The organism is Serratia sp. KH_031 (genome assembly GCF_057839655.1).
Window position 1 is genome coordinate 576714 of the sequence record NZ_CM174496.1, and the last position, 57671, is coordinate 634384.

Sequence of the window (57671 nt, forward strand, 5' to 3'; positions counted from 1 at the left end):
GTAGGCAGACGCAGCACACGACCATCGACAAAACCTTTGCGTGCATAGTCGTTGACCAACAGTTCGCCCATCGCTTTTTGGCAACCGTAGGAGGATTGCGGCGTGACTGCACAACTATCGTCGATGACCGGTGGTAGTTTGCCGCCAAATACTGCCAACGAACTGGTAAAGATAAACTTCATCTCAGGCGCTTTGCGGCGAGCGGTTTCCAGCAACTGACGCGTGGCGTCGAAGTTAACCTTCATCCCCAGATCGAAATCGCTTTCGGCGTGGCTGCTGACGATAGCGGCCAGATGGAACAGCACGCCACAGTTGGCATCGATAAGTTTATCGGCGGCCTGTGGCTGGGTGAGATCCATCGCGACACAACGCACGCGTGGATCGTTATTCGGGGCTGGTGGCGTTTGGATATCCGCCAGAATCAGTTGTTCGAACGGAAGTTTAGTGTTGTTTTGCAGCAAAGCCGCTGCCAAGCGCTGGCCGAGAAAGCCTGCGCCGCCAGTGATAATGATGTTCATTTTTGTATTCCCTTATAGTCGGTATTTTCAGAGGGTGACGGTATGCAGACGTAAATCGGTCTCCTGCAATTGTTGTTGTATTGCTGGTGGTAATTCGGCATCGCACACCACGTCATCAAAGGCGCTGAGTGGGCAGACTTGGAACATGCCGTACTTGCCATATTTACTGCTATCGGAGACCAACACTCGCCGCCGGGCGATCTCCAATAAAGCTTGTTTAACTAATACTTTGCCTTCGTGTGGCGTCGATACGCCGTGTGCCAGATCCCACGAACTGGTGCTGACGAAGGCGATATCTATGTTCAAAGTGCGCAGCAGCAACGCTGCGCTATTGCCGATGCAGGAGTAATTGCGTTGATCGACCTGTCCTCCGGTATGAAACAGGCTGAGCTGGGGTCGGTTCATCAAATACTGGGTGATGGAAAAATCGTTGGTGACGATGGTCAGGTTGAAGCGTTCCGCCAGATGGCGCGCGATTTCAAAAGTGGTGGTTCCGGCGTCCAGATACACCACTTGTCCGTCTTCCACCAACGAGGCCGCGAATTTGCCGATTTCGCGTTTATGCCGGTGATGTAGCTGTGCTTTTTCGTTGTAGCCCAACTCTTGCCGCAGAGCATCGCTCAAACGCACACCACCGCTGACGCTGACCACTTTGCCTTGTTCTTCCAACACGCGAATATCACGCCGCACCGTCATGTGCGACACGCTCATCAACTCCGCCAGCGCGGTGATGGTCATCAACTGGTACTCATGTACATAGCGGTAAATAAAATCGCGACGTTCGGAGGGGATCATGCGTTCTCCTATTGGCAGGTGTTAATTGTTGCTCAGACACCTATGTTGTTATTTTTTGTTATCTATGTGTATTTTTATCGATTTTATTTAACAAATAAGCGACAGGTGTCACAGATGGGAATGGTGGCTTGTAGGGTTAATCTGTTTTTATTTTGTTGATTTTATTTGAATTAACTGGATTTTTGATTGACTGTAAAATGCACAGGATTCTGTGAAAATTAATGTGATGGGTGACAGGTTTTGTGAACGGTGATAAATCACCCACAGAAGGGCGGTGGCGGTGATGGCGAAATTTTGTGAGCTTCGGCGTTTTTTTCAGCACTTAACTCATTGAAGCTATGATAAGTGTTGCGCGTTGATCGCTGACAGGTATAATGCGCGTGTTTTCCGAATACTACATCAGTGCCGGAGTGGCGAAATTGGTAGACGCAGTTGATTCAAAATCAACCGTCGAAAGACTTGCCGGTTCGAGTCCGGCCTCCGGCACCATTTGTAGTAAGCAAATCAAGTCGCCTAGAGCGGCTTTTTTTGTACCTGAAATTCAGCCCCGTAGGGCTTTCCTCGTTTTTTCAGTCAAAACAAATTAGCCTAATGCAATCTACAACCGTGCATCAAAAGCTCATCTCAAAAGATCAACAGCCCCTAGTAACTTGATAAATAAATCGTTAATCCTCATCAAAACCAGAATTAAACAGTTCAATCACCGCTGCCAATGCCTTCTCTTCTTCAGGGCCGGTGGCTTCGACTTCAATTTGGCGACCTTGTGCAGAATCCAGCATTAACAGCGCGATCACGCTGCTGGCTTCGGCCTCGGTGCCGCTATCGTTACGTAGCAACACCTCAGCATCAAAACTCTGCACCAGTTCGAACAGTTTCATCGCTGGGCGGGCATGCATACCCAGCTTATTTTTGATTTCTACCGTTTGTTTGACCGTCATTGTTTGCGCTTTTCCAACGTGCGGTGGCGCGACTGTACGTTCTTGCCGCGAGCGCGGAAGTAGTCGGCCAACTGTTCTGCCACATACACCGAACGGTGTTTACCGCCGGTACAGCCGATGGCCACCGTCAGGTAGCTACGGTTGTTGGTTTCCAGCATTGGCAACCACTGTTCCAGATAGCTACGGGTCTGGTAGATAAAATTATGCACTTCGGTATGACGATCGAGGAACGAGGCAACTGGTTTATCCAAACCGGTCATCGGACGCAGTTTGGGATCCCAGTGCGGGTTTGGTAGGAAACGGACATCGAATACGTAGTCGGCGTCGATCGGGATACCGTGTTTAAAGCCGAAGGATTCGAACACCATCGTCAGTTCACGCTCACGTTTGCCCAGTAAGCGGGTACGGAGCATTTCAGCCAGTTCATGAACCGACATTTCTGACGTGTCGATAATCAAATCGGCACGTGAACGCAGCGGTTCCAGCAGATCGCTTTCTTCATCGATGGCACTTTCCAGCGACAGATTTTTGTTGGAAAGCGGATGTAGACGGCGAGTATCGCTGTAACGACGGATCAGAGTGTTGCGATCGGCGTCGAGGAACAGCAATTGCGGCGAGAAGCTGTCTGGCAGTTGCGTCATGGCCTGTTCAAACACTTCCGGAGATTCAGGCATGTTACGCACGTCAATACTGACTGCGGCGGAACCGTTGCGTTCAGCCAGCGCTTGGGCAAGCTGCGGCAGCAGTACCACGGGTAGGTTATCAACGCAGTAAAAACCCATATCTTCCAACGCCCGCAAGGCGACGGATTTCCCTGAACCTGAACGGCCGCTGACAATCATCAGCACCATGTGGTCACTCCCCTAAGATCGCAATGGCGTTCATTGCCATTGTTGGAAACGTTATTCCCCCGACCGAGTCGCATCGGGAGCCATCTATCGCGCTAGTACAACTAGAATCGCCCGCCGGGCATTACTCGGTAATAATCTGGTAAAGCTCTTCGTCGCTCTGCGCGGCACGCAGGCGACGACAGACGGTTTTGTCAGCCAGGCACTTGGCAACCAGCGACAGAGTATGCAAATGGGTTTTACATTGGTCGGCCGGAACCAGTAAAGCAAACAACAAATCAACGGGTTGATTGTCGATGGCATCAAAAGCGATCGGCTGTTCGAGGCGAATAAATACGCCTACGGCGCGCAGAGTATCCTCTTCCAACTTACCGTGAGGAATAGCGATACCGTTACCTATGCCAGTACTGCCCATGCGCTCCCGAGTTAGAATGGCGTCAAACACCACCTGTGGTGGCAGATTCAACTGCTTGGCAGCCAACTCGCTGATAATCTCCAATGCCCGTTTTTTACTGGTGCAATGGACGTCGCTTTTGGTGCACTCGATAGTCAATACCGAGCTTAACTGCATTAGTTCGTTGTTCATCTCATCTTCACTTGAGCTCTTTTATCAAACGGCACGATAAAGGAGTTTTCATTTTTTGCCCTGGTAACGGTTCGGCGCGCTACCTTACGGATAACGCGCCAATGCTGCCGTGTAGCTTTTGGGCTACGTCTGGGTTGCGTACAGATGCGACCCAGAATGTCAGTGTTGTTTTAATTTGTCTTTATGTTTGTTCAATTGACGCGCCAGTTTGTCGATCAGGGTGTCAATTGCGGCATACATATCTTCTTTTTCCGAGGTGGCGTGCAACTCGCCTCCATTCACGTGCAGCGTTGCTTCGGCAATCTGCTGCACTTTTTCCACACTTAATACGACATACACCTGATTAATGCGATCAAAATAATGTTCGAGTTTGGCGAACTTATTGTTCACAAACTCACGCAATGAATCGGTGATTTCGATGTGCTGTCCGGTAATGTTGAGCTGCATAATGTCTTCCTTCTCAGTAGAGGTCAAACCAACTGTTTACGTTGGTTCGACGGCGGGATGGACAAAGACTCTCGGTACTTGGCGACAGTTCGCCGTGCGACAATAATCCCTTGTTCGGAGAGAACGTTCGCCAGCTTGCTGTCACTAAGCGGTTTGGCGGGGTTTTCCGCCGCGATTAATTTCTTCACCAATGCCCTGATCGCCGTCGAGGAGGCTTCGCCACCGCTGTCGGTATTCACATGGCTGGAGAAGAAATATTTCAACTCGAAAATCCCGCGCGGACTGTGCAAAAACTTTTGCGTTGTAACGCGCGAGATAGTCGATTCATGCATCTCCACGGTTTGGGCGATATCCGCCAACACCATGGGCTTCATAAATTCTTCCCCCTGTTCAAAGAACATCTGCTGCTGATCGACAATACAGCGGGTCACTTTGAGCAAGGTATCGTTACGGCTTTCCAGACTTTTGATCAGCCACTTCGCTTCCTGCAAATTGCTACGAATAAACTGCCCATCAGCTTCACTACGTGCGCTGTTACCCAGTGCGGCATACTGCTGGTTGATCTTCAGGCGCGGGATACTGTCAGCATTCAGCTCGACCATCCATTTGTCCTGCACCTTGTGCACCAGTACGTCTGGGATCACATACTCGGACTCACCGGTATTGATCGACTGGCCAGGGCGCGGATCGAGCGACTGGATCAACAGCATCGCTTCTTTCAGTGTATCTTCTTTTAGCCGGGTTGTTCGCATCAGGCTACGGAAATCGTGATTTGCCAGCAGATCCAGATGATCGCTAATGATCAGCCGCGCTTCGGCCAGATACGGAGTGTCTTTGGCGTACTGAGAAAGCTGAACTAACAAACAATCGCGCAGATCGCGTGCGGCGACGCCGATAGGATCGAAATGCTGTACCCGCTTCAATACCGCTTCTACTTCGTCGATAGTCACATTTTCGTCACCGATACTCTCTAGAATTTCTTCCAGTGAGACGGTGAGGTAGCCGGTGTCATCCACGGCGTCGACGATGGAAGTGGCGATAGCGGTATCGGTCTCGGAAAATGGCGTCAGATCCACCTGCCACATCAGGTAATCCTGTAGCGTTTGAGTGGTTTCGCCCTGATAGACGGGGAGTTCATCATCGTGGTAATCGGTACCGGTACCGGATGGTGTGCCTGCGGTATAGATTTCATCCCAAGTGGCGTCCAATGGCAGCTCTTCTGGCATGTCCGGTTGTTCCAGCGCCTCGCGGGTATCCAGATCCTCTGTATCGTTACTGGCTTTGGCGTCGATTTCTTCGTGTGGGTCGGTTTGCTCAAGCAGCGGGTTGCTTTCTAACGCGAGTTGAATCTCCTGCTGGAGCTCAAGCGTAGACAACTGCAACAGGCGGATCGCCTGCTGAAGTTGAGGGGTCATTGCCAGTTGTTGGCTCAGACGGAGTTGCAAACCTTGCTTCATAAATCAGCTACTTCCGTTAACCGTCGCGGGTGATTAACCCGCGTGGCACTACCTTTATGGCACTACAGGCGGAACTCTTCGCCCAGATAAACACGCTTGACCTGTTCATCGGCCAGAATCACATCTGGTGCGCCGTGGGCGATCAAATGGCCTTGACTGACAATATAAGCACGTTCACAAACGTCCAGTGTTTCGCGCACGTTATGGTCGGTGATCAGCACACCAAGGCCGCTGTCACGTAGGTGTTCGATGATTTTCTTGATATCGATAACGGAGATCGGGTCAACCCCGGCGAAAGGTTCATCTAGCAGGATGAATTTCGGGTTGGCAGCCAGAGCACGAGCGATCTCGACACGGCGGCGTTCACCACCAGACAATGATTGACCGAGGTTATTGCGCAGATGGCTGATGTGGAACTCTTCCATCAGCTCAACGGCACGGTCATCACGCTGTTCATTGGTGAGATCGTCACGGATTTGCAAAACAGCCATCAGGTTGTCGTAGACGCTCAGACGGCGGAAGATCGAGGCTTCCTGCGGCAGATAGCCGATACCACGGCGCGCACGAGCGTGCAGTGGCAAAATGCTGATGTCTTCTTCGTCGATCACGATGCGTCCTGCATCACGCTGTACGATACCGACCACCATGTAGAAAGTGGTGGTTTTACCTGCACCGTTTGGCCCAAGAAGGCCAACGATCTCGCCGGATTTCACTTTCAGGCTGACATCGGCAACGACCGTACGGCCTTTGTAGGCTTTCGCCAAGTTTTCTGCGATAAGTGTAGCCATAAGGGATTAGTTACTCTTCTTTTGCCCGTTTTTGTCTTGCAACTGTGATGGCACCAGCACCGTTTTTACGCGGCTACCTTTGTCGCTGAACGCTTGCATCTGTTGTTGCTGCACCAAATAGGTGATGCGATCGCCTTTCACGTTGCTGTCGAGCTGTTCCAGATAGGCGTTACCGGTTAGTGTCACCAACTGAGGTGTCACGTCGTAACGAACTTTAGATGCGTGGCCTTTTACGGGTTTGCCATTGTCCTGCATCTGGTAAAACGTTACCGGATTGCCGAAGGCTTCGATATAGGTCTTACTCTGATCTCCACCCGGACGAGTGACGACCACTTTATCCGCTTTGATTTCGATGGTGCCTTGTTTGATCACCACGTTGTCAGTAAAGGTACTGACGTTGCTTTGCATATCCAACGCCTGTTTCAGCGAGTCAATGGTGACTGGCTGGTCGGAGTCTGATTTCAGCGCCCAAGCGGGACTGCTGAGGGCCAAAACCGTGCTGGCGATCAATAGATTACGGAGTTGTTTTTGTGTTCTGAATTTCATAATTGGTCTTGACCTTATCAATCAGCTCAGCGGTTTTTGACCGCAAATTCCCACGCATTTTCATGCCATTAGAGGTAAAGTTGGTACCGTACAGGGTGACTTCATCATCGGAGGCCACGTCCTGAGTAATCAGATTTACCTGAGCGTTATCGGTTTTAATTTTTTCCAACTGTGAAGTCGTGGTCAGGCTGTTGACCTCGACGTGACCGTACAAGTACAGCATCCGATCCTTAGTCAGTTTGGCGCGATCGGCGCGCACTGACCAGGTTGCCACGGCTTCTTCATTAAATAATGTCATTACTGGCTGAGTGAACCAGCTCAGTTCGTCGTTGGTGTAATACTTCACATCTTCAGCTACCAGCTTGTAACTCAATTTACCGGCTGGATTGTACACGATGGTGGTCGTGTGCTGGCTTTGATAAGTCGGATCTTGGTTGTTGACCGGTGCTGGTGCGGCTTTATCGTCAAAGTCCGTCATGTTCCAGCCAATCAGCGATAGGGCGATCAACGCCAACAGGATAGTGATCCAGAGTCTGGTTTTGCTCATATTGACAGCCCTTTGGCGTCCTCCAGCTTGTTCTGCGCCAAAAGAATCAAGTCGCATAATTCACGTACTGCGCCACGACCGCCGGCAATACGTGTGACGTAGTGGGCGCGTGGGATCAGTAACGGGTGAGCATCGGCCACCGCGACAGCCAACCCGACTTGCGCCATGACCGGCCAGTCGATCAGATCATCACCAATGTAGGCAACTTGATCGGCGTTGAGTGACAGTTTATCCAACAGTTCACGGAAGGCCAAAAGCTTATCGGATTGACCTTGGTAAAGATGTGTAATATCCAGCGTTTTCGCCCGGTCTTCCAGCAGTTTTGCTGAACGACCGGTGATGATTGCCACTTCGATATCGGAGGTTTTCAGGCAGCGGATGCCGTAACCGTCGCGCACGTTGAACGCTTTCAGTTCTTCGCCATTGTTGCCCATAAACACTAGGCCGTCTGACAGTACGCCATCGACATCACAAATCAGCAGGCGGATTTTCCCGGCACGTGCCAGCACATCTTGTTCTACCGGCCCGTAGCAGGTTTCAACCATACTCATGCAGTTTTATTCCTTAATCAGACGACGCCGGCGCGTAACATATCATGCATATGTACCACACCCAGCAATTGGTCGCCATCGGCAACCAGCAACGCGGTGATATGGCGTTGTTGCATCAGGTTTAAAGCATCCACCGCCAACGTATTAGGGCGCACGCGTAGACCGCCGTGAGTCATGACATCGACGATTTTTGCGTTGTTGAGGTCGATCCCCATGTCGAACACACGACGTAAGTCACCATCGGTAAAGATACCGGCGATTTTTTTCAAATCGTCGCAAATCACTGTCATACCGAGATTTTTACGGGTGATTTCCAGCAATGCGTCACGCAGTGTGGCATCGGCACTGACCTGTGGGATATCGTCTCCACTGTGCATGATGTCGCTGACGTGTAGCAGTAATCTGCGTCCCAAAGCGCCGCCGGGATGTGACATGGCGAAATCTTCAGGCGTGAAGCCACGCGCTTTTAGCAGTGCGACGGCCAATGCATCGCCCATGACCAACGTTGCTGTGGTGCTGGTGGTCGGTGCCAAACCGAGTGGGCAAGCTTCCTGTGGGACTTTAATGCACAGGTGAACCTCGCTGGCCTTGCCCATAGTGCTATCTGGGTTGTTGGTCATGCAGATCATGGGTACCTGTTGGCGTTTCAATACCGGGATCAACGCCAGAATTTCGTTGGATTCACCTGAGTTGGAAATGGCCAACACGATGTCTTGTGGGCTAACCATACCGAGATCGCCATGGCTGGCTTCTGCAGGGTGAACAAAGAACGAGGGTGTGCCGGTGCTGGCAAGCGTTGCTGCAATCTTGCAACCAATGTGACCGGACTTACCCATGCCCATGACGACCACTTTGCCACAACAGGCGGCGATCATTTCGCAAGCGCGAGTGAAATCTGCATTGATGTACTGATCGAGTTGGGCCAAGCCTTCACGTTCAATCTCAAGCACTTCAATGCCTGCCTGTTGGAAATCAAAATCAGGCTGCAATCGAATGTTGGACATAATCTTTCCCATTAGCCGAATGTACTGAAAGGATTAAAAAACAGCACCGCAAGATACGCAATAAAGCCACATAATAACAGAGCCCCTGCCAGATGACCGATACGATGTTTGCGACCGATGCACAAGGCACTAAGCACAATGCTGACCGCTAACATCACCCAGTAATCACGCTGGAAGGCGGCGGGATCGACGCTGCCTGGTGACAGCAGGGCAGGAGCGCCTAACACAATCACGGTGTTAAAAATATTCGAGCCGATGATATTACCTATCGCCATATCATCTTCGCCTTTTAGTGCCCCGGCGATGGTGGTCGCCAGTTCTGGCAGGCTGGTGCCGATGGCGATAATGGTCAAACCGACCACCAATTCACTCATGCCAAAGTAGTGGGCGATCACTGTAGCGTTGTCGATAATCATTTTGGAAGACAGCGGCAGAATAATAAATGCCAGCACTAGCCACAGGATGGCCACGGTATTGCTGCTGTCTTGCGGCAACTCGGCTAATTGCTCCATCGTCAGGCTATCGCTACCTTCACGCTGCGCCAAACGGGCGATCTTCAGCATTAACAAGATAAAACCTGCCGCGGTAGTCAGCAGGATCACACCATCTAATCGGCTGAGATGGTTATCCATCAGTAAGAAGCCACACAAAACGGTGACACCCAACATCAGCGGCAATTCACGGCGCAGGACCGCCGAACGGGCGGATAACGGGTGAAGCAGAGCCGCTACGCCGAGGATCAGCAAAATGTTGGTAATGTTAGAGCCCAACACATTACCCACGGCCATATCTATCTGCCCGTTCAGCGCTGCGGTAGTGGAGACGATAAGCTCTGGCAACGAAGTGCCAATACCCACGATGGTTATCCCGATGATTAACGGCGGTACACCGAGTGAACGGGAAATGACCGCAGCACCGTAAACTAAGCGGTCAGCACCATAAACCAGTAAAAACAAACCAACGATTAACAATACTATGGCGAGAAACATGCAGGGTCCTTTGTTGGGTATTATCCCGGGTCGTTGGTTATCAGTTTCAATTCAACGTCGTCAGCAGCTTGCTAACCTATTAAGACTCGCTACGATTTGAACAGTTTCATTCTTTTGCGTTATGTGACCAATTTTGACCGTGTGAGCAGCAAAAGTAAAACATGTGAGGCTATTGCTCCTAAAATGCAGGTAAGTTTTTGTAAAAACCGGACACCATACGACCAATGCTTTAAAATGCCGGGCAGTTTGGGCTGAAATGGCCGGTAAAGGAATTATCAACATGCAACAGCAGACAGATAATCTGGTCGAAGTGCGCGACATGACTTTCACGCGCGGCGATCGATTGATATTTGAAGACATCAATCTGACAGTTCCTCGGGGTAAAGTGACCGCTATTATGGGGCCTTCAGGAATTGGCAAAACCACGTTGCTGCGTCTGATAGGTGGCCAGTTAGCACCAGACAGCGGTGAAATTTGGTTTGATGGTGATAACATCCCTGCGCTATCACGTAGCCAACTGTATAACGCGCGTAAGAAAATGAGCATGTTGTTTCAGTCGGGAGCGTTATTTACCGATCTGACCGTGTTTGAGAACGTGGCCTATCCTTTGCGCGAGCATAGCCGTCTACCAGAACCTATTTTGCGTAGTACGGTCATGATGAAGCTGGAAGCTGTTGGGTTACGTGGTGCGGCTGACTTGATGCCGAATGAATTATCCGGTGGTATGGCACGACGTGCAGCTCTCGCACGTGCTATCGCTTTGGATCCTGAGATGGTGATGTTCGATGAACCTTTCGTCGGGCAGGACCCGATCACCATGGGGGTATTGGTTAAACTGATCGGCGAGTTGAACCACGCGTTAGGCATTACCTGCGTGGTGGTTTCGCACGACGTACCGGAGGTGCTGAGCATCGCCGACTACGCTTATATCGTTGCCGATCACCATGTGATTGCCGAAGGGACGCCGCAGCAATTACAGAACAATCCTGATGCACGCGTGCGCCAGTTCCTGGATGGTATTGCCGATGGGCCTGTACCGTTCCGTTATCCGGCCAGTGATTATCGGACCGAGTTATTAGGGTAGAGGAGTTTCCATGTTATTACAGGCGTTAGCGTCGTTAGGACGCCGCGGCATCAATACCAGTGCTTCCTTCGGGCGAGCCGGGTTGATGTTGTTCAACGCATTGGTCGGGCGACCAGAGCCACGCAAACAGTGGCCGTTGTTGATCAAACAGTTGTACAGCGTCGGCGTACAGTCGTTGCTGATTATCATGGTTTCTGGTCTGTTTATCGGCATGGTGTTGGGATTACAGGGTTACCTAGTACTCACCACTTACAGTGCTGAAGCTAGCTTGGGCATGATGGTGGCGCTTTCTCTACTGCGAGAGTTGGGGCCTGTAGTCACGGCATTGCTGTTTGCCGGGCGAGCTGGCTCAGCGTTAACGGCGGAAATCGGGCTGATGAAAGCCACGGAACAGATCTCCAGTTTGGAAATGATGGCGATTGATCCGCTACGTCGCATCGTAGCACCGCGTTTTTGGGCGGGCTTGATCAGTATGCCGTTGCTGACCATTATCTTCGTTGCCGTTGGGATTTGGGGCGGCTCGATAGTGGGCGTTGATTGGAAAGGTATCGACAGTGGTTTCTTCTGGTCAGCGATGCAGGGCGCAGTCGAGTGGCGACAAGACGTCCTCAATTGCGTGCTTAAGGGCGTGGTCTTTGCGATTACCGTGACTTGGATAGCTATTTTTAACGGCTATGATGCCATACCGACTTCTGAAGGGATTAGTCGGGCGACGACGCGTACTGTGGTGCATTCGTCACTGGCGGTGTTGGGGTTAGATTTCGTGCTGACAGCACTGATGTTTGGGAATTGATTCAATGCAAACGAAGAAAAGTGAAATCTGGGTTGGGGCATTTATGCTGATCGCATTGTGCGCCATCGTGTTTATCTGTTTACAAGTGGCGAATGTGAAGTCGATCGGCAATGAGCCGACTTATCGTATTTATGCCACTTTCGATAACATCGGTGGGCTGAAAACACGTTCACCAGTGAAAATTGGTGGTGTGGTGATTGGCCGCGTCGCTAACATTACCCTCGATCCAAAAACCTACTCCCCGCGTGTGGCGCTGGATATTGAAGATAAATACAACCAGATCCCGGATACCAGTTCGTTGGCTATCCGTACCTCTGGTTTGTTGGGGGAGCAATTCTTGGCGTTGAACGTCGGTTTTGAGGATCCTGATATGGGGACGGCTATTCTGAAAGACGGTGGCACCATTCAGGACACTAAATCAGCCATGGTTCTGGAAGATCTGATCGGCCAGTTCTTGTACAAAAGTGGTGGGGATAGCACGGATAAGTCGGCAGATGCGGCGACAATGCCAGCCGCCGATACGGAACCACACCCTGCGACAAATCATTAAGAGAGGAAGCCCAATGTTTAAACGTTTACTGATGGTTGCTCTGCTGGTGGTTGCTCCGTTAGCAAGTGCTGCGGATCAAACCAACCCGTACAGCATGATGAAAGAAGCGGCCGACAAGACTTTCACACGTCTGACAACTGAACAGCCTAAAATCAAAGCGGATCCTAATTACCTACGCAATATCGTGCATGAAGAGCTGATGCCTTATGTCCAAGTGAAATATGCCGGTGCATTGGTGTTGGGGAGGTATTACAAAGATACGACGCCAGCGCAGCGTGAAGCCTACTTTGCAGCGTTCCAGTCCTATCTAGAGCAGGCTTACGGGCAGGCATTGGCTCTGTATCACGGACAGACCTACCAGATCGATCCTGAGCAACCGTTAGGTGATGCCACTATTGTAGCGATTCGCGTAACCATCCTCGACAAAAATGGTCGTCCACCAGTACGTTTAGATTTCCAATGGCGTAAAAACAGCAAGACTGGCTACTGGCAGGCGTATGACATGATTGCCGAGGGCGTCAGCATGATCACCACCAAACAAAACGAGTGGGCATCGACTCTGCGCACCAAAGGTATCGAGGGTTTGACGCAGCAATTGCAGGCTGCGGCTAAACAACCGATCACACTGGATCAGAAAAACTGATGAGTGACGCACTGAGCTGGACATCACAGCAGCACACCTTGATTTTACGTGGTGAGCTGGAGCGGGAAACCTTGCTGCCACTGTGGCAACAACGCGCCACCGTACTGGCGGATAAAACCGTAATTGATGTGGCGCAGTTGCAGCGTGTGGACTCATCCGGTTTGGCGTTGTTATTGCATTTGTGCGAAGAACAGCGTCAGCGCGGTAGTGAATTGAAAATATCTGGCATGACCGATCGGCTGAAAACATTGATTACACTTTACAATCTGCAATCAATAATACCTGTTGATACTGACGCTTAGCGCCATAGCTTGGCGTTCTTCGCCAGCCATTGGTTTGAAAGCCCCTGATCATTCAGGGGCTTTTTCTTAGTTTAAGAAAGCGCCGTATTCCTCTAAGATGTCAGGCTGTTTATGATCCTTTGGCTGCAGAACTGGATACTATGGAAAATAACGAAATTAAAGACGTGCTGATGAAAGCATTGGCACTGGATGAAGCTCATATCACCGGTGATGGTAGCCATTTTCAGGTGATCGTCGTGAGCGAATTGTTCGCCACCATGAGCCGAGTGAAGAAGCAACAAACGGTCTATGCTCCGCTGATGGAATATATCGCCGACAACCGCATTCATGCTTTATCGATCAAGGCATTTACTCCTGAAGAGTGGAAGCGAGATCGTAAGCTCAACGGGCTTTAAGGCTGTTTGCCCTGTGGGCGGGCAGCTTCAGATGAGATAACAGAGAGTCGTCAAATGGATAAATTTCGTGTGCAGGGTCCAACTCGCCTGAGTGGTGAGGTTTCTATTTCAGGGGCTAAAAATGCCGCCTTGCCAATCTTGTTTGCCGCTTTGCTGGCGGAGGAACCGGTCGAGCTGCAAAACGTCCCTAAGCTGAAAGATATCGACACCACCATTAAGCTACTCAATCAGTTGGGCACCAAAATCGAACGTAACGGTTCGGTGTTTGTTGACGCTAGCGGCGTGAACGAGTTTTGTGCGCCTTACGATTTGGTGAAAACCATGCGTGCTTCAATCTGGGCGCTGGGTCCGTTGGTCGCTCGCTTTGGCCGTGGTCAGGTTTCTCTGCCGGGTGGTTGCGCTATCGGTGCACGTCCGGTGGATCTACATATTACCGGTTTGGAGCAACTGGGCGCTGAGATCAAATTGGAAGAAGGTTACGTCAAGGCTTCGGTTGATGGTCGTCTGAAAGGTGCTCACATCGTGATGGATAAGGTCAGCGTTGGCGCTACTGTTACCATCATGAGTGCAGCGACGTTGGCAACCGGTACTACTATTATTGAAAACGCCGCTCGCGAGCCAGAGATTGTTGATACTGCCAATTTCCTGAATACGCTGGGTGCGAAAATTAGTGGTGCGGGTACGGATAAAATCACCATCGAAGGCGTTGAGCGCTTGGGTGGCGGTGTTTATCGCGTCGTGCCTGATCGTATCGAAACCGGGACCTTCTTGGTGGCGGCAGCGGTATCTGGCGGTAAAATTCTGTGCCGTAATGCTCGTCCTGATACCTTGGATGCCGTGTTGGCTAAACTGCGTGATGCGGGGGCTGACATTGAAGTTGGCGAAGACTGGATCAGCCTAGATATGCATGGCAAACGACCGAAAGCCGTGACCGTGCGCACCGCGCCGCACCCAGGCTTCCCAACTGACATGCAAGCTCAGTTCAGCCTGTTGAACTTGGTGGCAGAAGGTACTGGTGTGATCACCGAGACCATCTTTGAAAACCGCTTTATGCACGTACCTGAACTGATCCGTATGGGCGCTCATGCGGAGATCGAAAGCAATACTGTGATTTGTCACGGTGTTGAGAAACTCTCAGGTGCTCAGGTGATGGCGACTGACCTGCGTGCTTCAGCTAGCTTGGTATTGGCGGGTTGTATCGCAGAAGGTGTGACAACTGTCGATCGTATCTATCATATTGACCGTGGCTACGAGCGTATCGAAGACAAGCTGAATGCGTTGGGTGCGAAGATCGAACGTGTGGAAGGCGAGTAAGTAAGACGCTAACCATTAAAAAACCCGGCTCGCCGGGTTTTTTTACATCACTGGTTTTTTTTACATCACTGGTCTTCTTGACATCAATTGCTATCTTCCGGGAATTCACCCACCGTCATTTTCAACGTGATGCGATTACCGTCACGGACGACGACGACAGGGATTTCTGTACCGGGACGGATTTCCGCCACCTGGTCCATCGTTTCCAACACCGATACCGCAGGTTTGTTGTCTACGTTGATTATCACATCGCCAATATGGAAGGCTGCGTTAGCAGCAGGGCCATTAGGTGTGATTTCAGTGACGATAATACCTTGCAAGCGATCAATACCGGAAGTCGCAGTGCGGATCGGGATAATCTCTTTACCTTGAATACCGAAGTAACCGCGGATTACTCGACCATCACGGATTAGCTTGTCCATAATTTTGGTTGCTAATGCGGTGGGAATAGCGAAACCCAAACCTTCTGGCGTTTCACCGTCGGTAATTTTATCGTAGGTCAGAGTGTTGATGCCCATCAACTCACCCAACGAGTTAACCAAGGCACCGCCGGAGTTACCACGGTTGATAGAGGCGTCGGTTTGCAAGAAAGTCTGACGGCCAGTGGTACTTAAGCTGATACGCCCGGTCGCGCTGATAATCCCTTGGGTTACGGTTTGCCCGAGGTTATAAGGGTTGCCGATGGCTAATACTACGTCGCCAACATGTGCCGAACGTTTCTCATTGATAGGAATGATAGGTAAATTGCCTGGATCGATTTTCAATACCGCCAAATCGGTCAGGCTATCGGAGCCGACTATCAATGCTTCATAGCGACGGCCATCTTGCAATACTACGGTGATTTGCTGTGCGTCTTTAACGACGTGGCGGTTGGTCAATATATAGCCGTGCTCGTTCATGATCACGCCAGAACCTAACGACAACACATTCGCTGCGCCACTCATGTTGCGGTTATAGATATTGACTACTGCAGGTGCAGCCCGCCGTACCGCCTTGTTGTAGCTCACCGGTGTTTCATCACGGGTATTCTCAAATTCTGCATTAAGCACCTGATCGGGAGTACGCAGCATAGGCAGCGCAACCAGCAATAAGCCAGCGACGATCAAACCAATAATGATAGAACGTAAGAGCTTAACAAACATGAGGCTTTAGTACGTGAGTTGAACGATGAACGGAGGATAGCATGAGTTAACCGGGCGCAGTATGTTCTCTGGCCCGGTTTTTTAACAAATTAACGCAATAACAGGTAAATAGTTTCACCACCGCGGACAATATTCAGTGCGATAACCGGTGGTTTAGCTTCCAATACGGGACGCAGTTCATTGATGCTTTGGATGCGTTGGCGGTTGATGCCGATGATTACATCGTCTTTTTGTAGGCCAACTTGTGCCGCAGGTGTGCCTTTTTCTACGTTGTCGACCTTCACGCCTTTTTCTCCACCCGGTAGCGCGCCATTGCTGAGGGAAGCCCCTTGTAGCGCAGGTGAGAGGTTTTCTGCATTGGTCGATGCACTAGCGCTGTTTTCCAGCACGACAGAAACTTCTTGTGGTTTTCCATCACGCAGTAAGCCAACCTTGACGGTTTTACCCGGCGCAGTGGTGCCGACTTTAGCGCGCAATTCGGCAAAACTGTTGACCGGTTTACCGTCGATGGAAACTAAGATATCACCAGCTTTGATACCTGCTTTGGCTGCGGCAGATTTCGGTAGTACCTCGCTGACGAAAGCACCACGTTGCGCGTCGGTATTAAAGGCTTTTGCCATATCAGCGGTCATCTCACTGCCTTTGATGCCGAGAAGACCGCGTTTAACTTCACCGAACTCAATCAGTTGCTGGCTCAGGTTCTGCGCCATGTTGCTCGGGATAGCAAAGCCGATACCGACGTTACCACCACCCGGAGCCAGAATCGCAGTGTTGATACCAATCAGTTCGCCATTCAGGTTAACCAGCGCACCGCCGGAGTTCCCGCGGTTGATAGAAGCGTCGGTCTGGATGAAGTTCTCCAACCCTTCCAGATTCAGGCCGCTGCGCCCTAGTGCAGAGATAATACCGGAAGTTGCGGTTTGCCCCAGACCAAACGGGTTGCCCACTGCGACGGCAAAATCGCCGACGCGCAGTTGATCGGAGTCCGCCATTTTCACCGCGGTCAGGTTTTTAGCACCAGTGACTTGCAACAAGGCGATATCGGTTTGCTCGTCGCGACCAATCAGTTTGGCGTCGAACTCGCGGCCATCGCTCAACTGCACACTGATTTTATCGGCGTTGTTGATCACATGGTTATTGGTCAGGATATAACCCTTAGCGGCATCAATGATGACGCCAGAACCCAATCCCTCAAACGGACGAGAACCCTGTTTTTGGTCGGGCATGTTAGGACCAAAGAAATATTTAAACTCTTCAGGGAGTTGCTGACGCTGTACCTGGGTGCCAGTAACGTGCACGCTAACCACCGCCGGTAAGACTTTTTCTAGCATGGGTGCCAAGCTAGGCAACGCTTGCCCTTGAACCACGGCAGGTAAAGCTGCATTGGCCGCCGGTACTGAGGCTAGGGTCAGGCCAATACTCATTGCTAACACACTAAGAATTAATGACTTCTTCTTCATTGTTATCACTCTCTCAAGACCTGACGGTGAAATGTTGATGATAAGCCAATATCCTTATCAAGGTGAAGTGTAAGACCGTGAATTTGCGCGAAAAGTTCACTTCAGATATCTGAATAAAGGATAGTTTAGAGGCAGGATGTTGGTGGGCAGATAATCAGCCCGTAGAAGCACGACTACGGGCTGATTGAGAAAAGATTAATCGCGACGTGGGCGTTCGCCACGTAGCAGGCCAGATGCGCCTTCAGAATAGTCGCGCGGCATTTCTACCGGTGCCTGATCGTTATCCGCTTCCGCTTCTGTCAGACGGTAGCGGAACGGATTATCCTGCATCGGTTGGTCTGGCAACAGATGGCTGGAGCTTTTAGCCATGTATTGATACAGCTGACGATAGTCGCCCGCCATATTATCCAGCAGCTCTGCGCTGCGGGCGAAATGCCCAACCAATTCCTGGCGATATTCTTCCAGTTCGCTTTTGCTTTTATCCAGCTCGTTTTGCAGCACTTGTTGTTGACGCAATTTACGGTTACCGAAACGCATCGCTACCGCACCAATCACGATACCGACGACCAAACCAATCAGCGCATACTCCCAGGTCATGATGACTCCTATTTTGACTTCGTTGTTCCGCAGGGATTTTTCACTTAATAATATCCACTATAACCGTTAACCTTGTCCGAGTGGAATCCTGATAAGCTTTTACCTAAATTTTTCAGGGTTTTTCGGTGGGCACTTACGCGGACAAATGCAGTAATAACGGTGCTAAGTGGCATCAACATGCTGCGAAAAATTATCAAATAAATTATTAGGGTTGTTGGAATGTATTCACAGTCACCGCTATCACGTTACCAGCAGGCGCTGGATGCAAGGGAATATCAGGCCGATGATGTCCAACGCCAAGCCATGACCCAATTAGATCGTATTTATCAGGCCTTAAAACAGACACCGGCGGCGAGTGTTACCTCCAGCGGCTTACGTAACACGCTGAACCGTTGGTTGGGTAAAAGTGCTGAAACGCCAACCCAGCGTCCGGTGCAGGGCTTATATATGTGGGGCGGCGTCGGTCGTGGTAAAACTTGGTTGATGGATATGTTTTTCCACAGTTTGCCGGGGGAGCGCAAACTGCGTCTGCATTTCCACCGTTTTATGCTGCGAGTGCATGAAGAACTGACCGAGTTGCAAGGGCAGGAAAACCCGTTGGAAATCATCGCCGATGGTTTCAAGGTGCAAACTGACGTGCTGTGTTTTGACGAGTTTTTTGTTTCTGACATCACCGACGCCATGCTGTTGGCAACTTTACTACAAGCCTTGTTTGCTCGCGGGATCACGTTGGTAGCGACCTCGAATATTCCGCCGAACGATCTCTATCGTAATGGCTTGCAACGTGCGCGTTTCCTGCCGGCGATTGCGTTGATCAATGAATATTGCGATGTGATGAATGTCGATGCGGGTATCGATTACCGTCTACGGACTTTGACTCAGGCACATTTGTATCTGACGCCGCTTAATGCGCACACCCAACAGACGATGGATCAAATCTTCCTCAAGCTAGCAGGCAGAGCAGGGGTGGATGCTCCCGTTTTGGAGATTAATCATCGTCCGTTCCCCACGATTCGTGCCGTCGAAGGTGTCTTGGCGGTAGATTTCCATACTTTATGCGAAGACGCACGCAGCCAATTGGATTACATAGCGCTATCGCGTTTGTACCACAGCGTGATGCTGTACAATGTGCGGGTAATGGGACCGCTGAAAGAGAATACGGCACGCCGTTTTCTGGCATTGGTAGATGAGTTTTATGAGCGCCACGTTAAATTGGTGATTAATGCTGAAGTCTCGATGTTCGAGATTTATCAGGGGGAACAATTGAAGTTTGAGTATCAGCGTTGCCTGTCGCGTTTGCAGGAAATGCAAAGTGAAGAGTACTTGAAACTGCCGCATCTCCCTTGATGCGGGATGGGGATTTGCGCTGCCAGCCCCCCATCCTTTGGCCTTGAGCACGAAATTGGTTTTCCCTGCAAAAAGGGTTCGACCTTTGTGAGCGACTTCTCTATAATCTTGCGACCCCACGTTACAACAAAGTTTTTTTCCCAAAAACTTTATAGTGCCGGCAATGGCTATTCGAAGGGGTAGGTTTGCTGGACTTGATGGTCGTGTGAGCCTCAACTGTTTTCGAGCGTTCGGGTGTTCACCAACGTGTAACTAATTATTGGGTAAGCTTTTAATGAAAACTTTTACAGCTAAACCAGAGACCGTAAAACGTGACTGGTACGTTGTTGATGCGGAAGGCAAAACTTTAGGCCGTCTCGCTACTGAACTGGCTCGCCGTCTGCGCGGCAAGCATAAAGCGGAATACACTCCGCACGTTGATACTGGTGATTACATCATCGTTCTGAACGCAGAAAAAGTTGCTGTAACTGGCAACAAGCGTACAGACAAGGTGTACTACCACCACACTGGCCACATCGGTGGTATCAAGCAAGCGACCTTTGAAGAGATGATTGCCCGCCGTCCTGAGCGTGTGATTGAAATCGCGGTTAAAGGCATGCTGCCAAAGGGCCCGCTGGGTCGTGCAATGTACCGTAAACTGAAAGTTTACGCAGGTACTGAGCACAACCACGCGGCACAGCAACCGCAAGTTCTGGACATTTAATCGGGATTATAGGCAATGGCTGAAAATCAATACTACGGCACTGGTCGCCGCAAAAGCTCCGCAGCTCGCGTGTTTATCAAACCGGGCAGTGGCAAAATCGTTATCAACCAACGTTCTCTGGAACAGTACTTCGGTCGTGAAACTGCCCGCATGGTAGTTCGTCAGCCGTTAGAGCTGGTTGATATGGTTGAGAAATTCGATCTGTACATCACTGTTAAAGGTGGTGGTTCTTCCGGTCAGGCTGGTGCGATCCGTCATGGTATCACCCGCGCTCTGATGGAGTACGACGAGTCCCTGCGTGGCGAACTGCGTAAAGCTGGTTTCGTTACTCGTGATGCTCGTGAAGTTGAACGTAAGAAAGTCGGCCTGCGTAAAGCACGTCGCCGTCCGCAGTTCTCCAAGCGTTAATTTCTTACTGCTTCGGCAGTGGAAGATACGCAAAAACCCGGTGTCAAACCGGGTTTTTTTATGCCTAAAATTCAGCGTCGCTAATTAAAATCTTTGCTATATCAGGCAATTCACTCCGAATTCACCGTGCGATCCCCACAATAGAGGCAAAATCTGGTAAACTATCATCCACTTTTGCGCCTATGCGCTATGCAGTTACTTTACAGTGAACCTCACAAGGGCTATTTATGCTCGGTTTATCTGTGAACTGCTGGCCTTTATCAATAACTTGGAGGTTTTCATGGCTGTCGCTGCCAACAAACGTTCGGTAATGACACTGTTTTCTGGCTCGACCGACATTTTTAGCCATCAAGTACGTATCGTATTGGCGGAAAAAGGTGTGAGCGTTGAGATAGAGCAGGTTGAGATGGATAACTTGCCACAGGATCTGATTGACCTCAATCCTTACCAGACAATACCTACTCTGGTCGATCGCGAGCTGACTCTATATGAATCCCGTATCATCATGGAATACCTTGATGAGCGTTTCCCGCATCCACCATTGATGCCGGTCTACCCAGTCGCCCGTGGCGAAAGCCGTTTGATGATGTTGCGGATTGAAAAAAACTGGTACTCACTGATGTACAAGATTGAGCAGGGTACTGCTCAAGAAGCCGAATCTGCTCGTCGCCAACTGCGTGAAGAGTTACTGGCGATCGCTCCAATCTTTGGTCAGACGCCTTACTTCATGAGCGAAGAGTTCAGCCTAGTCGATTGCTATTTGGCTCCGTTGTTGTGGCGTTTGCCGCAGTTGGGTATTGAACTGCAGGGTGCTGGTTCCAAAGAGCTAAAAGTCTACATGACCCGCGTGTTTGAGCGTGATGCTTTCTTGGCCTCAATGACCGAAGCTGAGCGCGAAATGCGCCTGCATACTCGGGGCTAAGCAGTATGGATATGTCTCAGATGACCCCACGTCGCCCGTTTTTATTGCGAGCGTTCTATGACTGGTTGCTGGACAACAATCTGACGCCGCATCTGGTCGTTGATGTTACGCGCCCAGATGTGCAGGTGCCGATGGAGTTTGCCCGTGATGGGCAGATCGTACTGAACATCGCACCACGTGCTGTGGGTAATTTGGCGCTTGGCGATGAAGAAGTTAACTTCAACGCCCGTTTCGGCGGTGTACCGCGTCAGGTATCAGTACCAATGGCTGCGGTGCTGGCGATCTACGCCCGTGAAAACGGCGCAGGCACCATGTTTGAGCCGGAAGCTGCTTATGAAGCAGATGGCATACTTGAGGGTATTGAAGGTGAAACTGTGCCTTCAGAAAGCCTGATGTCAGTGATCGACGGCGATCGTGTTGATGACGATGATCAACCGGATGATGAACCACCTCAACCGCCACGTGGTGGGCGCCCGGCGCTGCGAGTTGTGAAGTAATCTCTTTTATCCCCAAAGTGTGATGGGATATATAGCCAATAAAAAGGTACAGTCTGTCGACTGTACCTTTTTACTATCTGCGATTCGCTTCTTATCTTGCAGCAATTGCCATAGTTTGTGCATATATCTTGTCAGCACCAACAATAAAATCCTAGATTGAAACCCACAGATGCTCATAACTAACCACTGTACAATAGTGGTTAGTATGACTATTGATGCCACGGTGACATTGTATTTGCTGATATTCTTCAGTAAGAAATAAACATCCACGCTCTAATTATTTTCCCATACCGGTTTTTCACCCATTCCGTAGGAATATGATGTTTTAATCAAGCGCATGAACTGAGGTTTACGCTACTCATCACCCCAGATATAAAATTAAATGTCTCATTGTAGGATGACTTCAGGGAAATAGTAGCAAATAGCGGCAGATCGGTATGTAGAAAATTAATTTATAACTATTTGTTTTTAAATAAAAAAGTCCAACAAAGATACTCAGGAGGCAATATTTTTCTATCCACTTTTGAACTTATAGAAATTTCATTAAAATTATCATATAAAACAATGTATTAAAAAATTCTAATTTAGGTTTTCTTGAGAAACCACAGAATTTAAAGTGCATTATTAGTAGACTAAACTGAAAACACCGTATTACTCCCAATGTTTTAAAACGTTATAACACAATGATATTATTGATATAAATTCTATTCTCAGGCACAGCTTGAAACATCCTCCCATTTTCTTCTGGGATATCTTATTTAGACTCTGATTACACTCATTTAGCTATTATGAGTGAGTTGTTGTTCCTAACATTCATCACATCAAAACACACCGGCAAGAATTAAATTATTGTTGAGCCACTGGAGGAGAGCATATTTGATGTGGAGATATGATGACACCATACCAACCTAAGAACATGCGTAAGGTACGGGGCAATGGAAAATAATATTTTTGGTTACCTCATTGGATCGGACATCCAACTTGATATTGCCAATAAAAGATTGGTGAATACTAGTGTCAAACAAAGTCGTTATGACATTAAGGTCATAACTTTGCGCGATACTATGCTTAGGTTGTTAGTTACGTTATTACATAATGCCGATGGTTCAATTATTACGCATGACGCAATCATATCCCACGTTTGGGAGTCCTATGGGCTAGCATCATCGAGCCAGCGGATATGGAAAGTCATGCAAGCGCTCATGCATCGTCTGCAACTTATCGGTGCTCCTACTGATTTTATTATACGAATTGACAAGAAAGGGTATTACGTTAAAGAGAGCGAGGTAACCCTCTTATACTTTATTCCTAAGGTCAGTTAATGAGACATTTTTTATCATCAATTCAGTGCGGAAATAACCATTTTCTACTGGAGCATTGGATCTTTAACCTTAAATAAAACAGGAAATCTTGTGAAAAAAATTATCGTATTATCTTCAATTATAGCCAGTGTAGCCGCCATGAATATGGCGCATGCAGCCGGTGGTACCATTAACTTCACCGGTAATATTTTGGATGCGACTTGTAATTCGACTGTCAGCGACAGTGGTTCTGTCACTTTACCCGATGTTGGCCCCAATGATTTTACTGGCCTAACTGCAGGTAAAAAGGCATTTACTATTACCCTGAGCGATTGTACGGGGACGGCACTCAACACTGTATCTACTTACTTTGGTGAGAGTGGTACAACGCCAGTGGATGCTGCTGGCAATCTGCTGAACCGAGGTGATGCTGCCAATGTGACTCTACAGCTGAGCGACACTAATGGCGCTATCAAGATTGGTGACCGTGCCACTCAACGAGCGACGAGTGTTTACGTCTCGCCAGAATCAGGTGCCGCTACACTCAATTACAATGTCGAATATTACAAGACAGGCACTCCAACACCAGGTTCTGTGGTGGGTAGTGTGGTCTATTCATTGGATTATAAGTAATTATATCCGCCATATTTGACGCTGCATTTTTGTTGGCTACCCCAATCTTATCAAGAGGTTATTCATGTCTTTCTATCGTCATACTAAAATTGCGACTTTACTTTTTGCCGCAGGTGTTACCGTTCTTTCTAGTGCTTCAGCAATGGCTGGTGTAGTTATTACGGGTACTCGGGTTATTTATCCGGCGGATAAAAAAGAAGTTACAATTAAAGTTAATAATGCTGGGAAAAAACCAGTACTGATTCAAAGCTGGATTGATAATGGCGACACTTCAGCTAAGCCTGAGAAAATATCCACACCTTTTGTACTGACACCACCGATTAACCGTATTGATCCCGGTAAAGGGCAAACATTACGCCTGAGCTATGTGGGGACTTCTCTACCGACGAATAAAGAGTCTGTTTTTTGGCTCAACGTGTTGGAAATTCCGCCTAAAACAGCAGGGACAGCGGAACATAACCATTTGAATATTGCGTTCCGTAATCGGATAAAAATATTCTATCGCCCGACTGGGTTGCCTGGTGATGCGGGTGCAGCACCTAAAGAGACTCAGTGGCAAGCTATTGCTGGTGGTGTGCGTGGTTCTAATAACTCACCTTATTATGTTTCTCTGGTAGATGTCACTTATCGGGTTGGTGGTAAAGAGTATAAATCTGACGGTAAACTTATTGCCCCAGGTGCATATACTGACTTTAAATTCTCCGGAATGAATACTATTACCTCTGGTTCGAAAGTCGTATTCCGTGCTGTCAATGATCATGGTACAGTGAAAGAGTTTACATCCACCGTAAAATAATATTATCAACACTGTGCTTTATTTGCTGTTGAAGTGGTATTGATAATACTCGCTAATTGGCTTATTTCTGTACCGCAGTTATTGCGATAATTGTCAGTCTCATTCAAGTTTGCCTTTGACAAACTTGTCATCTTACTTACTGAATTGGTTGTGCTTTAAGGATTATGAGCCTCATTGTTGAGGCTCACTCCTTGAATTAGTTCGTCATAAATTTTCTGCTTGAAGGCACGCTAATTTATTTTGGCGAAATTCAGCTTGCTGTAATAAAGACCTAAGGTAAATATAATGATCACGCCGAATGCAAAAAAGGAAAAGATATCTATTTATAGCTATCGGCTATCACCTATTGCAATTTTATTGTTGGGATCATTTTATTTTATCGATTGTAGTGCGGAAGATATTAACTTAACTTCTCAAGAGAACGCTCAGAATGTAGAGTTTGATGAATCATTCCTGAGTGCTGATCATCCTGAACGTGCAAACTTATCACGCTTTGCCAATGGCTCAAATGCATCACCTGGAACCTATCTGGTGGGTATTTTTGTTAACAATACACAAGTTGCGCATAAGTCTGTGGAGTTCCGAGTGATGGAAGACCAAAGTGTTGTTCCATGCTTGACCGCAGATATTCTCAGTAAAATTTCATTTAATGAAGCAACATTACCCGATAATGCTATTGAGGTGATGACAGAAAAGAGTCAGTGTGTTGCCTTGGATAAAATTATTCCTGGTATCCATACTGAGTTCGATAGTACAGAACAACGTATCAATATCACTATTCCGCAAATGTATCTTAAAGCACAGGTTCGTGGCTCGGTTAATCCGGCATTGTGGGACAGTGGCATTCCCGCTTTTTTGCTGAGCTATAACAGCAACGTTTACAATAATCAGTCAAATGGTGAAGACTCACAGAGTTTCTATGCGGGTATTAATGCAGGTTTAAATATTGGTGCCTGGTATCTTCGTCATAACGGTTCTTATAACTGGTCGAGTACGACTGGTGGTGAATATGACAATATTAATACCTATTTGCAGCGTGATGTTCCTGCCTTAAAAGGGCGGGTGATTATTGGTGAGTCAAATACTGATGGTCAGCTTTTTGATACCGTTCCTTTTACCGGCATACAACTCTCCAGTGATGAGCGCATGTTGCCGGATTCTCAACGTGGTTATGCGCCAGAAGTTCATGGTGTTGCAAGAACTAACGCGAAAGTCACTGTAAAGCAAAACGGGCAAGTTATTTATGAAATCAGCGTGCCGCCAGGCCCGTTTTTAATTAATGATCTTTACCCCAGTGGTTATGGTGGTGACTTGAATGTTTCCATACAAGAAGCTGACGGTTCGGAACAAAATTTCACTATTCCTTATGCCTCCGTCAGCCAGTTACTGCGCCCAGGTAACCATCGCTACAGCGTAACCGCCGGTAAGTTACGGGTAGATTATCTCGCTGATGATCCGATGCTGTATCAAGCCACGTATCAACGTGGATTAACCAATGCGTTAACTGCCTATGGTGGTGTACAGGTTAATCAAAATTATCTTGCAGTGCAGGGAGGCATGGCCGTAGGTACGTCATTAGGTGCATTCGCGTTGGATGTCACTCAAGCAGAAACTCGGTTGCCACAATCTGCGGGTGGGAACAGCAGTGGTCAGAGTTATCGGGTGAGTTACAGCAAGAATATTTTGGCAACCGACAGCAATATTTCAGTGGCGGCCTATCGTTTTTCTACCCAAGGTTATATGGATTTGATGACGGCGATGCAAACGCGTGAAGCGGCATTGCATGACGATAATCCTGGCACTATCCAACGGGCAAAAAACCGTTTTTCTATCACGGCGAATCAGGGGCTGGGTGGTCACTGGGGACAGTTCTATATCAGTGGTTCGCTGGAAAATTACTGGGGTCAAGATGGCAACAATAAGCAATTCCAGTTGGGTTATAACAATCGTTACAAAAGCGTTTCTTACAGTCTGAACATTAGCCGGAGTCAGACGGCTTATGGTCAACCACAAACCAACTATTTCTTGACCCTCAGCTTCCCGTTGGGGAGCAGTGAAAAATCGTCACAACCGCAAATAAACATAGGTTATAACCAAGACAGCAAGGGTAACAGTGCAGAACAGGCCACCCTTTCAGGGACACTTGGGGAGCAGAATCAATTTGGATATAGCGCCAGTGTTGCCAGCAATTCTGACGGCAACACCAGTGGCAATATCAGTGGTGATTATCGCAACAGTTATACCACCATGGGCGCCAGCTACAGTGCGGGGCAAGGGTATCGCTCTGCTTCTGCCAATATGAGTGGCTCCATTGTGGCTCATTCAGGCGGCGTAACGTTCAGCCCCTATGTTGCAGATACTTTTGCGCTGATTGAGGCGAAAGGTGCAGAAGGGGCAAGCGTGGGGAATTATCAGGGGATCCGGATCGATTCACATGGTTATGCTTTATTACCGTCGCTGACACCTTATCAAATGAATGAGATATCCATCGATCCAGAAGGGATGTCGGACAACATTGAATTGGAAGAAACCTCGCAGCATGTTGCACCACATTCAGGGGCGATCGTTAAAGTGAAATATCAGACACGCAGCGGGACGCCAGTTCTGTTCACCTCGACACATAATGGCGAGCCTCTTCCATTTGGCGCAGAAGTGTTTGATGAGAGAAATAATCATATTGGCAATGTCGCGCAAGGCGGGCAATTGCACGTCAGAGTCGCGGAGCCAAAAGGAAAACTGAAAGTGCTGTGGGGGAGTGCAGATAATGAATATTGCTGGATAACCTATGCATTGCTGCTGCCCACAACTAACCAACAGGATGCGCTGCAACGTATTAACGCACAATGTGAACTGACGACGACTCGCCCTACGGTAGCTCAAATGCTGCAACAAAGTTTAATACCGAACTCGTCGCACAGCTAACGCCATTACTAGGTAGGAAACTGAATATGTTGAATATTATCTCTTCGCGACTGAAATCTATGTTCGCCATTTTGATGGCACTCATGACGGTGTTTTATTCCACTACCGGACAAACAAGGTGTTGGATTCAAGCCGGTGGTCCCGCCCAGAACAAGGCATATAATCTGACTTTCCCGGTTTCAGCTGGGCAAAACCGCGAGGGGGAATTATTTAAAAAGGTAGTATTTTCATCGGGGCAAGTTCTTTCGATTCAAACCTCAACGGGAGGTGATGGTTATTGGTATTCACAAAATAAAGCCACATTCGTCACTCCCGGTGCAGGAGTGAACACAGGGCAAACCTATAATGGCTGGCCAGTATTATCTACCGGGGTACCTGGCATTGGCCTTGTCATCGAGCGTTTTCCGATAAACGACACACCTGTGAAGAACAACACCTGCGTTATGTTGGATAGCCCAATCTGTGATGTTACAACCAGTAGCGCAAATATTGTCATTGTTAAAACTGGGGTGGCAGATTTTGGGCAGGGCACAGCGTTAAACCTGGATTTTACTCTCTCACAAACTTTTGGTGATTCAGAAGAACAAGTTATCATCAACATGGTTCAGGTAAAACTTAATGTGACACTGACAAAAACCACTTGCGCGGTAGAAACTGTATCTGCTCCGGTCGTCAAATTGGGGGATTGGGACATTAATTATTTCAAAAATAATACCACCACTGACTGGGTTAACTTTGCTATCAATATGAGCGGTTGTACCTCCAATGGCGGCAAAGTTGTTTCATGGGATCCCAATGGCGGCGACCCTGTTTGGGGGGTACTGGAAGGTAATACTTGGAGTATCTCACTATCCCCCGGTAACCCGAATAAAGTGGACAGTACCACCATGCGTCTGAAGGAGGGGGCGAATACAGCCAAAGGGGTGGGGATCCAGATTAAAGCGGTCGATAGTGCATTCTCGATGCTGGAGTTTGACAAGGTCTATACCAGTGGTGATTTGTATGGCACCGACTATTCTAGGAGTGAAATGGCCGTTGGGGAGAATACCTCAGTCACTATTCCAATGGCCGCTCGCTACACGACATTAGGCGCTAGCGAACCGCTAAGCGGCGGTAAAGCGGATGCTACAGCCACATTTATTATTGATTATTATTAAGACGGATATTGCGGTGATGTGATGAGAATATTGATCACACCACCGCCGCTATTACACTTCCAAATAATTCATGATGCCTTCGGCGGCTTTACGGCCTTCGGCAATCGCGGTCACGACCAAGTCAGAACCGCGCACTGCATCACCACCAGCGAAGATTTTCGGATTGCTGGTTTGGAATGCGTTATCAATGCCTTCTGGTGCCACGATGCGGCCTTGCTTGTCTAACTGCACGTCGTGAGCTGCCAGCCAGTCCATTTGATGTGGACGGAAACCGAACGCCATCACCACTGCATCGGCATCAAGCAGGTGTTCAGAGCCTGGCACCTGTTCGGCAACCTGACGGCCGTTAGCATCCGGGGCACCCAGTTGAGTTTTCACCATCTTCACCCCAGCCACGCGCCCAGCACTATTAAGCTCGATGCTCAGCGGTTGCAGGTTGAACTTGAACTCAACGCCTTCTTCACGCGCGTTTTTCACTTCGCGTTTGGAACCCGGCATATTGACTTCATCACGACGGTAAGCACAGGTCACTTGAGTCGCGCCTTGGCGGATTGAGGTGCGCACGCAGTCCATCGCGGTATCACCACCGCCTAGAACCACCACGCGTTTCCCTTCCATGCTGACGTAAGGCTCATGTTGCTGCGCTTGGTAACCCATCAACTGCTTGGTATTGGCTATCAGGAACGGCAGGGCGTCGTACACGCCTGCTGCATCTTCGTTCTCCAAGCCACCGCGCATCGATTGATAAGTCCCAACGCCGAGGAATACCGCGTCGTATTCTTTCAGTAGTGTGTCCATCGCGACGTCTTTACCGACTTCGGTATTGAGTTGGAACTCAATGCCCATTTCGCTGAAGATCCCACGACGTTTGATCATTACTTCTTTTTCCAGCTTGAAGGCCGGGATACCGAAGGTCAGCAAACCGCCGATCTCTGGGTGACGATCGTAAACTACCGCTTTGACACCGTTACGAGTGAGTACGTCGGCACAGGCCAAGCCGGCTGGGCCCGCACCGATAATGGCAACACGTTTACCGGTCGGCAGCACGTGCGACATATCTGGCTTCCAGCCCATTTCGATCGCTTTATCACTGATATAGCGCTCGATATTGCCGATGGTCACTGCGCCGAACTCATCGTTCAGGGTACAGGAACCTTCGCACAGACGGTCTTGCGGACAAACGCGACCACATACTTCTGGCAGGCTGTTGGTCTGGTGCGCCAGATCCGCCGCTTCCATGATGCGTCCTTCATTAGCCAGTTTCAGCCAATTCGGGATGTAGTTATGTACCGGGCATTTCCATTCGCAATAAGGGTTTCCGCAGGACAGACAGCGGTCTGCCTGCGCTTTGGCCTGTGTTTCCGAAAACGGTTCGTAGATTTCTACGAACTCAATTTTACGGATTTTCAGCGGTTTCTTTGGCGGATCAACGCGCTGCAAGTCGATAAACTGATAAACATTCTGACTCATTACTGATGACCTCTTACTGCGCCTGAACCCGCAGCTCGGCTGCGGAACGACTACGGTGACCCAACAATGCTTTGACATCACTGGACTTCGGCTTGACCAAGGCGAACTTACTCGCCCATTCCGGCCAGTTGGCCAGGATCTCTTCCGCGCGCGCGGAGCCGGTCGCCTGCACGTGCTCGGTAATCAGACCGCGCAGGTGCTCTTCATGAATCGCCAGTTGGTCGACGTCTAAAACTTCTACCAGTTCTGGGTTCACACGCTTACGGAATTCACCGTCTTCATCCAACACATAGGCGAACCCACCGGTCATACCTGCACCGAAGTTGATACCGGTTTTGCCGAGCACACAGACGATGCCGCCGGTCATATATTCGCAACCGTTGTCACCGATGCCTTCAACCACGGTGATAGCACCGGAGTTACGCACCGCGAAACGCTCACCAGCACGGCCTGCGGCGAACAGTTTGCCGCCAGTTGCGCCATACAGACAGGTGTTGCCGATAATGCTGGCTTCGTGACTGCGGAATGCCGAACCGATCGGTGGGCGAACGGCGATACGGCCACCGGCCATGCCTTTACCGACGTAGTCGTTGGCGTCACCGGTTAGGGTCAGCTCAACACCACCAGCGTTCCACACGCCAAAGCTCTGCCCTGCGGTGCCGGAGAAGTACGCTTTGAGCGGATCGGCCGCCATACCTTGATCGCCATGTACACTGGCGATAGCGCCAGACAGCGTAGCGCCCACGGAGCGGTCGGTGTTGCGAATATCGAAGTAAAAGGTTTTGCTGTGTTTCGCTTCGATATGCGGCTGCGCCTGTGCTAACAGTTCTTTGTTCAACACGCCCTGATCGAATGGCGGGTTGCTACTCTCGGTACAATGCAGCGCTTTGCCCGGATGCGGCGTTGCGGTTTTCAGCAACGGCGACAGATCCAGCTTGTTCTGCTTGGCGGAAATGCCATCCAGTTCGGTTAGGAACTCGGTACGCCCGATTAGATCGACCAGTTGAGCAACACCCAACTCGGCCATGATCTCGCGGGTTTCACGGGCAATGAACTGGAAGTAGTTAGTCACACGTTCTGGCAAGCCGTGGTAATGGTCACGACGCAGTTTTTCATCCTGAGTTGCCACGCCAGTTGCGCAGTTGTTCAAGTGGCAAATGCGCAGGTATTTACAACCCAACGCCACCATTGGCCCGGTACCGAAGCCGAAGCTTTCTGCACCGAGGATCGCGGCTTTCACAATATCAACACCGGTTTTCAGACCGCCGTCCACTTGCAGACGGATCTTGTGACGCAAGCCGTTCGCGACCAGAGCCTGCTGCGTTTCCACCAGTCCCAGTTCCCACGGACAGCCAGCGTATTTCACCGATGATAGTGGGCTGGCACCGGTGCCGCCGTCGTAGCCAGCGATGGTGATCAGGTCGGCATAGGCTTTCGCCACGCCGGTCGCGATAGTACCTACGCCCGGCTCGGAAACCAGTTTCACCGAAATCATCGCCTTCGGATTGACCTGTTTCAGATCGAAAATCAGCTGTGCCAAGTCTTCGATTGAATAGATGTCATGATGTGGTGGCGGCGAAATTAGCGTCACGCCCGGCACCGAATAACGCAGTTTAGCGATGTACGGCGTGACTTTATCGCCCGGCAATTGACCGCCTTCACCCGGTTTCGCCCCTTGCGCCACTTTAATTTGGATCACGTCGGCATTAACCAGATACGCCGGAGTGACGCCGAAGCGACCGGAAGCGACTTGTTTGATTCGTGAGACTTTATTGGTGCCGTAACGCGCCGGATCTTCACCGCCTTCGCCTGAGTTGGAGAAACCGCCGAGGCTGTTCATGGCGATCGCCAGTGACTCGTGCGCTTCTGGGCTGAGTGCGCCGATCGACATCGCGGCAGTATCAAAGCGAGTGAATAGCGAGGTAGCCGGTTCAACCTGATCGACCGGAATTGGTGTACCTTTCGGCGTGATCGCTAATAGATCGCGCAAAGTTGCGACCGGACGCTCATTCACCAGTTTGGCGTAGGTTTGATAATCGCTGTATTCGCCGCTGTGTACCGCTTTTTGCAGTGAGTTCACCACATCTGGGTTGTAAGCGTGATATTCGCCACCGTGGACGAACTTCAACAGACCGCCTTGTTCCAACGGCTTGCGTTTTAACCACGCACGCTTGGACAGGTTTTGCAGATCCTGTTGGAAATCACTGAAGCTGGCACCACCGATACGGCTGACCACGCCTTGGAAGCACAGATCGGAAAGGGAGCGATGCAAACCAACGGCTTCGAACAGCTTAGAACAACGGTAAGAGGCGATAGTCGAGATGCCCATTTTGGACATGATCTTGTACAGCCCTTTGTTGATGCCATTGCGGTAGTTCAGCATCACTTCACGGTATTTCTTGTCTATCGTCTGATTGTCTACCAGCTTGGCTAAGGTTTCATAGGCCAAGTAAGGGTAGACCGCCGTTGCGCCAAAGCCGAGTAACACCGCGAAGTGGTGTGGATCGCGCGCGCTGGCGGTTTCCACAATTAAGTTGGCATCGCAGCGTAGGCTTTGGTCTACCAAGCGAGTTTGGATCGCGCCCACGGCCATTGGTGCTGGCACTGGTAAACGGTTGGTGGCGATAGCGCGGTCAGACAGCACCAGCAATACCGCACCTTCACGCACCTTACGCTCAGCTTCATCACACAGAACGCGGATCTTCTGCTCCAGATCTTGCTCAGCAGGATCGAAAGTCAGATCCAGTGTTTCGGCACGATAATATTCGCCTTCCAGCGTGGTGAGCTGTTTGAAATCTGAGTACAGCAGAATCGGTGATTTGAAGCTCAAGCGGTGCGCCTGACCTTCGGCCTCACTGAACACGTTCATTTCACGACCGATGCTGGTGGCGAGTGACATGACATGGGCTTCACGCAGCGGATCGATTGGCGGGTTAGTCACCTGCGCAAACTGCTGGCGGAAGTAGTCATAAACAATACGTGGACGGCTGGAAAGTACGGCAAATGGGGTATCGTCACCCATTGAACCCGTCGCTTCTTGGCCGATTTCACCGAGCACGCGGATCACTTGATCCAGTTCTTCGCTGCTGTAGCCAAACTGCTTCTGGAATGTCTCGAGCTGCGAATCGTCCAATTCGCGGCTGCCGACCTGATCGTCAGGTAGATCCTCGAACGGTACCAAGCGCTTAACGTTCTTCTCCATCCACTCTTTATACGGATGACGGCTTTTCAGATCGTCATCGGTTTCAGCGGAATGCAGGATCTTACCGCTACGGGTATCGATCACCATCAGTTCGCCGGGGCCGACACGGCCTTTTTCTACCACTTCATCCGGCTGGTAATCCCAGATACCGACTTCCGAGGCACAGGTGATCAGCTTGTCTTTGGTGATCACGTAGCGCGCCGGGCGTAGACCGTTACGATCCAGGTTACAGGCGGCGTAACGGCCATCGGACATTACGATACCGGCAGGGCCGTCCCACGGCTCCATATGCATCGAGTTAAAGTCGAAGAAGGCGCGTAGATCGGTATCCATGTCTGGGTTGTTCTGCCACGCCGGTGGTACCAGCAGGCGCATGGCGCGGATCAAGTCCATACCGCCCGCCAACAACAGTTCCAGCATGTTGTCCATCGAGCTAGAGTCCGAGCCGGTTTCGTTAACGAACGGTGCAGCGGAGTGCAGATCGGGGATCAGCGGTGTCTGGAATTTATAAGTACGGGCGCGAGCCCACTGACGGTTACCGGTGATGGTGTTGATCTCGCCGTTATGCGCCAAATAGCGGAACGGCTGTGCCAGTGGCCAGCGTGGTACGGTGTTGGTAGAAAAACGTTGGTGGAACAGGCAGATAGCCGATTCCAAACGCAGATCCGCCAAATCTAAATAGAAGCGTGGCAGATCTGTCGGCATACACAGGCCTTTATAGATCGTCACTAAATTGGAGAAGCTACAAACGTAGAAACTATCGTCTTGAACGCGTTTTTCGATACGACGGCGCGCAATAAATAGACGGCGCTCCATATCGCGCGGACGCCAACCAGCGGGGGCGTTCACGAAGATTTGTTCAATGCGTGGTAAAGAGGAGAGGGCGATTTCACCCAGAACGTCTGGATTGATCGGCACTTCACGCCAGCCGACGATCGACAGCGTTTCGTTCTGTAATTCCTCTTCTACAATGCGGCGGCTGGCACGGGCTTCCTCTTCATTTTGGCTGAGGAACATCATGCCAACAGCGTAGTTCTTGGCTAAACGCCAGCCGCGCTCTTCTGCCACCATGCGGAAAAAGCGATCGGGTTTTTGCAATAACAGGCCGCAACCGTCGCCAGTCTTGCCGTCAGCAAGGATTGCGCCACGGTGCTGCATACGAGCCAGTGCGTGAATAGCGGTTCGCACTACCTTGTGGCTAGGTTCGCCTTCTATGTGGGCGATCAGGCCGAAACCACAGTTGTCCCTCTCTTGGGATTTATCGTACAACATATCAGTGAACCTCCCCAGGCTCTGCGTGACTCTCACAACCACTCTCGAGGGCCGGCTAACCTTGGGCAGAATACCTTCCGCCCTCCGTTAATGGCCTCTCGTGACAGGTCTCACAAGTGGTAAATGACTTGTTTTAAGAGGGAGTCTTAAATTACTGCATAAATATGACGAGACGTGTGCCCGTCCAGAAAGCTTCCAGCGGACTTCCAACTTATCTAGAAAGAATACGCAGGTCAAATATAGGCTTAAGGGTGTTTTTTATTGAGTGTGGTGAGGTTATTTATTTGATAAATAATAATTTTAAGGTGATTTTTGTTTGATTGTAACCTGATGGGGGCTCGGAAGAAGTGTGAGCTGTCTCACTATAGTGCAATGCCTGAATCTCTGCACCATGCTAGTGCGGGTAGGAATGTTAGAGTTTTATTCTGTTAAATTTTTGTTTAACGTTGTTTATAACTATTTTTAATGACTTTGTCATATAGCAGATAATTAACCGTAGGAATTAGAAAAATTCATCGAACGCTAAGTGATTTTATTTTCGTTTATAATGAATAGTTATGCTTGATGCGGCCTTGCGGGGAAAGCGTTGATCTCTGTCATCGCGGGAAAAGTCGTTTGTGATTAGCATCACAGGCTTCGCACACAGAGAATCTGTAAGAATATGCAGTTGCCGCAATTAGTCAATATGTTTGGTGCCGACCTCCAACGCCGTTACGGTGAAAAGATCCATAAGCTCACTCTGCACGGCGGTTTTAGCTGCCCAAATCGCGATGGCACCTTGGGGCGTGGCGGTTGCACTTTCTGCAATGTCGCTTCCTTTGCCGACGAGAAAATGCAGCAACAGAGCATTGCCGAACAATTGACGGCGCAGGCACGTAAGGTCAATCGCGCACAGCGTTATCTGGCTTATTTTCAGGCCTATACCAGCACTTATGCCGAGGTTGAACTGTTGGAGCAGATGTATCAGCAGGCATTGCAGCAGGCGGCGATGGTCGGTTTATGTGTTGGTACGCGCCCAGACTGTGTGCCTGAGGCGGCGCTGGATCTACTGGCCGGTTACCATGAGCAGGGCTATGAAGTGTGGCTGGAATTGGGATTGCAGACCGCGAACGACAAAACACTAAAGCGCATTAATCGTGGACATGACTTCGCTTGTTACCAGCAAACAACGCGATTAGCGCGGGAACGTGGCCTGAAAGTGTGTAGCCACTTGATCGTCGGTTTACCGGGGGAAACTCATACCGATTATTTGGCTACGTTGGAAGAAGTGGTGGCGACCGGCGTGGATGGCATCAAGCTGCATCCCTTGCATATCGTCGCCGGTAGTACGATGGGCAAAGCCTGGCAGGCCGGGCGGATGTTAGAACTGGCACTGGACGATTACGCTTACAGCGCAGGTGAATTAATTCGCCATACTCCCAAACAGGTGATTTTCCACCGCATCTCCGCCAGCGCTCGTCGGCCAACCTTACTGGCACCATTATGGTGCGAAAACCGTTGGAATGGTATGCAGGCGGTCGGCGGCTATCTCCAACACCACGGTGGACAAGGCTCCGCTTTAGCCGACAATCTGCGTTATTACCCCTGATTTGCCATCTTTCCCACACTTCGATGTGCGATCCCTTATCTCATCCGCGTTTTACGGTATGATTTAACAGACTATGTCTGTTTGGAGCGGTTCATGAAGCAAATCCGGGTGTTGGCTCAGTATTACGTTGATCTGATGGTGAAACTGGGGCTGGTGCGCTTTTCACTGCTGCTGGCTTCGGCGCTGGTGGTACTGGCGATGGTGGTGCAGATGGCGGTGACCATGCTGCTGCGCGGCCAGGTCGAAAGTATCGACGTGGTGCGCTCGATCTTCTTCGGTTTGCTGATTACGCCGTGGGCTGTCTATTTCCTGTCGGTGGTGGTTGAGCAGTTGGAAGAGTCACGCCAGCGCCTGGCACGGCTGGTGGGCAAGTTGGAAGAGATGCGTCATCGTGATCTGGAACTAAATCAACAGCTTAAAGACAATATTATCCAGCTTAATCAGGAAATTGCCGATCGAATCAAGGCGGAGGAAGAGCGCCTGCAAGTGATGGGTAAGCTGAAAGAGGAAATGGAACAGCGCGAATTGGCGCAGATCGAGCTGGGGCAACAATCGGCCTTGCTACGTTCCTTCCTCGATGCCTCGCCGGATTTGGTGTATTACCGCAACGAAGACAAAGAATTCTCTGGCTGCAACCGTGCGATGGAGCTATTGACCGGTAAAAGCGAGAAACAACTCATTGGTCTGACCCCATTCGACGTTTACAGTAAAGAAATTGCCGAGAAAGTGATTGAAACTGATGAGAAAGTCTTCCGCCATAACGTTTCTTTGACCTACGAGCAGTGGTTGGATTATCCCGATGGGCGCAAGGCCTGTTTTGAACTGCGTAAAGTGCCGTTTTATGACCGAGTGGGTAAACGCCACGGGCTGATGGGTTTCGGACGCGATATAACGGAGCGTAAGCGCTATCAGGACGCGTTAGAGAATGCCAGTAGGGACAAGACCACTTTTATCTCAACTATCAGCCACGAGCTGCGTACGCCGCTTAATGGCATTGTCGGCCTCAGTCGTATTTTGCTTGATACCGAGTTGAATGACGAACAACTGAAATACCTGAAAACCATCCACGTCAGTGCCATTACCCTCGGTAACATCTTCAACGACATTATCGAGATGGACAAACTGGAGCGGCGCAAGGTGCAGCTCGATAATCAACCGGTTGATTTCACGGGGTTCATGGCTGATTTGGAAAACCTTTCTGGCCTGTTGGTGCAGCCAAAAGGGCTGCGTTTCGTGATGGAACCTCAACTCCCATTACCAGAGAAAGTGATTACCGACGGCACGCGCTTGCGCCAGATCTTATGGAACCTGATCGGCAATGCGGTGAAATTTACCCAGCAGGGGCAAATTGTGGTGCGAGTACGACGTGAGGAGCCGGAGCGACTGGTCTTCGAGGTGGAAGACTCTGGTATGGGTATTCCGCAGGACGAACAGGAAAAAATCTTCGCCATGTATTATCAGGTGAAAGATCAGCGCGGTGGCCGCCCTGCGACCGGCACCGGGATTGGTTTGGCGGTATCCAAACGCCTAGCACAGAGTATGGGCGGCGATATTACCGTCAACAGTGAACCAGGACATGGCTCATGTTTTACCTTGAGTATCAAGGCACCGGCGGTACAAGAAGCAGAAAGTGAACAACAGGCGCAAGAAGAATTGCCATTGCCAGCGCTGCACATCTTGCTGGTGGAAGATATTGAACTGAACGTGGTGGTTGCGCGTTCAGTGCTGGAAAAACTAGGTAACAGCGTTGAAGTGGCGATGAATGGGCATGACGCGCTGGCGATGTTTGATCCTGACGAATTTGATTTGGTGCTGTTGGACATTCAACTGCCGGATATGACTGGGCTGGATATCGCCCGTGAGTTGCGTAAGCGTTATACCGGGCAAGCTCTGCCGCCGCTGGTGGCATTGACCGCTAACGTGCTGAAAGACAAAAAAGAGTATTTGGATGCCGGTATGGACGACGTACTGAGTAAACCGCTGGCGGTTCCGGCGCTGACCCGTGTGATTAAACAATTTTGGGATCACCAACCTTGCGAAACTTCAACGAAAACGGAGCAAAAAGCGATGCAAATTAATGAGTCACTGCTGGATACCGTCATGTTAGAGCAATATATCGATTTGGTCGGCCCACAACTGATTCACCAAAGTGCCGATATGTTCGAACAAATGATGCCGGGCTATCTGGCGGTGCTGGATTCCAACATGACGGCGCGTGATTGGAAAAAGGTCTCTGAGGAAGGGCATAAAATTAAAGGCGCTGCCGGGTCGGTCGGTTTGACTCATTTGCAACAACTGGCCAAACAGATTCAGACATCTGATTTACCCGCATGGGAAGATAACTTACAAGAATGGATTGAGGAGCTGAAACAGGAGTGGCGTAACGACGTTGCGGTGCTGAGAGCGTGGGTAGCGAAGGTAGAAAAAAAATGACCCCGACCGAGGCCGGGGTGCGCGAATATTGCGCCAACACCAGGGAAAACGTGAACCTGCGTATTGGTTTAATCGTTATGGTCTAGCAGGTGGTCAATAATTCCGATACATCATACAGCCAACAAGATAACAAATGTAAGCGCTCTTGTTAGAAGATTCATTAAAATGTGTGATGTAGATTAGCGTTTGTTAGCTCGAATTACTAACACTTTAATTGTATCGATAGGGATAACAGCAATGAAACGAGTCGGTATCGTGCTGAGCGGGTGCGGAGTTTACGATGGATCGGAGGTTCACGAAGCGGTTTTAACTTTGCTGGCGCTAGACCGTGCTGGCGCTCAAGCGGTCTGTTTTGCACCGGATAAATTACAACTTCATGTTATTAATCATTTAACTGGGGATGAAATGCCGGAACAACGTAATGTTCTGGTGGAGGCTGCCCGTATCGTCAGGGGGAAGATTCAGCCCTTGAGTCAGGCCGACGTTGATCAGTTGGATGCGCTGATTGTGCCAGGTGGTTTTGGTGCTGCCATGAATATCAGCAACTTTGCTCATAAAGGAGCTGAATGTTGGATTGATGAAAATTTGTGCGACTTAACCCGAAAAATGCATAAGGCGCATAAACCAATCGGTTTTATATGTATCTCACCCGTGTTATTACCAAAGATTATTGATCAATCTGTGCGACTGACTGTGGGTAACGATCCCGACCTAGGTGAAGTGATTGATGCGATGGGCGGTGAGCCAGTGGTTTGTCCTGTTGACGACATCGTCGTCGATCTGGAGAACAAAATCGTGACTACCCCGGCTTATATGCTGGAAAGTTCGATCGGTGAAGTGGCAAAAGGAATCGATAAATTGGTTTCTCGGGTGCTGGATTTAACTGAATGAGAAAGTCTGGCGTCAGAAGAATGTTGTCAAAACCCTGGGGGTGGTTCAAACGTGGTTTAATCGCGATCGTTGGCCTGTGGCTAGTGGGCATTGCACTATTTGCCTTCTTACCCGTGCCGTTTTCGGCAGTGATGGTAGAACGGCAGGTTAGTGCTTGGCTAAGCGGTGATTTTGGCTATGTTGCCCATTCTGACTGGGTTTCGATGAACGAAATTTCGCCCTACATGGCGTTAGCGGTAATGGCGGCAGAAGATCAAAAATTCCCTGACCATTGGGGTTTTGACATGGCAGCGATTGAAAAGGCGTTGGATCACAACGAACGTCGCCCGACGCGTATTCGTGGCGCTTCTACCTTGTCGCAACAAACGGCAAAAAACCTCTTTTTGTGGGACGGTCGTAGCTGGGTACGTAAAGGATTAGAGGCCGGTCTGACCGGGGGTATCGAACTGGTGTGGACTAAACGACGCATTCTGACGGTGTATCTGAATATTGTCGAATTGGGTGATGGGGTGTTTGGTGTAGAAGAGGCCTCACAGCGTTTCTTCCATAAACCGGCTAAACGTCTGACTGCCTCGGAAGCGGCGTTACTGGCGGCGGTGTTGCCAAATCCGCATCGCTTTAAAGCTAACGCACCGTCGAACTATGTGATTCAACGTCAACAATGGATATTGCGCCAGATGCGGCAATTGGGTGGGGAAGGGTTCTTGAAAGAGAATAATCTGGATTAGAAATAGAAGCCGGGGGATTTGAACCCCCGGCTTGCGATCATTTCACGAAGGTATAAGCGGTAGTGACGTGTTTGACGCCACTGACTTGGCTGGCGATTTGAGCCGCCGATTGCCCTTCTTGCTGTGTGACCAGACCTAACAGGAATACTTCGCCGTTTTCGGTCGTCACTTTCACATTGGAAGACTTCACGCTGTCGCTGGTCAGAATTTGCGAGCGTACCTTGGTGGTGATCCAAGTGTCAGAAGACGCGGTGCTCAGACTGACTGGCGTTCCTTGACGGATCTCATTGTACACATCGGTCGCACCCTCAACACCCACCGCAATTTGTTTGGCACGACTGGCCAATTCGGTGGTGGGGGCCTGACCGGTCAACAACACTTTGCCTTGATAGGCGGTCGCGACCACACGGGCTTCTTTCTTCAATTGTTGGTCTTTGCCCAACGCATTTTCCACTCTGGCTTCCAAAGTGCCATCGTCAACCTGTGTGCCAATACTGCGTGGGTCGGTAGCGGTTTTGGTCGCGACCGCTGCGCTGCCGACCAGCACTGCACCGACACAACCTTGTAACAGCAGGGCGCTGCACAGTACTGCAAATGTCGTTTTTAGCTTCATTTCAGTTCCTTAATCGTCCTGGTGAGGAAACAGCGTGTTATCTATCAGGTCACATAGGCAATTTACGGTCAGCATATGCATTTCCTGAATACGTGCGCTACGGTGTGATGGGATACGGATTTCAACATCCTGTGGACCGAGCAAGCCAGCCAACTCCCCGCCATCGTAACCGGTTAGTGCGACGATGGTCATATCACGTGTTACCGCGGCCTCTACGGCCTTCACAATATCACGGCTATTGCCGCGAGTAGAAATCGCCAGCAATACATCGCCAGCGTGCCCTAAAGCGCGTACCTGTTTGGCATACACTTCATCATGCAGTCGATCGTTGCTGATGGCGGTCAAAACGACATTGTCTGCGTTTAAGGCAATCGCCGGCAGGCTCGGGCGCTCGCTTTCAAAACGGTTGATCATACTGGCAGCAAAATGCTGGGCGTTGGCCGCCGAGGTACCATTACCGCAACACAGGATCTTGTTGCCGTTGAGTAAGGATTGAACCAGTGTCATCGCCGCGCGGGAAATGGCGTCTGGCAAGGCTTCTGCCGCCGCAATCTGGGTTTGGATACTTTCGGTAAAACAGACTTTGATTCTATCCAGCACGTTGTTTTAATCCACTAGGTCAGTATTTAATCTGCGTTGAAGGCATTCGGTATCCAGTCTAACTGGTCACCAGTAATAGCCAAAACATCGAAACGGCAAGCTGATGTGTCAAAACTGGCACCGCGCCCGGCCAGCCAAACTGCGGCACTGTGCAGTAAACGCTGCTGTTTACGGTAAGTCACACTGGCGGCCGCATCGCCATAAGTTGCGGTTCGGCGATAGCGTACTTCGACAAATACCCAGGTTTTGCCATCACGCATGATGAGATCCAACTCGCCGCCACGTATCGTTACGTTAGCGGCGTAGAAAGTCAGCCCTGCGCGTTCCAGGTAATGGCGAGCCTGTAATTCATAGCTCGCCCCTTTGGCGCGTTGGCTTAGGCGGCCGGAACGACCTGCCCACGACTGTATTGCAGCCAAGGCAATTTCCTGTTGATAACGCAGTTCGCTGAAGAGGTCAGTACACCGGTGGTGCCTGAAACCTGGAAGCCAGGAAGCTGGCGCATTTCAGCAAAGTGATTGGCTAATGTCCAGGCATCCATCCCCATGGCGTACAAACGTACCAGTGAGTAATCGTTGTTGAACTTGGCGCTAGCCTGCTGCATTAACTGCGGGTTAGCACCGGCTAACAGTGGGATGTCGCTGAATTGCAAACCTTCCATTTCCAAACGGAAATCAGGGCCTGCACCCGCCTGATAGCTGCGTGAGCTGGCATACATGGCTGGTTTGTTTCTACCGCTGGTGGTCATGTCGATCATCGGTTTGATCAACGTGAGTTGGCTCGGTGTTGCCACAATATACACTGAGTCGACGTTTCCGCCAGTCGCTGCTGGAATATCACTCGGTGGTGCCGGGATCGTCAACCCGGCGATAGTGACGGACTCTTGCGCTGGCGCTGAAGCAATGACGGGTGTGCCAGTCATGCGGATACCACCGCTATTGACCATTTGGCGTAGCTCGGTAGGAGAGCCGATGCTTTGTTGCAGCACGGTTGAACCACCCAGTGTCTGCCATTGTTCGGCGAAGGCTTTAGCTACACGATCGCCAAAGGCGCCGCGTGGGATCAATAACAGTGGCTGACGTTTTTGTTGATCCCAAATGTGGCGAGCCGCGTCACGCGCTTCATCTTCTGGTGACAACGCGAAGTAACAGACATTTGGCAGATCTTTCGGTGTTTCCGGCTGGTTTAGCGCCAGAACGTTCAGGGTGGTACTGGTATTTGCCAATGCGGCGACGTTGTCTTTTAGCAACGGGCCGACAACCAGCGTTGCACCGTCTTGTTGCGCCTGTGCTAACAGCGTTGCCAGCGGCTGGCTGGAAGTGTCATACACTCTGACCTGCGCGTTGACGACCTGTGGTGGTGTGATAGGTGCTGGCGTAACAGGTGCCGCAACGGGTTGAGCTGCGGTGACGGGGGCGCTAACTGCAGCAGAAGTACTCACCGCACCATCGGCATTCGGATCGGCTGACGTTGCAGGTGCTGCCACTGGCTGGTCGGGATCGTTAGTCGGTTGCTGTGGTTGCACTGGTGCGCTGATCGCAACGCCACTTTGAGCCGCATTAAAACCTTGCTGAATAGCATCGGCAAAGACTTTTGCCTGACCATTCATCGGTAACAGCAGAGCTATTTTTGATGTTGATGCTTGAGTGAAGTTCAGAACATTATCCAACTGAGTTGGCAATGTTTTCGCCGCCGGGTTTTGTGGATAGCGGTTCTGCCAGTCTTTGATACCGGCTTTCAGCAAATCAGGATCTTGTTTGTTTTCCTGATAAATCCGCAACAGATCCAGCCAGCCTTGCAGCACGTTTTCGTTGGCATTGATCACCAAGCTGCTCATATCTTTTGGCGTTAAGCCAAGCAAAGTTTGCCAAGTCTGGTCCAGATTATCCTGATGGGCTTTGGCGGACAGCATCGGCTCTTGCGCGATATAGGCGCGGATCAGCGGCAGTGAGGCTTTGCCTTGGTTGGCGGCGATCTGTGCTTGATAGAAACGCACCAACTGATTCGGTGACAATGAACTGCTGTCGATACGGCTCAACGTTCCGCGAGCGGTGTTCAGGTTTTTGCTAGCAACCTGCAACTCAGCGCTCAATAACCGACGTTCCAGCTGCTGTTCGTTGCTGAGATTTTTCGGCAGTGCGGTCATTTGTTCATTCGCTTGTTGCAGTTTCCCTTCACGGGTTAATGCGCGAATCGCAAGTAATTGCCAGTCAGCCTTGTTATCATCGCTGCTTTGCTGCAATTGTTGCAGGTAGTAAGCAGAGCTAGCGCTCGCTTCGTCCTGAATATTCGCAGAGGATGTCTGCGGAGCCTGGCTTGGACAGCCTGCCAGAAAGAATGCTGCCAATACGACAGGCACTAAGCGTCCTGCTTGGGTACGAACGAATTTTGAGGAAAGCATACTGTATCCAGTGATGTTTTTTTCAAGATGCTCAATATTAAATCGGCAATCCGGATGAAACAATGAATCTACACCAACAATCAGTTATTTCTGCATCAACACTGTACGTGGTTCCTACCCCAATCGGCAATTTGGGCGATATCACCCACCGTGCGTTAGAGGTGCTGAAAAGCGTTGATCTGATTGCGGCGGAAGACACACGCCATACCGGGTTGTTGCTGCAACACTTCGCGATTAACGCGCGGTTGTTTGCTTTGCACGATCATAATGAACAGCAGAAGGCGGACCAACTGCTGGCGAAATTACAAGAAGGCCAGAGTATTGCACTGGTCTGCGATGCGGGCACCCCGCTGATTAACGATCCCGGTTATCACCTAGTGCGCCGTTGCCGCGAAGCCGGTATTCGCGTAGTGCCATTACCTGGCGCTTGCGCAGCTACGACGGCATTGTGTGCCGCGGGTGTCGCTTCAGACCGTTTCTGTTATGAAGGGTTCCTGCCAGCGAAAACCAAAGGACGCAAGGATACCCTGATGGCGCTGGCAGAGGAACCTCGTACCCTGATTTTCTATGAATCTACTCACCGTTTGTTGGAAAGTTTGCAAGATATGGTGACGGTGTGGGGGCCGCAGCGCTATGTGGTATTGGCGCGTGAACTGACCAAAACTTGGGAGTCTATCTACGGTGCACCGGTCGGTGAATTACTGGCCTGGATACAGGAAGATGAAGTGCGTAGGCGTGGAGAGATGGTGTTGATTGTCGAAGGGCATAAGGCACAAGAGGATGACTTGCCGCTAGAGGCATTACGTACTTTGGCACTGTTGCAAAAAGAGTTGCCGTTGAAGAAAGCGGCGGCATTGACGGCAGAAATTCACGGCGTGAAAAAGAATGCGTTGTATAAGTACGCACTCGAGCAGCAGGAAGGGTGACAGGTATAGTAAAACACTATACAATCCGCGCCGGAGTTGACTAGACAGTCGCCGCTTCACTGCCGTCCCTTTCGGGGGAGACAGGTGGAGGGGAGGAAAGTCCGGGCTCCATAGGGCAGGGTGCCAGGTAACGCCTGGGAGGCGCAAGCCTACGACTAGTGCAACAGAGAGCAAACCGCCGATGGCCCACGCAAGTGGGATCAGGTAAGGGTGAAAGGGTGCGGTAAGAGCGCACCGCGCGGCTGGCAACAGTTCGTGGCACGGTAAACTCCACCCGGAGCAAGGCCAAATAGGGGTTCACTTGGTACGGCCCGTACTGAACCCGGGTAGGCTGCTTGAGCCAGTGAGCGATTGCTGGCCTAGAGGAATGACTGTCCACGACAGAACCCGGCTTACCGGTCAACTCCACTCATCTTTAAAAACAATGAGTTGGTGTGTCCTGTCTGCATTTCACGTCAAAGTGAGATACAAGATGGGATACATCAACTGTTGTTCACTTCCTTACATATATCGCCGTAACGGTACGTTTTACCTTATCTGATCATCACTTTTTCAAGTCTTCTTTAGGCCTGTCACGACGCTAAGAGCTGACCTGCTCCCCATTGATTAACATACCACGATGTTAGTAGTGATCTGGCAACAGTTTTCCGGACATTTTTTCAAGCAGCTGTTCGTAGCTGTAACTCATAGTCTGAAGGACTCATGTAGTCATTGCTGGAATGCAACCGCACCCGGTTGTGGAAGACTTCTATATACTCAAAAATTGCCTGTTTGGCCTCCACTCGCGTCTGAAAATTTCTTTGATAAATTAGCTCCGTTTTTAATGTGTGGAAAAAACTTCCCGCAACCGCATTATCCCAACAATTTCCTTTCCGACTCATACTGCAGGTGAAGTTATTATCATTCAAAACAGACTGATAGCTCTCGGATACATATTGACTACCCCGATCACTATGTACCACCAACCCTGCTTCCGGGCTGCGTTTCTTTATTGCCATGTCCAACGCATTCGTTACCAGTGATGCTGTCATACGGCTATCCATCGACCAGCCCACCACTGCGCGAGAGTAAAGATCGATAAATACCGCCAGATAGAGCCAGCCTTCTTGCGTAGGAATATACGTAATATCACCCACATAAGTCCGATCCTGCTGTTCTGCTGTAAAGCACCTAGCCAGCAGGTTAGGTGCCACCGGCTTGTTATGACGAGAGTTCGTGGTAGCCTTGAATTTCCTCCGGGTTTGGCATGTCAGGCCATCTTCATTCATCAACCGCGCGATACGTCGTCGGCTGATACTTTCCTGACTGTTTCGCAGTTTTTCTGGAGTCGTCTTGTTCCGTACAATTTTCGACCTTTTTCATGGTATGTCCGGATTTTTACCTTCAACGCTTCGTCTTTTTGTTGCCGCTGGCTGAATGGACGTGTGCACCACTCATAATAGCCACTGCGGGACACCTCAAATACCTGACACATCAATGTAATACCAAACTGATGGCGATGGGCTTCAATAAAGGCGTATTTTAGTGAGACTCTTTGGCGAAGAAGGTTGCTGTAGATTCAATTGATCAATGCAACATCCATGCTAAAACATGGAGTAGTGGAGGATTATTGAATGAAACGTACATTTACGGCAGTGGAAAAAGAGTTTGTTTTCGATTCTTGGAAGAACGGCATCGGCTTCAGTGACATTGCTAACACCCTGGATTCTAAGCCAGGCACCATTTTCACTATTTTAAGAGATTCAGGGGGCATGAAGCCCAACGTGCGTAAACGTGCCGCATCGCACTTAACTTTATCTGAACGGGAAGAAATACGTGTTGGACTCTCTGCCAAAAAAAGTATCAGAGCGATTGCGCATTCACTCAATCGCTCGCCTTCTACTATCTCAAGAGAAGTTCAACGTAACCGTGGCCGACGCTATTACAAAGCGGTGGATGCGAACAACAGGGCGAACCGAATGGCCAAAAGACCTAAGCCCTGTTTGCTGGAGAAAAACCTGGAATTGCGGGATTTGGTTTTAGAAAAACTGGAGCTCAAGTGGTCTCCTGAACAAATATCCGGATGGCTTAAAAAAACAGCGCATCGCCGAAAAACGATGCAAATATCAGCAGAGACGATTTATAAAACCCTGTATTTCTGTACCCGAGACGCCTTACATCATCTGCTGGTAAAGCATCTGTGCCGTTCCCACAGTCTACGTCATGGAAAAAGCCATTCTCGCAAGGGGGAGCGAGGGACGATTAATATCGTCAATGGTATCTCTATCCATGAGCGCTCGAGGCATATCGACAACCGGCGTTCGGTTGGCCACTGGGAAGGCGATTTAGTCTCGGGAACAAAAAATACGCACATTGCTACCCTCGTTGATAGAAAATCACGCTATACCATCCTCCTGAAACTGAAGGGAAAAGACGCCACTTCAGTGAATCATGCCTTGATAGAAAAATTTAAAAAAATACCTTTGAGACTCAGGCAATCATTGACCTGGGATCGTGGTATGGAGTTGGCCAAACATGCAGATTTTACGGCCAATACAGGCATGCCAGTATATTTCTGTGACCCACAGAGCCCATGACAACGAGGTACCAACGAGAACACTAATGGTCTTATTCGGCAATACTTCCCCAAAAAGACCTGTCTGGCTCAACATTCGCAAGAAGACCTGGATCAGGTCGCAGAGCAATTAAACAACAGACCGAGAAAAACATTGAAATTTAAGACGCCAAAACAGATTTTTGAAAAGGGTGTTGCGTTGACAAGTTGAATCTACAATAGCGGACACAGTCGTTTGTTCTTTTTCTAAGCAGTCATGATGAACTCCTTTTAATCTCATTCTATTTCAGGAAAGGAGTGTCCGTTAAACCCAGGATACCTCAGTACACTTCAGTTCTCTTTGACTCACATTGATAATCAATAATCTGCCCGCGCTTTTTTGATCTGGTTATTTTTTGACTTGGATAATGAGGCGACCTCTTGAATGATATTTGCCAGTACTTTTTTTTCGTTGGGCGTTTCTGCGATAATCGCAGGATTTGCATCCTGCGCAACTCCAGAAATGACGGGGACCGCAATTAATTTACCTAGTGTGTTACCAGTTTTGGCCATATAACGGTCCTCTAATTAATCACTAATAGATGCCCACGTACCTTTTGACATTAGTGTGACTCTTAATAATCGATTGTCAATGTTGTCATACAGTATATGCATTGAGTAATCAGAGAAATGCCAGAGAAAATACCCTGTCTCAATAGAGTCTGAGCCTTTTACAGGCTCTGGATTTATTTTATTTTTTATAGTAATAGGGTCATCCTCAAAGCTTAATGAAAAGGGGAGTTCACCTTTCCATCCACAAGAATCAAACTCCCTGTTTCTGTGGAATGTTATTGACTTGAACAACGCTGTATTCCCCATTGTGCCTGTAAAATTAAGAGTGACACCCAAAGAGCTTTTTAGATCTAGATGTCTCTCTTCATTAATGATCTCAAGCTCTTCATCATCGAATTTTCCATTTTCTTTCCATAATGTTGAAAATGAAACTTCTTTGGGAGACATACCAAATGCAGAGATAATGTTATCTATTGTGGTCGGTTTTTTTTTCGTACTGGTTGTAATCGGTTCTGGTAACTGAATGCATGATATTCTGTTAACTTTATTATCTTTATACTGAATATTTAATCTATATTCTGTGACATCCCAAGTGTCACTTAGGTTTGAATGTCTGGTATTTTCAAAACGTAATAATCGTTCTCTCGCCTGTTCTCTGGAGTCGGAAAACTGCAATCCAAATGGTAAACTCCCCTGAAACTTGGAAATCCTCTGTTCAGAATCTTCTGAATAAAAATAGGCCTGAGTAAGTAAAAGATCTCCCTCACCCCAAAGAATAAAGTCAGATGTTTTATGATAGTAATGCTCAGAAAAACCTAGTTCAATACCCTTTTTACGGATAAGTACCCAGTCTAGATAATGAATGCCATCATCGTCTTCTTCTTCGTCATAATCATCAGGTGAAATAGTTGGTCGCCTGATAGTATTAAGTTCTTGCATAAGGTTTTCAACATTTCCATTTTCTTCAAGATTACCACCAAATAAAGAGATGATGTATTCTGCGTCAGGATAGATGTTGTTCTTCATATGGTACTCCAGTATTAGAATTTCATCAGGTGGGAATGCTCTATAAAATGCACTCCAAAAGAGAAAAGAATATCATCCTTTGTAAATCGAGCTGCATATTTATAATATTCAAAAATCCATCCTGCTGTATTGAATTTTTCTCTTTCACCGAGAGTAGGTGTACCTAGTATTCTATATACGGTTTGTTTATCCATACCAAAAAACATACCGGAAGGAAGGGCGACTAATTGATTTGTAGTGTTTTTTGTTTGTTTTTGATCTAAATCTGCTAAAAATAAAGAACCTTCAGGTAGATTCTCCATGTAATTTAGTTTATCCAATAATATAGGGGAAATTTCTATATTAGGGTCAACTAATCCTCGCCTAATTCCTTCAATGTCTAAAAATGTAAGTTGAATGCCTATTTTTTCATTTTCGGTAATAAAGTCGATATCACCTTTTTTCATTTTTATTTTAGCCGGATCTTTTTTCATGTGAGAGAGCAGCATAAGGATGTTGCTGTCGGATAATGGTTTCCCAATTAGTTTATCAAAATTTATAGTAGCCATGAATGTATCCTGTTTGTTTATATGAAAATTGAACTTATACTAAACCATTCTGTCAACAATGTCTGTTATCATCTTCAGGTGATCGTCATGACTCATCGACTGGAGCTTTTTCACTGCTTTTTTATACTTTTCCATACAAGCCGTATCGCCACTTTCTTCCAGGCCCTTTATGACCGAGTTCGCGTCTTCGCGTGCGGATTCCCCTAAATCTTTACCATACCCACTCTTATTAAGAGTATCGACATTTCTTCCGTAAGTTCTACTAGATGTTTGATGTATTTGGGTTGGAATTCCAAAAGCTGATATTTTCTTAATAATTGCTTTTGCCATCTTACGGGTGAAATCAATACCTTCACGTTTTGCATAGTCTTTTGCCAACTGAATCATCAATTCCTTAGGCGGAATATGATCCCTGTTGAAGGAGGGGCGTCCGGGTTTGTCACCCTTTTTGACACAGCGTTTCTTTAATAATTCTCCATAGGTTCCTGATTCCCCGCATTTTATTAAAGGTTTTTTTATGCCTTTCGCATTATCTCCTGCCATAAATCCCTCTATCTGAGAATCATCCATTCATCCAAAATGTATCTCCCAGGCGAACAAGATACTTCCCTTTGGCCTTGACATTTCTACTGTGTGATTTGGGATAACACTTCCCTCCAACCTTGTTGGACTTGATCCCTTTCAACACACCTGGTTGATCTCCAATGGTGTTACTGACAAAACTTTTGTCATAAACAAAAACGGGATCACCGTTCATTTTTATAGTGCTAATGGTTTTTTTAGCATTGCTTAAAAATGAAACAACGGGGTAGGGAATAGGAGGAGTTGCTGGACCTACAGGTGTTTTACAAACATCCGGAAACATACAAACAACTTTAAAATTACTGTCCTTTCGCGCAATGACTTTACCCATAAATTATGTCCTGTATTCCGTAACAATTGGATCAATTTTGAAAAGTGGTGCTTTACTGTCTGTTTCAAAACGTGCTTCTACAATGCGCTGCTTTTTGTTCTCAGGTGCAACGAGTCGATAAGTTATTGATACCGTCAATTCATTCGTGTCAATCATTAACGTGTCAATATTTAATAATGCAGTTTCGAAAGTTCCGTCGAACATCCTGTACAGTAAAAAAGGTCTGTGTCCAGGAAGCTGACATTGTAAAACGCCGTTTGGCGTCATATTCTCTATACGTAGCTTTATATCGTTCGCCGGATAGGGGATTTGTTGATCTTCCGGTGCACAATTCCAGTAATGAAAGTCAAAATCATGGGGTAACCGAGGGTGTCGTTTTTCTAACCATTCCTCGTCGTAAGTCCCTGCTTTTTTTAATCTCGGTTGCCATGCGCGATTGATTATGCCAAAACCGCAGGGCTTCAGAGCCTCTGCATTTTCATCTCGTTTACTTCTTATCTGTGCCAGTAAATGTACAGCTTTAACTGGATATTGCGGGGACGTTATTTGCGGAACCGGTATGGATCGAATAGAGGTCGCTTTCCAGAACCACTTGTCAATAAATCCCATTCCTATTGTATTTTGCATGTGGGCTGTGTGCGCCACTGGTGCATCAGGCCACTGCGGATGTTCTTTCAGCTGTTGTTCAGTTAACTGATACTTACTGGCAACTTTACTCGCACCATCCATACCTGAATTAAGCCGACACTCTCCACCGAATGCATATTCATAGAGCATCGGTAACGATGCTATTTTTTCAGCCGAAGTCATATCGGTAAGACTAAAACTTATTTGGCTGACAGATCGTGGACCGTGAACCGATAATTTTTTGCTTAGCAAAATGTGGTTATCTTTGTCAGCCAGAAGCAGCGTTGTCTCAAACTGTCGGCATGCTCGGCCCTCTGGCGCATAAGCTGTCCCATTGATGATAACATCGCACAACGGTTTAAAAGGAGAGAGGTCACTTTCTTGTTTTACAGAGGATTGATTCATCTCCCCCCAGTATTCATCGGCAAAACATAAAGGAATAGGATTGTCATCCATTAATACCAACTGGCATGAGTTGTCCTGCGAGAGAACCATGCGGTAGCTCACTTTGATGATAAAAACATCCTGCTCCTGGTCATCTAGCCCGACCATGGTGTAGTTCATGGCCGGGAAAGGACTCAGGTTACGAAATTCCATTTCTTCCCTTACTTAAGATCAATTGTTTTGCCTTTAATCTTGACCGCACCCTTAGCACCCATATTTATAGATGTACCTTTCAGGGTGATTTTCCCGCTTTTGTCCATCCTCAATACGCTCTTTCCGCAGCGAATTTCAACGACACTTCCTGCAATCAGCTTAAATGTCTTACCTACATTGACAGAATTATCCTTACCAATCAATTGGTTAAAACTTTTCCCTACCATCAATGTTTTACTTAAGCCCACCTCTTCGGCCTGCGCCAGCCCGACTGATGTATTCATCGCCCCACCCACCGTAATCTGGTAGAGCGCCCCAACACTCAGGGCTTTCGCCGCACCAATGGTTTCTGCTTTGCCGATGGCGACGGTTTCAGCCTGATTCCCCATCACGGTCAGCACATCATTACTCCCCACCGTGGCATTGCGGGTGGCACCGATGGTGTCGGTCTGATTCGCGCCGATGGTACTCGTCTGGTTGCTGCCCACGGTGGTGGACTGGTCAACACCAATAGTGCTGCTCTGGTTACTGCCGATGCTCCAGCTCTGGTCAACGCCAATGGTGGAGCTCTGGTTGTTGCCGATGGTGTTGGTCTGGTTACTGCCGACATCCAGCGTCTGATCCACACCGATGGTACCGGCCTGGTTATTGCCCACGTTCAGCTTTTGGTCGACACCGACGACCATGGTTTGGTTGTTGTCGACATTTTCCGTATGGTCGTTAATGACGTGTGTGCCTTTGTCGTTGAGCACATCGGTGTTCATATTTTTTTGTGCGTGGAAGTAAATCTCTTCCTGACCGGCTTCATCTTCAAAACCCATTTCGTTAAACCCGGCCCCCTTGTGTGTTTGGGAGCGAATAGTCATGCGGGTTTTTTTCGCGGGTAATGCGACCGGGGGCGCATTCTTGCCGTTATAAGCCGTGCCCACAATAATCGGCTGGTCGATATTGCCATTGAGATACGCGATGATCACTTCCTGCCCGATACGTGGCACCGCCATAAAACCAAAACCATCGCCGTTCCACCCTTGCCCGGCACGCACCCAGCAAGACGCGTTTTCGTCTGCGGCATCGTATTGGTTCCAGTGGAAATGAATTTTCACTTCACCGTATTCGTTGACATAAATCTCTTCCCCCGCCGGGCCCACCACGGTGGCAACTTCATCCCCAAACACCGTCGGTTTAGGCACAAACGGCGCGCGCCAGTCCACCGAGCCGGGGATAAAAGTGAAACTGTTGGTCAGCGCGGCGGCTTTGTCACCGGACTCGCCTGCCACCGACTGCGGCAGGGTACCACGGTGAGTGATGCGGACTATCTGCCAGTTGCTGTTCATCGCTGTGGCCGGGTGTTCTTCAATGGTGAACATTTTGCCTGGCATCAACCGGATGCAGTTGCTTTTTGCCTGCCCCGACAGGCTGGTCGCCTGGTGGGCTTCGAGGCGGTATTTTGCATAGAGTTGTGCCACCGCGTCGTCGTCGTAGCGACCGTAACTCTCGTACATGGTATAGAGCGGGCGGTTGCGCGGCTGTTTGGTTTTGGCGTTCATGCCCACGTCGGGGTGGGAGAACTTGTAGTCTTTGAGGTGCACCGCGTTAGGGGTCATTTTTGCGCCGTAATTCAAGGAGTGCACCACGGCCTCACGGCTGGCGCTCTGAATATGGGCGTTGTAGAGCAGCTTCTCACCGCCAGTCATGCCGGTGCGGCTGTCGCTGTAAAAGAGAAGGTTCTCTTCAGACCAGAACACAATACCTTCTTCGGCGGCGAGGCGGGTGAAAAAGTCGTAATCGGTCTCATTGCGCTGGGTGGTGTACTCCCACTGTTTGTGGGCGTCGATGAGTTTTTTGTCGGCGCGGACGTTATGTTTACTCAACAGTTCATCGAGAATATCCGGCACGGTTTTGAAGTGGAAAATGCGGTTATCCTGGGTGAGGGTCAGCAGCCAGAGTTCAGGGCGCACGGTAAAGGTGTAGTAGGTGCGGTGAAAGCCGCTGTCGCCGCGAAAGGCTTCGGAGACGATACCGTTAATAGTGCGCTGTACCTTGCCGTCGACCCGCACGTTAAGGGTGGCTTTTTGCAGGAGCAGGGCGTCCATATCGAGGGAGGCATCGGGGCTTGCCACCTGAATTTGGAGCATGAAGAGGGAGGAAAGCGCCTCTTCAAGGGTGAAATCGACCACATCAAGGGTGGTTTCGGGCAGGCTGCCAATGGAGCATGAGAAATATAAACCGGTATCCATAACCTTAGTCTCACAGTTTCTGCGGTACGAAGCGCCATCCGGGCGCGGTCAGTAACGGGCGTCATTAGGGATCAATCAAATCTGGTCGCGACCGCCGGTAACCGGGGCAAGCGACCACTGTCGCCGGGTCTGGCTGTTCACAACCTTCATCATCAAGAAGTTGTTGCTGGTCATACAAAAAGGCAGCACATGAGCCAACAAGAAGCCGAAACGGTACATGTCACCCTCATCGCTGAACGCATCGGGATCCAAGGTCAGCACAATTTCCAGCCCACGTTTCATCATCCCTTTTTGCCATATCCAGTCCAACTGCTGCGCTTCCAGACTGACAATACCTGCCAGCCGCTGCTCACTCACCTGTTGTAACGGTGCGCTGGTGTGACGGTGATAGTTAAGGTCAGTCAGCAATTGTTTCACTGTGCTGAGATCGCGGATAAACAGCGGACTCAGCGAGAGATGTGAGATAACTGGCCAGTGGGCATGGCTGTCTGTCAGTGGCGATATTTCGCGGGTTGGCGGCGTGATGTCGCTGAACGTCATGCTATTAGGGATATCAAGTGTGGGCTGGCAGATATCTCCGATTTTCAGGGCATGGCACGCCGTGCCGTTAGTCAGCAATACATCGCAAAAGAACGTTCTGTGTGGGAACTCGACGACGCGCATTCCCTGACTGTTGATAAAGGTGATCCGGGTCTGAGCTGCACCTTTTACATCGTTTTCCAGCATGCTCTGGTAATAAATCTGCTCGCTGGCGAAAGTATTGGTAGCAAACTTGGTGACGGGCAAATAGTTGATGGCGTCACCACGCACGTGGTTATTTCCGGACTCAAGTAACGAATAGATTGACTGAATACAATAGATGTTTTCGTTACTGGAATGGGGATAGAGGTAGGTGCTTTGACCGGGAACAAAATCCATCACTTGGGGACGCTGGTGAAAGAGATTGATAACCGGCGTGCAACCAGTAAAAAAAGTGGTGGAGGCATCAATCTTTTTTACAGTCAGCAGCGGTTCACTGAATTCGAATATCAATTCAAAGGTACGGGCATCATCCAGTAAAATGGTATCCAGCTCGTGACCGATATTCAGGGTAATAAAGTCGTTAACATGTGGCAGATGGAAATACTCCTGCAACAGTTGTAAACGCCAGAACAGCGGGATATCGAGCGGCAGAGTCAGCTTCTCGGCGTCTGGAGTAAAGGTTTCCAGCACCCGTTTTGACAGTGAAATGCATTTATCTCCGCTGGTGACCGATATTTTCGTCAGGTACTGACTTAGCCACAGTTGCAATAGCCCCGCGGTTTCGGTGTCCGGGCTGAGAAAAAGCGTTACCGGTTCGGTTATCCATTCGCCGCTTCGGGTCAGTGCGCCGGACCATTCGATGTTGAGTTTCAAGGCTCCTGTGGTCGGGCTGTTCAATAACGTACAGTCACGAACAGTGCAGGGAAGGATGCGAGTATCACGAGCCAGTTGATAAACGCAGGACTCTGCGTTGGTCGGTTTCGCTTCCACTCGACTGCCTTTTGCCAGATGGTAGCTTTCGTCCGATTTTGGCTGGAACCGGAGGATCGCCGTGGAAGGTACCGGGCGAATCGGGCTCGGCCATACACGTGACAGCAGGTTTTGTGTAATCTCAGGGAATGCATCATCAACGTTGTGCCGCAGCCGAGCCATTAAAAAGGCAAAGTGTTCAAACAAGAACTCAACATCAGCGTCATTCTCTGCGGAGTGCAGAAAATCGCTGAACGCTGGGTTCTGGTTTGCACGCTCCGTAGCCAGTTGGCGGAGGTACTGAAGTTCATCTTGGAAACAGGCTTTCAACACCATATTCGCTCCTTAAAATGGTACAACCAGAGATAGCCGAGATTTCCATCTGGCTATCTCTGGAATATTACAACGACAATCAAACGGCAGGTTTACGCCAGTCATCGGCACCTGAAGTGCCCGCTACGGTATGCTCCCAGTCAATTTTGCGATAGGCCAGATGCACTTCTAACAGTTGGGTGAAATGCGCCTGAGACGGATCCTGGCTGTTCGGCATGACCAGATCCATATTGACGATGGTGGCATCTTCAAGTTTGGTGGTGAAATAGTGCTCTTGTTTGCCATCTGGAGAGGTTCTGTACCACTTCAAATTCACTTCTGGCAGGCTCTCGCCGGATGCCAGGGCATTGTAAAGCAGTGGAACCGCTTTATTCAGCGAAATGGTGATAACTAACGGTTTGTGCTGGCGCTGGCCGGAGGGCTGACCGTTCTGCGGATCAGTTGGCACAAAGACCTGATGTTTCACTTCCTGGACAATCATTTCATCCTCATGGCCTTCGACAAAACCTTGTCCAATGGATTCTAAGGTGTAAGCGCCTTGAGTGATATTGCCCTGCGTTTTTCCTGTGATAGATGCAAAAGCCGGTGTTGGCATCGCATGCTCCTTTTTTGTGTTTTAGTTACCCGTAAAAGACCCAAGACATTTATTGGTATATATGTTTACTGGATAAAATGGCTGAGTCCACTCTTTAATACATATATCTAACCTTAATGCTATATCTAACGCATGTAATTTATTAATGAGTTATAAAATAATCTCATCTGAATGCACTTGGTGCTAAGCTTATTAGCACCAAGTGTTTTCTAAATAGGGTTAATGGTATCTTTTTAACATGTTTGCAATATCTATATTACGGTGTGGAACGAGCCTGATTTTGCTATTAAATATGAAAGTGAGTTTTTTTTTGTGATCTTGATTAAAGATCTTGGTTTTTCCTGGATTATACTAAAAATAGTTGTCAGTTTTGAAAAAAAACTTGTATGTCATCTTTGTTTGTCTCATGGTATATAACAAAGCACATGAACCTGATTTGATTTCGTTCGTTAATTATATACCCACATGTAATATTCATCTTGTCTTGCTGGGTGAGGGGAACTCGCTTAGTCTCAGCATAAACTTGTTTTAAAAGGATTATCCATGGCTGGTAAAAAAGGCAGTGTAGCACCTAAAGAACGCATTAATATTAAGTACACTACAGAAACAAACGGTCAGGTTGCTGAAAAAGAATTGCCCTTCCATGTGCTTGTTGCGGGTGATTTCACGGGAAAAAATCAGGAAACTCCTATTGAAGAGCGAAAGCCAGTTTCCGTTGATAAATACACCTTTGATTCTGTAATGGCCAACGCAGGAATTGAGCTTGAATTCGCGGTGCCGAATCGCTTGGAGGAGGGGGGAGTTGAAAGTAATATCCCGGTGAAATTAAAGGTTGAGACGCTTAAAGATCTCTCACCGGACAGTATCGCTCAGTCAGTACCCGAGTTAAAAAAAATCATCGAACTCAGGGAGTCGCTGGTGGCGTTAAAGGGGCCACTGGGTAATAAGCCTGCCTTCCGGGCACAGATCGAAGCCATTCTAAGTGATGAAGCCAGCCGCGAACAGTTGCTGAAAGAACTGAGTATGACCACCGAAACCAGCAAGCATTAATATGACAAGTATATAATGTGGAAAGCCAATAATAGCGGCATTGT

General features: G+C 49.1%; 55 protein-coding genes, 1 tRNA gene, 1 other RNA gene and 1 pseudogene (1 of these 58 only partly in view). 26 read left to right on the top strand and 32 right to left on the bottom strand.

The window, feature by feature from the left end:
- Positions 1 to 518, bottom strand: partial view of a D-erythronate dehydrogenase gene (denD, locus tag AC3ISQ_RS02515; protein ID WP_489350410.1) — the 5' portion only. Its footprint begins 448 nt before the window's first position; only the first 518 of its 966 coding nucleotides appear in the window; its start codon is at positions 516 to 518; its stop codon lies beyond the left edge, outside the window.
- A gap of 27 nt (positions 519 to 545) precedes the next feature.
- Positions 546 to 1313 carry a DeoR/GlpR family DNA-binding transcription regulator gene (locus AC3ISQ_RS02520; RefSeq protein ID WP_489350411.1) on the bottom strand — a complete coding sequence of 256 codons (768 nt, stop codon included), beginning with the start codon at positions 1311 to 1313 and terminating at the stop codon, positions 546 to 548.
- A gap of 404 nt (positions 1314 to 1717) precedes the next feature.
- Here AC3ISQ_RS02520 and AC3ISQ_RS02525 point away from each other — a divergent pair.
- Positions 1718 to 1802 (top strand) — tRNA-Leu (locus tag AC3ISQ_RS02525).
- 176 nt (positions 1803 to 1978) lie between these two features.
- Here the strand turns inward: AC3ISQ_RS02525 and npr are convergent.
- From npr to AC3ISQ_RS02580, 11 genes are all read right to left on the bottom strand, one after another.
- Entirely contained in the window at positions 1979 to 2251 is a 273-nt protein-coding gene (gene npr / locus AC3ISQ_RS02530; RefSeq protein ID WP_489350412.1) for a PTS phosphocarrier protein NPr, read from the bottom strand.
- The gene (gene rapZ / locus AC3ISQ_RS02535) at positions 2248 to 3102 is read right to left on the bottom strand and encodes an RNase adapter RapZ (RefSeq protein WP_489350413.1); all 855 of its coding nucleotides are present in this window, start codon (positions 3100 to 3102) and stop codon (positions 2248 to 2250) included. The genes npr and rapZ overlap by 4 nt, the downstream gene beginning before the upstream one ends.
- A 121-nt stretch (positions 3103 to 3223) precedes the next feature.
- Positions 3224 to 3685: a PTS IIA-like nitrogen regulatory protein PtsN gene (gene ptsN / locus AC3ISQ_RS02540; protein ID WP_489350414.1), complete on the bottom strand. Its 462-nt coding sequence runs from the start codon at positions 3683 to 3685 to the stop codon at positions 3224 to 3226.
- Positions 3686 to 3844: 159 nt separating this feature from the next.
- Entirely contained in the window at positions 3845 to 4132 is a 288-nt protein-coding gene (hpf, locus tag AC3ISQ_RS02545; RefSeq protein ID WP_489350415.1) for a ribosome hibernation promoting factor, read from the bottom strand.
- Between the two features lie 23 nt (positions 4133 to 4155).
- Positions 4156 to 5589, bottom strand: coding sequence for an RNA polymerase factor sigma-54 (gene rpoN / locus AC3ISQ_RS02550; protein WP_489350416.1), 1434 nt, complete (start codon positions 5587 to 5589; stop codon positions 4156 to 4158).
- A 62-nt stretch (positions 5590 to 5651) separates the two neighbouring features.
- Positions 5652 to 6377, bottom strand: coding sequence for an LPS export ABC transporter ATP-binding protein (gene lptB, locus AC3ISQ_RS02555; protein ID WP_489350417.1), 726 nt, complete (start codon positions 6375 to 6377; stop codon positions 5652 to 5654).
- A 6-nt stretch (positions 6378 to 6383) separates the two neighbouring features.
- The gene (gene lptA, locus AC3ISQ_RS02560; protein ID WP_489350418.1) at positions 6384 to 6923 is read right to left on the bottom strand and encodes a lipopolysaccharide ABC transporter substrate-binding protein LptA; all 540 of its coding nucleotides are present in this window, start codon (positions 6921 to 6923) and stop codon (positions 6384 to 6386) included.
- Positions 6892 to 7470, bottom strand: a complete 579-nt coding sequence (gene lptC, locus AC3ISQ_RS02565) for an LPS export ABC transporter periplasmic protein LptC (protein WP_489350419.1) — start codon at positions 7468 to 7470, stop codon at positions 6892 to 6894. Before lptC ends, lptA begins: the two co-directional genes overlap by 32 nt.
- Entirely contained in the window at positions 7467 to 8021 is a 555-nt protein-coding gene (kdsC, locus tag AC3ISQ_RS02570) for a 3-deoxy-manno-octulosonate-8-phosphatase KdsC (protein WP_489350420.1), read from the bottom strand. The genes lptC and kdsC overlap by 4 nt, the downstream gene beginning before the upstream one ends.
- A 17-nt stretch (positions 8022 to 8038) precedes the next feature.
- Positions 8039 to 9025 (bottom strand): arabinose-5-phosphate isomerase KdsD, encoded by a 987-nt coding sequence (gene kdsD / locus AC3ISQ_RS02575; protein ID WP_489350421.1) that lies wholly within the window; start codon positions 9023 to 9025, stop codon positions 8039 to 8041.
- An 11-nt stretch (positions 9026 to 9036) separates the two neighbouring features.
- The gene (locus tag AC3ISQ_RS02580; protein WP_489350422.1) at positions 9037 to 10014 is read right to left on the bottom strand and encodes a calcium/sodium antiporter; all 978 of its coding nucleotides are present in this window, start codon (positions 10012 to 10014) and stop codon (positions 9037 to 9039) included.
- A 280-nt stretch (positions 10015 to 10294) separates the two neighbouring features.
- Between AC3ISQ_RS02580 and mlaF the strand changes: the two genes are divergently transcribed.
- The 7 genes from mlaF (at position 10295) to murA (ending at position 15095) form a co-directional block, all read left to right on the top strand.
- Complete coding sequence (gene mlaF, locus AC3ISQ_RS02585) at positions 10295 to 11098, top strand: phospholipid ABC transporter ATP-binding protein MlaF (protein ID WP_489350423.1); 804 nt, start codon at positions 10295 to 10297, stop codon at positions 11096 to 11098.
- A gap of 10 nt (positions 11099 to 11108) precedes the next feature.
- Entirely contained in the window at positions 11109 to 11891 is a 783-nt protein-coding gene (gene mlaE, locus AC3ISQ_RS02590) for a lipid asymmetry maintenance ABC transporter permease subunit MlaE (RefSeq protein WP_489350424.1), read from the top strand.
- Between the two features lie 4 nt (positions 11892 to 11895).
- Positions 11896 to 12441: an outer membrane lipid asymmetry maintenance protein MlaD gene (gene mlaD, locus AC3ISQ_RS02595; RefSeq protein ID WP_489350425.1), complete on the top strand. Its 546-nt coding sequence runs from the start codon at positions 11896 to 11898 to the stop codon at positions 12439 to 12441.
- Between the two features lie 13 nt (positions 12442 to 12454).
- Positions 12455 to 13084: a phospholipid-binding protein MlaC gene (gene mlaC, locus AC3ISQ_RS02600; protein ID WP_489350426.1), complete on the top strand. Its 630-nt coding sequence runs from the start codon at positions 12455 to 12457 to the stop codon at positions 13082 to 13084.
- Positions 13084 to 13386: a lipid asymmetry maintenance protein MlaB gene (mlaB, locus tag AC3ISQ_RS02605; RefSeq protein WP_489350427.1), complete on the top strand. Its 303-nt coding sequence runs from the start codon at positions 13084 to 13086 to the stop codon at positions 13384 to 13386. The genes mlaC and mlaB overlap by 1 nt, the downstream gene beginning before the upstream one ends.
- 140 nt (positions 13387 to 13526) lie before the next feature.
- Complete coding sequence (ibaG, locus tag AC3ISQ_RS02610; protein ID WP_489350428.1) at positions 13527 to 13781, top strand: BolA family iron metabolism protein IbaG; 255 nt, start codon at positions 13527 to 13529, stop codon at positions 13779 to 13781.
- Positions 13782 to 13835: 54 nt separating this feature from the next.
- A complete protein-coding gene (gene murA, locus AC3ISQ_RS02615; RefSeq protein WP_489350429.1) occupies positions 13836 to 15095 on the top strand; it encodes a UDP-N-acetylglucosamine 1-carboxyvinyltransferase in 1260 nt (419 codons plus the stop codon).
- 83 nt (positions 15096 to 15178) lie between these two features.
- Here murA and degS read toward each other — a convergent pair whose 3' ends face one another.
- From degS to zapG, 3 genes are all read right to left on the bottom strand, one after another.
- Positions 15179 to 16237 (bottom strand): outer membrane-stress sensor serine endopeptidase DegS, encoded by a 1059-nt coding sequence (gene degS / locus AC3ISQ_RS02620; RefSeq protein WP_489350430.1) that lies wholly within the window; start codon positions 16235 to 16237, stop codon positions 15179 to 15181.
- Positions 16238 to 16326: 89 nt separating this feature from the next.
- Positions 16327 to 17697, bottom strand: coding sequence for a serine endoprotease DegQ (degQ, locus tag AC3ISQ_RS02625; protein ID WP_489350431.1), 1371 nt, complete (start codon positions 17695 to 17697; stop codon positions 16327 to 16329).
- Between the two features lie 195 nt (positions 17698 to 17892).
- Positions 17893 to 18294 carry a Z-ring associated protein ZapG gene (gene zapG, locus AC3ISQ_RS02630; RefSeq protein ID WP_489350432.1) on the bottom strand — a complete coding sequence of 134 codons (402 nt, stop codon included), beginning with the start codon at positions 18292 to 18294 and terminating at the stop codon, positions 17893 to 17895.
- Between the two features lie 219 nt (positions 18295 to 18513).
- Here zapG and zapE point away from each other — a divergent pair, with 219 nt between their 5' ends.
- From zapE to AC3ISQ_RS02680, 10 genes are all read left to right on the top strand, one after another.
- Positions 18514 to 19641, top strand: a complete 1128-nt coding sequence (gene zapE, locus AC3ISQ_RS02635) for a cell division protein ZapE (protein ID WP_489350433.1) — start codon at positions 18514 to 18516, stop codon at positions 19639 to 19641.
- A gap of 274 nt (positions 19642 to 19915) precedes the next feature.
- The gene (rplM, locus tag AC3ISQ_RS02640; protein ID WP_489350434.1) at positions 19916 to 20344 is read left to right on the top strand and encodes a 50S ribosomal protein L13; all 429 of its coding nucleotides are present in this window, start codon (positions 19916 to 19918) and stop codon (positions 20342 to 20344) included.
- 15 nt (positions 20345 to 20359) lie between these two features.
- Positions 20360 to 20752 carry a 30S ribosomal protein S9 gene (rpsI, locus tag AC3ISQ_RS02645; protein ID WP_202306161.1) on the top strand — a complete coding sequence of 131 codons (393 nt, stop codon included), beginning with the start codon at positions 20360 to 20362 and terminating at the stop codon, positions 20750 to 20752.
- A 280-nt stretch (positions 20753 to 21032) separates the two neighbouring features.
- The gene (gene sspA, locus AC3ISQ_RS02650) at positions 21033 to 21674 is read left to right on the top strand and encodes a stringent starvation protein SspA (RefSeq protein WP_489350435.1); all 642 of its coding nucleotides are present in this window, start codon (positions 21033 to 21035) and stop codon (positions 21672 to 21674) included.
- A 5-nt stretch (positions 21675 to 21679) separates the two neighbouring features.
- A complete protein-coding gene (gene sspB, locus AC3ISQ_RS02655) occupies positions 21680 to 22171 on the top strand; it encodes a ClpXP protease specificity-enhancing factor (RefSeq protein ID WP_489350436.1) in 492 nt (163 codons plus the stop codon).
- Positions 22172 to 23106: 935 nt separating this feature from the next.
- Entirely contained in the window at positions 23107 to 23493 is a 387-nt protein-coding gene (locus AC3ISQ_RS02660) for a winged helix-turn-helix domain-containing protein (RefSeq protein ID WP_489350437.1), read from the top strand.
- 90 nt (positions 23494 to 23583) lie between these two features.
- A complete protein-coding gene (locus AC3ISQ_RS02665) occupies positions 23584 to 24105 on the top strand; it encodes a fimbrial protein (protein ID WP_489350438.1) in 522 nt (173 codons plus the stop codon).
- A gap of 64 nt (positions 24106 to 24169) precedes the next feature.
- Positions 24170 to 24901: a fimbria/pilus periplasmic chaperone gene (locus AC3ISQ_RS02670; RefSeq protein WP_489350439.1), complete on the top strand. Its 732-nt coding sequence runs from the start codon at positions 24170 to 24172 to the stop codon at positions 24899 to 24901.
- A 285-nt stretch (positions 24902 to 25186) separates the two neighbouring features.
- Positions 25187 to 27823 carry a fimbria/pilus outer membrane usher protein gene (locus AC3ISQ_RS02675; protein WP_489350440.1) on the top strand — a complete coding sequence of 879 codons (2637 nt, stop codon included), beginning with the start codon at positions 25187 to 25189 and terminating at the stop codon, positions 27821 to 27823.
- A 26-nt stretch (positions 27824 to 27849) separates the two neighbouring features.
- A complete protein-coding gene (locus AC3ISQ_RS02680; RefSeq protein WP_489350441.1) occupies positions 27850 to 28980 on the top strand; it encodes a fimbrial protein in 1131 nt (376 codons plus the stop codon).
- Positions 28981 to 29031: 51 nt separating this feature from the next.
- Here the strand turns inward: AC3ISQ_RS02680 and AC3ISQ_RS02685 are convergent, their stop codons facing one another.
- Both AC3ISQ_RS02685 and gltB read right to left on the bottom strand, forming a co-directional pair.
- A complete protein-coding gene (locus AC3ISQ_RS02685) occupies positions 29032 to 30450 on the bottom strand; it encodes a glutamate synthase small subunit (RefSeq protein ID WP_489350442.1) in 1419 nt (472 codons plus the stop codon).
- A 13-nt stretch (positions 30451 to 30463) separates the two neighbouring features.
- On the bottom strand, positions 30464 to 34924 hold the full coding sequence (gene gltB / locus AC3ISQ_RS02690; protein ID WP_489350443.1) for a glutamate synthase large subunit: 4461 nt from the start codon (positions 34922 to 34924) through the stop codon (positions 30464 to 30466).
- Between the two features lie 661 nt (positions 34925 to 35585).
- Between gltB and mnmL the strand changes: the two genes are divergently transcribed.
- The 4 genes from mnmL to mtgA all read left to right on the top strand — a co-directional run bounded on the left by mnmL (position 35586) and on the right by mtgA (position 40564).
- Positions 35586 to 36512, top strand: coding sequence for a tRNA modification radical SAM protein MnmL/YtqA (gene mnmL, locus AC3ISQ_RS02695; RefSeq protein ID WP_489350444.1), 927 nt, complete (start codon positions 35586 to 35588; stop codon positions 36510 to 36512).
- Positions 36513 to 36605: 93 nt separating this feature from the next.
- The gene (gene arcB, locus AC3ISQ_RS02700) at positions 36606 to 38945 is read left to right on the top strand and encodes an aerobic respiration two-component sensor histidine kinase ArcB (protein WP_489350445.1); all 2340 of its coding nucleotides are present in this window, start codon (positions 36606 to 36608) and stop codon (positions 38943 to 38945) included.
- 237 nt (positions 38946 to 39182) lie between these two features.
- Positions 39183 to 39836, top strand: a complete 654-nt coding sequence (gene elbB / locus AC3ISQ_RS02705) for an isoprenoid biosynthesis glyoxalase ElbB (protein ID WP_489350446.1) — start codon at positions 39183 to 39185, stop codon at positions 39834 to 39836.
- Positions 39833 to 40564 carry a monofunctional biosynthetic peptidoglycan transglycosylase gene (gene mtgA / locus AC3ISQ_RS02710; RefSeq protein ID WP_489350447.1) on the top strand — a complete coding sequence of 244 codons (732 nt, stop codon included), beginning with the start codon at positions 39833 to 39835 and terminating at the stop codon, positions 40562 to 40564. Before elbB ends, mtgA begins: the two co-directional genes overlap by 4 nt.
- 37 nt (positions 40565 to 40601) lie before the next feature.
- Here the strand turns inward: mtgA and dolP are convergent, their stop codons facing one another.
- From dolP to AC3ISQ_RS02730, 4 genes are read right to left on the bottom strand one after another with little or no spacing between them, the layout of a single operon-like run.
- Positions 40602 to 41177, bottom strand: coding sequence for a division/outer membrane stress-associated lipid-binding lipoprotein (gene dolP, locus AC3ISQ_RS02715; RefSeq protein ID WP_489350448.1), 576 nt, complete (start codon positions 41175 to 41177; stop codon positions 40602 to 40604).
- A gap of 9 nt (positions 41178 to 41186) precedes the next feature.
- Entirely contained in the window at positions 41187 to 41777 is a 591-nt protein-coding gene (gene diaA, locus AC3ISQ_RS02720; protein ID WP_489350449.1) for a DnaA initiator-associating protein DiaA, read from the bottom strand.
- A gap of 26 nt (positions 41778 to 41803) precedes the next feature.
- Positions 41804 to 42196, bottom strand: a complete 393-nt coding sequence (locus tag AC3ISQ_RS02725; protein WP_489350450.1) for a YraN family protein — start codon at positions 42194 to 42196, stop codon at positions 41804 to 41806.
- Positions 42154 to 44178: a penicillin-binding protein activator gene (locus AC3ISQ_RS02730; RefSeq protein ID WP_489350451.1), complete on the bottom strand. Its 2025-nt coding sequence runs from the start codon at positions 44176 to 44178 to the stop codon at positions 42154 to 42156. The genes AC3ISQ_RS02725 and AC3ISQ_RS02730 overlap by 43 nt, the downstream gene beginning before the upstream one ends.
- Positions 44179 to 44240: 62 nt before the next feature.
- Here AC3ISQ_RS02730 and rsmI point away from each other — a divergent pair, with 62 nt between their 5' ends.
- Positions 44241 to 45104 carry a 16S rRNA (cytidine(1402)-2'-O)-methyltransferase gene (rsmI, locus tag AC3ISQ_RS02735; protein WP_489350452.1) on the top strand — a complete coding sequence of 288 codons (864 nt, stop codon included), beginning with the start codon at positions 44241 to 44243 and terminating at the stop codon, positions 45102 to 45104.
- A 32-nt stretch (positions 45105 to 45136) separates the two neighbouring features.
- An RNA gene (gene rnpB, locus AC3ISQ_RS02740) (RNase P RNA component class A) lies at positions 45137 to 45515 on the top strand.
- Positions 45516 to 45763: 248 nt separating this feature from the next.
- Here rnpB and AC3ISQ_RS02745 read toward each other — a convergent pair.
- A complete protein-coding gene (locus tag AC3ISQ_RS02745; protein WP_489350453.1) occupies positions 45764 to 46372 on the bottom strand; it encodes an IS3 family transposase in 609 nt (202 codons plus the stop codon).
- Between the two features lie 345 nt (positions 46373 to 46717).
- Here AC3ISQ_RS02745 and AC3ISQ_RS02750 point away from each other — a divergent pair.
- Positions 46718 to 47869: pseudogene (locus AC3ISQ_RS02750) on the top strand (IS30 family transposase).
- A gap of 146 nt (positions 47870 to 48015) precedes the next feature.
- On the opposite strand, the gene AC3ISQ_RS02755 reads toward AC3ISQ_RS02750, so the two are convergent.
- The 9 genes from AC3ISQ_RS02755 to AC3ISQ_RS02795 all read right to left on the bottom strand — a co-directional run bounded on the left by AC3ISQ_RS02755 (position 48016) and on the right by AC3ISQ_RS02795 (position 56577).
- The gene (locus tag AC3ISQ_RS02755; protein ID WP_489350454.1) at positions 48016 to 48210 is read right to left on the bottom strand and encodes a hypothetical protein; all 195 of its coding nucleotides are present in this window, start codon (positions 48208 to 48210) and stop codon (positions 48016 to 48018) included.
- Positions 48211 to 48225: 15 nt separating this feature from the next.
- On the bottom strand, positions 48226 to 49236 hold the full coding sequence (locus tag AC3ISQ_RS02760; protein ID WP_489350455.1) for a hypothetical protein: 1011 nt from the start codon (positions 49234 to 49236) through the stop codon (positions 48226 to 48228).
- Positions 49237 to 49250: 14 nt separating this feature from the next.
- The gene (locus AC3ISQ_RS02765) at positions 49251 to 49784 is read right to left on the bottom strand and encodes a hypothetical protein (RefSeq protein WP_489350456.1); all 534 of its coding nucleotides are present in this window, start codon (positions 49782 to 49784) and stop codon (positions 49251 to 49253) included.
- Between the two features lie 39 nt (positions 49785 to 49823).
- Positions 49824 to 50327: a hypothetical protein gene (locus AC3ISQ_RS02770; RefSeq protein WP_489350457.1), complete on the bottom strand. Its 504-nt coding sequence runs from the start codon at positions 50325 to 50327 to the stop codon at positions 49824 to 49826.
- Positions 50328 to 50346: 19 nt separating this feature from the next.
- Positions 50347 to 50697, bottom strand: coding sequence for a DUF4150 domain-containing protein (locus tag AC3ISQ_RS02775; RefSeq protein WP_489350458.1), 351 nt, complete (start codon positions 50695 to 50697; stop codon positions 50347 to 50349).
- Positions 50698 to 50700: 3 nt separating this feature from the next.
- Positions 50701 to 51921, bottom strand: a complete 1221-nt coding sequence (locus AC3ISQ_RS02780) for a DUF2169 family type VI secretion system accessory protein (protein ID WP_489350459.1) — start codon at positions 51919 to 51921, stop codon at positions 50701 to 50703.
- A gap of 8 nt (positions 51922 to 51929) precedes the next feature.
- Positions 51930 to 54158, bottom strand: a complete 2229-nt coding sequence (locus tag AC3ISQ_RS02785) for a type VI secretion system Vgr family protein (protein WP_489350460.1) — start codon at positions 54156 to 54158, stop codon at positions 51930 to 51932.
- A gap of 75 nt (positions 54159 to 54233) precedes the next feature.
- The gene (gene tssF, locus AC3ISQ_RS02790) at positions 54234 to 55985 is read right to left on the bottom strand and encodes a type VI secretion system baseplate subunit TssF (RefSeq protein WP_489350461.1); all 1752 of its coding nucleotides are present in this window, start codon (positions 55983 to 55985) and stop codon (positions 54234 to 54236) included.
- A 76-nt stretch (positions 55986 to 56061) separates the two neighbouring features.
- Positions 56062 to 56577, bottom strand: a complete 516-nt coding sequence (locus tag AC3ISQ_RS02795; protein ID WP_489350462.1) for an Hcp family type VI secretion system effector — start codon at positions 56575 to 56577, stop codon at positions 56062 to 56064.
- A gap of 543 nt (positions 56578 to 57120) precedes the next feature.
- Here AC3ISQ_RS02795 and tssB point away from each other — a divergent pair.
- Complete coding sequence (gene tssB, locus AC3ISQ_RS02800) at positions 57121 to 57627, top strand: type VI secretion system contractile sheath small subunit (protein WP_489350463.1); 507 nt, start codon at positions 57121 to 57123, stop codon at positions 57625 to 57627.
- Positions 57628 to 57671: the final 44 nt, after the last annotated feature.

Coding starts and splice junctions, on each gene's coding strand:
- AC3ISQ_RS02685 (WP_489350442.1), bottom strand. CDS start 30,450: ATGAGTCAGAATGTTTATCAGTTTATCGACTTGCAGCGCGTTGATCCG.
- mlaB (WP_489350427.1), top strand. CDS start 13,084: ATGAGTGACGCACTGAGCTGGACATCACAGCAGCACACCTTGATTTTA.
- AC3ISQ_RS02770 (WP_489350457.1), bottom strand. CDS start 50,327: ATGGCAGGAGATAATGCGAAAGGCATAAAAAAACCTTTAATAAAATGC.
- AC3ISQ_RS02755 (WP_489350454.1), bottom strand. CDS start 48,210: ATGGCCAAAACTGGTAACACACTAGGTAAATTAATTGCGGTCCCCGTC.
- lptC (WP_489350419.1), bottom strand. CDS start 7,470: ATGAGCAAAACCAGACTCTGGATCACTATCCTGTTGGCGTTGATCGCC.
- AC3ISQ_RS02780 (WP_489350459.1), bottom strand. CDS start 51,921: ATGGAATTTCGTAACCTGAGTCCTTTCCCGGCCATGAACTACACCATG.
- sspB (WP_489350436.1), top strand. CDS start 21,680: ATGGATATGTCTCAGATGACCCCACGTCGCCCGTTTTTATTGCGAGCG.
- AC3ISQ_RS02775 (WP_489350458.1), bottom strand. CDS start 50,697: ATGGGTAAAGTCATTGCGCGAAAGGACAGTAATTTTAAAGTTGTTTGT.
- murA (WP_489350429.1), top strand. CDS start 13,836: ATGGATAAATTTCGTGTGCAGGGTCCAACTCGCCTGAGTGGTGAGGTT.
- degQ (WP_489350431.1), bottom strand. CDS start 17,697: ATGAAGAAGAAGTCATTAATTCTTAGTGTGTTAGCAATGAGTATTGGC.
- AC3ISQ_RS02680 (WP_489350441.1), top strand. CDS start 27,850: ATGTTGAATATTATCTCTTCGCGACTGAAATCTATGTTCGCCATTTTG.
- npr (WP_489350412.1), bottom strand. CDS start 2,251: ATGACGGTCAAACAAACGGTAGAAATCAAAAATAAGCTGGGTATGCAT.
- tssB (WP_489350463.1), top strand. CDS start 57,121: ATGGCTGGTAAAAAAGGCAGTGTAGCACCTAAAGAACGCATTAATATT.
- zapG (WP_489350432.1), bottom strand. CDS start 18,294: ATGACCTGGGAGTATGCGCTGATTGGTTTGGTCGTCGGTATCGTGATT.
- rplM (WP_489350434.1), top strand. CDS start 19,916: ATGAAAACTTTTACAGCTAAACCAGAGACCGTAAAACGTGACTGGTAC.
- lptA (WP_489350418.1), bottom strand. CDS start 6,923: ATGAAATTCAGAACACAAAAACAACTCCGTAATCTATTGATCGCCAGC.
- sspA (WP_489350435.1), top strand. CDS start 21,033: ATGGCTGTCGCTGCCAACAAACGTTCGGTAATGACACTGTTTTCTGGC.
- mnmL (WP_489350444.1), top strand. CDS start 35,586: ATGCAGTTGCCGCAATTAGTCAATATGTTTGGTGCCGACCTCCAACGC.
- rpsI (WP_202306161.1), top strand. CDS start 20,360: ATGGCTGAAAATCAATACTACGGCACTGGTCGCCGCAAAAGCTCCGCA.
- mlaC (WP_489350426.1), top strand. CDS start 12,455: ATGTTTAAACGTTTACTGATGGTTGCTCTGCTGGTGGTTGCTCCGTTA.
- dolP (WP_489350448.1), bottom strand. CDS start 41,177: ATGAAGCTAAAAACGACATTTGCAGTACTGTGCAGCGCCCTGCTGTTA.
- rsmI (WP_489350452.1), top strand. CDS start 44,241: ATGAATCTACACCAACAATCAGTTATTTCTGCATCAACACTGTACGTG.
- AC3ISQ_RS02675 (WP_489350440.1), top strand. CDS start 25,187: ATGATCACGCCGAATGCAAAAAAGGAAAAGATATCTATTTATAGCTAT.
- ibaG (WP_489350428.1), top strand. CDS start 13,527: ATGGAAAATAACGAAATTAAAGACGTGCTGATGAAAGCATTGGCACTG.
- tssF (WP_489350461.1), bottom strand. CDS start 55,985: ATGGTGTTGAAAGCCTGTTTCCAAGATGAACTTCAGTACCTCCGCCAA.
- rpoN (WP_489350416.1), bottom strand. CDS start 5,589: ATGAAGCAAGGTTTGCAACTCCGTCTGAGCCAACAACTGGCAATGACC.
- mlaE (WP_489350424.1), top strand. CDS start 11,109: ATGTTATTACAGGCGTTAGCGTCGTTAGGACGCCGCGGCATCAATACC.
- rapZ (WP_489350413.1), bottom strand. CDS start 3,102: ATGGTGCTGATGATTGTCAGCGGCCGTTCAGGTTCAGGGAAATCCGTC.
- mtgA (WP_489350447.1), top strand. CDS start 39,833: ATGAGAAAGTCTGGCGTCAGAAGAATGTTGTCAAAACCCTGGGGGTGG.
- AC3ISQ_RS02520 (WP_489350411.1), bottom strand. CDS start 1,313: ATGATCCCCTCCGAACGTCGCGATTTTATTTACCGCTATGTACATGAG.
- AC3ISQ_RS02745 (WP_489350453.1), bottom strand. CDS start 46,372: ATGAATGAAGATGGCCTGACATGCCAAACCCGGAGGAAATTCAAGGCT.
- gltB (WP_489350443.1), bottom strand. CDS start 34,924: ATGTTGTACGATAAATCCCAAGAGAGGGACAACTGTGGTTTCGGCCTG.
- AC3ISQ_RS02730 (WP_489350451.1), bottom strand. CDS start 44,178: ATGCTTTCCTCAAAATTCGTTCGTACCCAAGCAGGACGCTTAGTGCCT.
- arcB (WP_489350445.1), top strand. CDS start 36,606: ATGAAGCAAATCCGGGTGTTGGCTCAGTATTACGTTGATCTGATGGTG.
- degS (WP_489350430.1), bottom strand. CDS start 16,237: ATGTTTGTTAAGCTCTTACGTTCTATCATTATTGGTTTGATCGTCGCT.
- lptB (WP_489350417.1), bottom strand. CDS start 6,377: ATGGCTACACTTATCGCAGAAAACTTGGCGAAAGCCTACAAAGGCCGT.
- AC3ISQ_RS02795 (WP_489350462.1), bottom strand. CDS start 56,577: ATGCCAACACCGGCTTTTGCATCTATCACAGGAAAAACGCAGGGCAAT.
- hpf (WP_489350415.1), bottom strand. CDS start 4,132: ATGCAGCTCAACATTACCGGACAGCACATCGAAATCACCGATTCATTG.
- AC3ISQ_RS02660 (WP_489350437.1), top strand. CDS start 23,107: ATGGAAAATAATATTTTTGGTTACCTCATTGGATCGGACATCCAACTT.
- AC3ISQ_RS02580 (WP_489350422.1), bottom strand. CDS start 10,014: ATGTTTCTCGCCATAGTATTGTTAATCGTTGGTTTGTTTTTACTGGTT.
- AC3ISQ_RS02670 (WP_489350439.1), top strand. CDS start 24,170: ATGTCTTTCTATCGTCATACTAAAATTGCGACTTTACTTTTTGCCGCA.
- kdsC (WP_489350420.1), bottom strand. CDS start 8,021: ATGAGTATGGTTGAAACCTGCTACGGGCCGGTAGAACAAGATGTGCTG.
- elbB (WP_489350446.1), top strand. CDS start 39,183: ATGAAACGAGTCGGTATCGTGCTGAGCGGGTGCGGAGTTTACGATGGA.
- zapE (WP_489350433.1), top strand. CDS start 18,514: ATGTATTCACAGTCACCGCTATCACGTTACCAGCAGGCGCTGGATGCA.
- mlaF (WP_489350423.1), top strand. CDS start 10,295: ATGCAACAGCAGACAGATAATCTGGTCGAAGTGCGCGACATGACTTTC.
- kdsD (WP_489350421.1), bottom strand. CDS start 9,025: ATGTCCAACATTCGATTGCAGCCTGATTTTGATTTCCAACAGGCAGGC.
- AC3ISQ_RS02760 (WP_489350455.1), bottom strand. CDS start 49,236: ATGAAGAACAACATCTATCCTGACGCAGAATACATCATCTCTTTATTT.
- mlaD (WP_489350425.1), top strand. CDS start 11,896: ATGCAAACGAAGAAAAGTGAAATCTGGGTTGGGGCATTTATGCTGATC.
- AC3ISQ_RS02785 (WP_489350460.1), bottom strand. CDS start 54,158: ATGGATACCGGTTTATATTTCTCATGCTCCATTGGCAGCCTGCCCGAA.
- ptsN (WP_489350414.1), bottom strand. CDS start 3,685: ATGAACAACGAACTAATGCAGTTAAGCTCGGTATTGACTATCGAGTGC.
- AC3ISQ_RS02765 (WP_489350456.1), bottom strand. CDS start 49,784: ATGGCTACTATAAATTTTGATAAACTAATTGGGAAACCATTATCCGAC.